We start from the raw sequence: 57,671 nt of genomic DNA on the forward strand, positions 1-57,671 counted from the left end.
ACCCGTTCCCATGCCGAACACGGAAGTTAAGCTCTCTAGCGCCGATGGTAGTTGGGACTTTGTCCCTGTGAGAGTAGGACGTTGCCGGGCAATAACGAAAACACTAGCGATATCGCTAGTGTTTTTTTGTTTAGATCATTATTTTCCTTAGCTAATTTGATTATGAAAACAAACAAGGTATAGTATACTAATAGATATTTATCGGAGGTGTTAAGGTGTCAAATAAGAAGAAAAAATGTCTGTTTGAATTACGTTCAGATGAAACCATTTCAGAATGCCTGGATCGCATGAAGGCAGAAGGATACGTGCCTGTTAGGAGAATGGAAAAGCCAGTCTTTGAAGAGCAAATCATAAACGGTAAAAAAGAGTATGTTCCTGTAAAGCAACAAATCATTTTTGAAGGTAAATTAATCTAAAAGCGAACATTAAATAAAATAATGATAATAATATTCGATTTTGAGTTGACTTTTAGCTTTGTAAGTTGTTATTATTATGGTGTCAAAAGAAATAAACGAAACCTCATATAATAGCGGGGATATGGCCTGCGAGTTTCTACCTAACAACCGTAAATTGTTGGACTATGAGGAGAGTACAATTACTGAAAAGGTCAATATGTGAGTCCTTTTAAATGAGGATGATTTTATACATAATACCTAGAGTGGTTGTAGCTTTCCTTAAGCTACCACTACTCTAGGTTTTTTATTATCTAAAAAAGGAGCTTATATCCATGAATATAGAAGTTGCTGTCATTATGGGAAGTCAATCTGATTGGGAAACGATGAAGCATGCATGTGACATATTAGAGGAGTTACACATTCCATATGAGAAGCGAGTAGTATCTGCTCACCGAACACCTGATTATATGTTTGAATATGCCCAAACAGCAAAAGAGCGTGGAATAAAGACTATCATTGCAGGTGCAGGTGGAGCGGCTCATTTGCCAGGAATGGTAGCAGCGAAAACTACTTTACCAGTCATTGGCGTACCTGTACGTAGTAGTAACTTGAATGGCCTAGATTCTTTACTATCGATTGTCCAAATGCCAGGTGGTGTTCCTGTAGCCACTGTAGCGATTGGTAAGGCCGGAGCAACCAATGCAGGCCTATTAGCAGCTCAAATGCTGGCATTATCAGATGAAGAGCTAAGCAAACGGTTAGAGGCACGCCGAAATCAAATAGAGGCAACGGTGCTAGAAAGTAGTGAGCAACTTGTTTAACTCATTGATTCCTCCAGGTAAAACAATTGGTATTGTAGGTGGTGGCCAGCTTGGGCGAATGATGGCTCTTGCAGCGAGAGAAATGGGTTATTATATTGCGGTCCTAGATCCAACTGAACATTCACCTTGTGGTCAAATCGCGGACATTGAAGTTATTGGTCAGTATGATGATTTGGATGCGATTAAGAGATTGGCTGCTGTTTCAGATGTCATTACGTATGAGTTTGAAAATATAAACGCTGAGATGGTGAGATGGCTTCAATCAAATAGCTATGTTCCTCAAGGAAGTCATGTTCTTGAGATTACGCAAAACCGTAAGCTAGAAAAATCACTCATTACAAAGCTAGGTTTACAAGTCCCTGCTTATCGAATTGTAAAAGAAGAGAACGAATTGTATACAGCCATTTCAGACATTGGTTATCCATGTGTAGTGAAAACATGCATTGGTGGTTACGATGGAAAAGGGCAAGTGGTTGTGAAAGCGGAAGCGGATATCATTGATGCTTCAAAGCTATTAACATATAGTGAATGCATTGTTGAAAAATGGATGCCACTAGATAAAGAGATTTCGGTTATCGTTCAGCGCAATGTAAACGGTGATACGACGTGCTTTCCAGTAGCTGAAAACATTCATCGTCATCATATTTTACATCAAACGATTGTGCCAGCTCGTATTGATAAACATCAACAAGATCAAGCATTGCATTACGCAAAAGTAATTGCAGATGGACTAGAGCTGGTTGGTACCTTAACAGTTGAAATGTTCATGACGAACAATCAAGACATTTATATTAATGAGTTAGCGCCTCGACCACATAATTCTGGGCACTTTTCAATTGAAGCTTGTACGATGTCACAATTTCAGCAACATATAAGAGCCATTTGTAATTGGCCGCTTAGTGAACCAGAATTATTAAAACCAGCTGTAATGGTTAACCTATTAGGGGAACATGTTGAAAGAGCAATCGGAAAAATCGAATGTTTCAGTGATATACACCTACATTTGTACGGAAAAAAAGTTGCAAAAGAAAAGAGAAAAATGGGACATATAACGGTATTAGCTGATAAGATAGAGGATGCGGTGTCAAAAGCCGAATCATTAGCTATTTGGAAGAGAACGGAGGAATATACAACATGATTGAACGTTATACTCGTCCAGAAATGGGCGCAATTTGGACTGAAGAGAATCGCTTTCAAGCTTGGTTAGAGGTAGAAATCTTAGCGTGTGAAGCGTGGGCAGAATTAGGAGATATTCCGAAAGAAGATGTAGCGTTAATCCGTAAAAATGCATCATTTAACATCGATCGCATTAAAGAAATTGAAGAGGAAACACGCCATGATGTTGTCGCATTTACTCGTGCTGTATCTGAAACATTAGGGGAAGAGCGTAAATGGGTACATTATGGTTTGACATCTACAGATGTAGTAGACACAGCTTTATCATACTTATTAAAACAAGCAAATGACATCCTTGAGAAGGATTTAGAGCGCTTTGTTCAAGTATTAAAAGAAAAAGCTCAAGAACATAAGTACACAGTAATGATGGGACGTACTCATGGTGTTCATGCAGAGCCAACAACATTTGGTTTAAAAATGGCTCTATGGTATGAAGAGATGAAACGCAATCTTGAGCGTTTCAAGCGTGCAGCGAAAGAAGTAGAGTTCGGAAAGATTTCAGGAGCAGTTGGTACATTTGCTAACATTGATCCTTTTGTTGAAGCATATGTGTGTGAAAAGCTTGGCTTACAACCAGCGCCGATTTCAACTCAAACGTTACAGCGTGATCGTCATGCTCATTACATGTCTGTTTTAGCACTTATTGCAACGTCAATTGAGAAGTTTGCCGTTGAAGTTCGTGGATTACAAAAGAGTGAAACAAGAGAAGTAGAAGAGTACTTTGCAAAAGGTCAAAAAGGTTCGTCAGCGATGCCACATAAACGTAATCCAATCGGATCTGAGAACGTAACGGGTCTAGCGCGTCTAGTTCGCGGCTATATGTCGGCAGCATACGATAACGTACCGCTTTGGCACGAGCGTGATATTTCACATTCATCAGCAGAACGTGTTCTTTTACCAGACTCGACAATCGCGCTTAACTACATGCTAAACCGTTTTGCAAACATTATTAAAAACTTAACCGTATTCCCAGAAAATATGCAACGCAACATGGATCGTACGCTAGGTCTTATTTATTCACAACGTGTTCTATTAGCTCTTATCAATACGGGTATGACGCGCGAAGAAGCATACGATCTTGTACAGCCAAAAGCAATGGAAGCGTGGGAGGTTCAAGTTCCTTTCCGTACGCTTGTAGAAGCTGAAGAAAGAATTACAGATCGACTATCAACAGAGCAATTAGATGACTGCTTCGATTATCAGTATCATCTAAAGAGTGTAGATATGATCTTCAACCGTCTAGGTCTTTAAAAATTTTAAAAGGTAAGGAGTTTTCCTTGCCTTTTTGTAAGAAAATTTATCGGAAGATTCTGAATCAAGAGGTGGAACAATGAAACAAGAACTACTGTATGAGGGAAAAGCAAAACGAATTTACAAAACAGATCAAGAAAATGTTTTATGGGTAGCTTACAAAGATTCAGCAACGGCTTTTAACGGACAGAAGAAAGCTGAAATTGTAGGTAAAGCACAATTAAATAATAAGATTAGTAGTTTTCTATTTTCAATGCTTCATAAAAAAGGAGTTGAAACACACTTCATTCAATCGCTTTCTGATTCAGAACAATTAGTGAAAAAAGTGGATATCATTCCTCTAGAAGTTGTTGTACGGAATATGACAGCTGGTAGTTTAGCTAAACGAATTGGCGTAAAAGAAGGGATACCATTTTCTAATCCAATTGTAGAGCTATATTACAAAAATGACGATTTAGGTGATCCTCTTATTATCGATGAACATGCTATTTTCTTAGAAGCAGCAACGGCGGATGAAATTCAGTTTTTAAAAGAGCAAGCATTGAGCATTAATGAAGTATTAAAGCAGTTTTTTAAAGATAAAGGCATTCAGCTCGTAGACTTTAAATTAGAGTTTGGAAAGACGGCATCGGGTGACATTATTTTAGCAGATGAAATCTCACCAGACACTTGCCGATTCTGGGATATTGAGACAAACGAGAAGTTAGACAAAGATGTCTTTCGCCGTGACTTAGGAACGTTAACAGAAGCATACGAAAAAATCTTAGAAAGAATCGGGGGATAATCATGTATAAAGTAAAGGTATTCGTAACGTTAAGAGAGAGTGTATTAGATCCACAAGGAGTAGCGGTAAAAAATTCTTTACATCGCATGTCTTATGAAGAAGTAAGTGACGTGCGTATCGGTAAATATTTAGAGTTAACAATCAGTGAAACAGATCGCTTAGATGAAAGAGTAAAAGAAATGTGTGAGAAGCTACTAGTTAACACGGTTATTGAAGATTATCGCTATGAAGTTGAGGAGGCTGTTGCACAGTGAAATTTGCAGTAATTGTGTTCCCAGGGTCAAACTGTGATATCGATATGTACCATGCAATTAAAGATGAACTTGGCGAAGAAGTAGAATATGTGTGGCATGATCGCGATAACTTAGATGAGTTCGATGGTGTGTTACTTCCAGGAGGATTTTCATACGGAGATTACTTACGCTCTGGAGCGATTGCTCGTTTTGCCAATGTGATGGAAGCTGTTAAGAAGGCAGCAGCTGCAGGTAAACCCGTACTAGGTGTGTGCAACGGATTTCAAATTTTATTAGAAGCTGGGTTATTACCAGGTGCAATGAGACGTAACCAAGATCTTAAGTTCATTTGTCGACCAGTGACACTAGAAGTCGTGAACAATGAAACGTTATTTACAAATGCGTATGCAAAACATGAGCGCATTTCAATTCCTGTTGCGCACGGTGAAGGAAATTATTACTGTGATGAAGCAACATTAAAACAACTTGTAGACAATCATCAAATTGTTTTTCAATATGCAGATGAAAATCCAAACGGTAGCTTACAAAACATTGCTGGGATTGTGAATGAAAAAGGGAATGTATTAGGAATGATGCCACATCCAGAACGAGCAGTAGATACATTGTTAGGCAGTGCAGATGGATTAAAACTATTCAAATCAATCGTAAAGCAGTGGAGGGAACAATATGTCGTTACTTCTTGAACCAAGTGTAGAACAAATTAAAGAGCAAAAGATTTATAAAGAAATGGGATTAACAGATGAAGAGTTTGCTAGTGTAGAAGCATTATTAGGACGTCTTCCAAACTATACAGAAGTTGGTCTGTTTTCAGTAATGTGGTCTGAGCATTGCAGCTATAAAAACTCCAAGCCTGTTCTTCGTAAGTTCCCAACGACTGGTGAAAACGTATTGCAAGGACCTGGAGAGGGAGCTGGAATTGTAGACATTGGGGACAATCAAGCGGTTGTGTTTAAAATCGAAAGTCACAACCATCCATCTGCCATTGAGCCTTACCAAGGGGCGGCAACAGGTGTGGGTGGAATTATCCGCGATGTGTTTTCGATGGGGGCAAGACCCATTGCGCTGTTAAACTCTTTACGTTTTGGTGAGTTAACGTCACCGAGAGTTCGTCATTTGTTTGAAGAAGTAGTAGCAGGTATTGCAGGATATGGGAACTGTGTAGGTATTCCAACGGTTGGAGGAGAAATACAGTTTGATCCTTCTTATGAAGGTAATCCATTAGTTAATGCGATGTGTGTTGGTTTAATCAATCATGAAGATATTCAAAAAGGTCAGGCTAAAGGAATTGGTAACACCGTGATGTATGTAGGCGCTAAAACAGGCCGAGATGGGATTCATGGTGCAACATTTGCTTCAGAAGAGCTGTCTGATCAGTCTGATGAGAAACGTCCAGCTGTACAGGTAGGCGATCCATTTATGGAAAAGCTTTTACTAGAAGCGTGCTTAGAGTTAGTAAAGTGTGATGCGCTTGTAGGGATTCAAGATATGGGAGCTGCAGGCTTAACAAGCTCTTCAGCAGAAATGGCAAGTAAAGCAGGATCAGGAATCGAGATGAACCTTGACTTTGTTCCACAGCGTGAAACAGGAATGACGGCTTATGAAATGATGCTATCTGAATCTCAAGAGCGTATGCTTATTGTCGTTGAAAAAGGAAGAGAAGAAGAGATTGTGCAAATCGTTGAAAAATACGGCTTAGAAGCGGTATCAGTCGGGGTTGTAACAGATGATAAAATGCTCCGCCTCACACACAAAGGGGAAGTCGTAGCAGAAGTGCCTGTTGATGCTTTAGCTGAAGATGCACCTGTTTATAACAAACCATCTGAGGAGCCTGCTTATTACAGAGCGTTCCAGGAACAAGATGCCTATGTACCATCGATTACAAACTATAAAGAAACGCTTTTAACACTGTTGCAACAGCCAACTATCGCGAGCAAGGAATGGGTTTATAACCAATATGACTACATGGTGAGAACAAATACAGTCGTTTCACCAGGTTCAGATGCTGCGGTTGTTCGTGTGCGTGGAACGAATAAAGCACTAGCGATGACAACAGATTGTAATTCTCGTTACTTATATTTAGATCCAGAAGTGGGCGGTAAAATTGCTGTAGCAGAAGCTGCCAGAAACATCATTTGTTCAGGTGGAGAGCCATTAGCTATTACAGACTGCTTAAACTTTGGAAATCCAGAGAAACCGGAAATCTTCTGGCAATTAGAAAAAGCGGTTGATGGCATGAGCGAAGCGTGCCGAGAGCTTCAAACACCTGTCATTGGTGGAAATGTCTCGCTTTATAACGAAACAAACGGAGAAGCTATCTATCCAACTCCTGTGGTTGGAATGGTAGGGCTTATTAAAGAGTTAGAGCATATTACAACGCAAGCTTTTAAGCAAGAAGGCGATCTTGTCTATGTGATTGGGGAAGCAAAGTCTGAATTTGCAGGTAGTGAGCTTCAAAAGGTACTAGAAGGGGAAATCTTCGGTAAAGCACCAGCATTGGACTTAGAGGTAGAGCAACGTAGACAAAAGCAATTACTAGCGGCTATTCGTGCAGGTCTTGTTCAATCAGCTCATGATATTGCAGAAGGTGGATTCGCTGTTGCCTTAGCAGAAGGGTTAATGAGCAGTGACGAACTAGGTGTGAAGGTGCGAACGGTAGAGGAGCCAACCTTATTATTTAGTGAAACGCAATCACGCTTTATTGTAACGGTGAAACAAGAAAACAAAGAAAAATTCGAACAGCTTGTACAAGAAGCACTTGAGCTAGGAACCGTGACAGCAGATGCGACGTTTACAATTGAAAATGATCAAGAAGCAATGATTCAATTGCCAGTGGCTGAGCTAAAAACAGCTTGGAAAGGAGCTATTCCATGCTTGCTGAAATAAAAGGTCTCAATGAAGAGTGTGGGGTCTTTGGAATTTGGGGACATGAAAATGCGAACCAAATTACATACTATGGCCTGCATAGCTTACAACATCGTGGTCAAGAAGGAGCGGGCATTGCCGTTTCAAATGGTGAAAAAGTGAGCGTTGCCAAAGGACTTGGGTTAGTAACCGAGGTCTTTGGTAACGGTGTGTTAGATAAAGTAGAAGGAAGAGCAGCGATTGGTCATGTTCGCTATGCTACTGCTGGAGGTGGAGGATTTGAAAACGTTCAGCCCCTTCATTTTCGCTCTCAAAGTGGCAGCATTGCGCTAGCTCATAACGGAAACTTGGTCAATGCAAATGCATTAAAGCATCAGCTTGAAAATCAAGGAAGTATTTTTCAGTCTACTTCAGACACAGAAGTACTGGCACATTTAATTAAGCGAAGTGGCTATCAAGATTTAAAAGATAAAGTGAAAAATGCGTTATCAATGGTGAAGGGAGCATACGCATTTGTTATTTTAACAGAAGATGAAATGATGGTAGCTCTCGATCCGAACGGATTACGACCGTTATCGTTAGGACGCTTAGGAGATGCTTACGTCGTGGCATCTGAAACGTGTGCGTTCGATGTTGTGGGGGCAGTATATGAGCGTGATGTCCAGCCTGGTGAGCTTCTTATTATTAATAATGAGGGGATGACATCAGAACGCTTTACATTGAATGTAAATCGAGCGATCTGTAGTATGGAATACATTTATTTTTCACGTCCTGATAGTAACATTGATGGAATTAACATTCATTCGGCTCGTAAAAACCTAGGCAAAGAGTTAGCCATTGAATCACCAATTGAAGCGGACGTTGTGACAGGTGTTCCGGATTCAAGCATTTCAGCTGCAATTGGATTTGCCGAACAGTCAGGTATCCCGTACGAATTAGGATTAATTAAAAATCGTTATGTAGGTCGTACATTTATTCAGCCTTCTCAGTCATTACGTGAACAAGGGGTAAAAATGAAGCTTTCACCTGTTCGTAAAATCGTAGAAGGAAAACGAGTTGTTATGGTGGATGATTCGATTGTGCGTGGGACAACGAGTAGACGTATCGTGAGAATGCTACGTGAAGCAGGCGCAACAGAGGTGCACGTTCGTATTAGTTCACCTCCCATTAAAAATCCTTGCTTCTACGGAATTGATACGTCCTCTGAAGAAGAGTTAATTGCAGCGACTCACTCAATTGAAGAGATTCGTCAATTAATTGAAGCAGATTCGTTAGAGTTTTTAAGTGAACAAGGGTTAGTAAGTGCAATTGGAAGACCATATGAAGGGTCTCATCGTGGTCAATGCATGGCTTGTTTTACAGGCAAATATCCAACAGAAATCTACCCAGACACGGTTCATCCTCATGAAAAGGTAACGTGCTAAAAAGGAGTGACAAGATGTCTCAGTCATATAAACAAGCAGGAGTAAACTTAGAAGCGGGCTATGAGTCTGTTGAGCGTATTAAAAAACATGTGAAGCGTACCGTTCGTCCAGGCGTCATGGGAACGGTTGGTGGCTTTGGTGGAATGTTTGACCTATCTTCATTAAATTTAAAAGAACCAGTCCTTGTCTCTGGGACAGATGGAGTGGGAACAAAGTTAAAGCTAGCGTTTGTAATGGATAAGCACGATACCATTGGCATGGATGTTGTCGCTATGTGTGTGAATGATGTACTTGTACAAGGCGCACAGCCTTTATACTTCTTGGATTACATTGCTTGTGGGAAAGCTGTTCCTGAGAAAATTGAACAAATTGTAAAAGGGATTGCAGATGGATGCGAGCAAGCAAACTGTGCATTAATTGGCGGAGAGACGGCTGAGATGCCTGGTTTATATGAAGAAGATGAGTACGATCTTGCAGGCTTTACAGTGGGTGCAGTTGAAAAGGCAGACATTATCACAGGTGAGAGCATTGAGCAAGGAGATATCCTTATTGGTATTTCTTCAAGTGGGATTCATAGTAACGGATATTCACTCGTACGTAAGATTGTCGACGATGCGAAGTTAGATGTACATCACACATACAAAGGTTTTAATCAAAATCTAGGTGAAGAGCTTTTAACACCAACGAAGATTTATGTGAAACCAATTGTAAAGGCGTTGCAGTCAGCTTCAATTGCAGGGATGGCTCACATCACTGGTGGCGGATTTATTGAGAATATTCCTCGTATGCTACCGGAAGGCTTAGGGGTTGAAATTGATTACGGTTCATGGCCAATTCCTTTTATCTTTGATTTTCTTCAAGAACACGGGAAATTGAGCCGCTTTGAAATGTTTGAAGTATTTAACATGGGGATTGGGTTTGTTTTAGCGGTTAAGCATGAGCAGTTACATGCAGTCATTGAAGCGATTGAAGCCGAAGGCGAAAAAGCGTTTATTATTGGACGTGTGAAGGAAGGCGCAGGGGTTACATTTGGTGGAGGTCGAATGGAATGATGAACATAGCGGTCTTTGCATCAGGAAACGGTTCAAACTTTCAAGCCATCTATGATGCGACTCAGCGTGGAGATTTACAAGCAAACATCACGATTGTAGTTTGTGATAAGCCAGGTGCATCTGTCATTGAACGTGCAGAAAAGGTAGGGATTCCAACACTTGTTTGCTCACCAAAAGAGTTTGCTAGTAAAGCAGCCTATGAGCAGGAAATAGTGAAAGAGCTTGCGACGAAAAAGGTGGAATTCATTATACTTGCTGGCTATATGAGAATTATCGGAGAGGTACTACTCAAGCAATATCCAAATCGCATTGTTAATATCCATCCGTCTCTATTGCCTGCATTCCCAGGCAAAGACGCCGTTGGTCAGGCGTTAAAAGCAGGAGTAAAAGTAACGGGCGTAACGGTTCATTATGTAGATGCAGGAATGGATACGGGTCCGATTATTGATCAAGTCATTGTTCCAATCGGTGAAGCAGATACACGTGAACAAGTGGAACACCACATTCACTTTGTTGAACATCGCTTTTATCCAGAAGTGTTACAGCGGGTGTTGACGAAACAGACTTTAAAAGCATAAAAGAGAGTTCTCTTGTCAAACTCTTTTTAATACTTTACCATAGTAATATACTAATAAAAGAAAGAATCGAAAAAGAGAAGATTGGTAGGAGGAATTTCAATCATGTCAAAAAAACGTGCTTTAATTAGCGTTTCAGATAAAGAAGGGATCGTTGCATTCGCACAAGCTTTAGAGCGTTTAGGTGTGGAGGTTGTATCAACGGGAGGTACAAAGAAAACACTTGAGGAAAATGGTGTAAACGTTATTGGGATTTCAGACGTAACAGGATTTCCAGAGATTTTAGATGGTCGCGTTAAAACATTGCATCCTAAAGTACACGGTGGATTGTTAGCAATTCGTGACAATGAAGCACATCAAGCACAGCTACAAGAGCATGATATTACGCCGATTGACTTTGTTGTCGTCAATCTATATCCATTCAAGAAAACGATTGAAAAAGAGGATGTAACTTTAGAAGATGCGATTGAAAACATTGATATTGGTGGACCAACGATGTTGCGTTCGGCTGCTAAGAACTATCGAGATGTTACGGTAATCGTAGATCCTACTGATTACGAGGTTGTTTTAACAGATTTAACAAAGGACAATAAAGTATCCTTTGAAACAAACCAACGTTTAGCGGCTAAAGTATTCCGTCATACAGCAGCTTATGATGCGCTAATTGCAGAGTACTTAACGAACGTGGCTGGTGAAACGGAACCAGAAACATTAACAGTGACGTATGAAAAAGTACAAGATTTACGCTATGGAGAAAATCCACATCAGAAAGCAGCGTTTTATAAAAAGCCATTAACACAAAAAGGCTCAATTGCGGCTGCGACTCAATTACATGGGAAAGAGCTATCTTACAATAATATCAATGATGCAAACGCTGCTCTTCAAATCGTAAAAGAATTCACTGAACCAGCAGTTGTGGCGATTAAACATATGAATCCTTGTGGTGTAGGTGTTGGCACGACGATTAACGAAGCATATGAAAAGGCATATGAAGCGGATTCTACTTCTATTTTTGGTGGAATTATTGCAGCGAATCGCCCAATTGATCGTGCAACAGCTATTCAAATGAAAGAAATCTTTTTAGAAATTATCATTGCACCTGCATTTGATGAGGATGCGTTAGAGGTATTAACGGCTAAAAAGAATTTACGCTTATTAACGGTCCAATTTGAGGAACAAGCAACGAAAGAGGCATTTCTAACATCAGTTAAAGGTGGCGTACTTGTTCAAGACGAAGATGTATTTGGCTTTGATGATGCAAACATTACGGTTCCAACAAAGCGTGAGCCAACAGAAGAAGAGTGGGCGAACTTAAAGCTTGCTTGGGGAGTTGTGAAAAACGTGAAGTCAAACGCCATTGTATTAACAAAGGATAATATGACAATCGGCGTTGGAGCAGGGCAAATGAACCGTGTAGGTGCAGCAAAGATTGCGATTGAACAAGCTGGTGAAAAAGCACAAGGCTCAGCGTTAGGGTCTGATGCATTTTTCCCTATGGATGACACAGTGGAAGCGGCAGCTAAAGCAGGTGTGACAGCAATCATTCAGCCTGGTGGTTCAATTCGTGATGAAGACTCGATTAAAAAAGCAGATGAGTACGGGATTACGATGGTATTTACAGGGATGAGACACTTTAAGCATTGATGAGGTGATAGGTGTGAACGTATTAATCATTGGAAAAGGCGGCAGAGAGCATACCATTGCTTGGAAAGCAGCACAGAGTGCACTTGCTAAGGAGGTGTTTGTTGCTCCTGGTAATGCAGGCATGACAAACATTGCGACGTGTGTAGAGATTGAGGAACACGAGCAAGAAAAGCTCATTCGCTTTGCAAAGGAAAATGAGGTTGGTTTAACGATTGTTGGTCCAGAAGTTCCGTTAATGGAAGGAATTGTTGATGCTTTTGAGCGTGAAGGACTCATGATTTTTGGTCCGAGAAAGAAAGCGGCGATGATTGAAGGAAGTAAGGCTTTTGCAAAAGAACTAATGGATAAATTTCATATTCCTACTGCTTCGTATGAAACGTTTGAATCGTATGAAGCAGCAAAAGCATATGTAGAAGCAAAAGGTGCACCTATTGTAATAAAAGCAGACGGCCTTGCAGCTGGAAAAGGTGTAACGGTTGCGCTTTCTGAAGAAGAAGCCATCGAGACTCTTCGTGACATGTTAGTTCATAAAAAATTCAACGAAGCAAGTCAGCAAGTCGTCATCGAAGAATTTTTAGAAGGTGAAGAATTCTCACTTATGGCTTTTGTACACGGAACAGATGTCTATCCAATGGTTATCGCTCAAGATCATAAGCGTGCTTACGATGGAGATAAGGGTCCGAATACAGGTGGCATGGGAGCTTATTCACCTGTTCCACAAATCAGTGAAGACATCGTGACAGCAGCGGTTGAAACGATTTTAAAGCCAATGGCAAAAGGACTTGTACAAGAAGGTTGTTCGTATACAGGTATTTTATACGCAGGATTAATCGCTACAAGTGAAGGACCAAAAGTGATTGAGTTTAACGCTCGTTTTGGTGATCCTGAGACACAGGTCGTGTTACCAAGAATGAAAAGTGACTTAGTCGAGGTGTTAGTAAATATCTTAAACAACCGTCCTGTGACAATTGAGTGGTCAGAAGAAGCCGTTGTGGGGGTTGTGTTAGCCTCAGCAGGTTATCCAAACGAATATAAAAAATACGCATCCATTAAAGGAATAGAGCAGGTAAGCTCTGACACGCTTGTCTTTCATGCAGGAACCGAGCTAAGAGACAATCAGTATGTATCCAATGGTGGCCGTGTATTATTACTTGCCCAAGCGGCAGCAACGATTGAACAAGCTCAAAAGAACGTATATGAGCAGCTCTCGTTAATTGACACAGAGCCAGACTTCTTTTATCGATATGATATCGGAGCAAAGGCGTTAGCAAATGCTATAAAATAATAAAAACTCCTCACGCTCATGAAGAGCGTGAGGAGTTTTTATGTTAGAGTAACAATGTCAACAGGCCCATGGTCATCACAATGGCCGTTGTGAACGTGATGCAACCGGCCATTTACAAGGTAATCAAAATGATCTCCATGAGGCACAAGTTCATGCCCGCATTCTTCATCGTGCTTACATCCGCAGTTCATCGGCTGACATTGGTCTGGGTTTGTTTCAGTTACTTCTAGCTTACATTCATCCCAATGCCCTTCGTGCTCATGGTGTAAATGTCCATTGTGAATATAGTCAATATGATTGCCGTGACGAATTTTCGTATGTCCACATGCAATGCTATGTTGATGCTCGTGGTGTTTGTGTATATTATGTTCCATAACTACCAGCTCCTAAGATGGATTATAAGTCATTTCATCGTGGTCAGATGTGCTATTTTGTTCGTTTTGATATTGATCAAATGCAAATGTTAAAGGACAGAATCGAGTGATTCCTTCTGCGACCTTCATGGCTGCAAGAAGCGCCACTAGTAAATAAGAGTCGCGATAAGGTCGTTTTACTAGCTTAGCTGTCACCCAAGATAAGAGTGCAAAGCCCATTGTCAGTCGAACAAGAGCATTGATTATGCCAATGTTTGGTTTCATTTTTTATCACCTTTATTAATAGAATTTTTACATAATCTTTAATGCTTTAAACAAGTTAATGTGATACGATTGTAGCAATAGGAAAAAAAAGGGGGATGTTCATGGCTGAACAACGATATCGTTGGAAAAATAAACAAATACGTGAACACATTGAAATTTTAAATGGTCATAAATCTCCAACTATAGTGCTTACTCATGCTACTTATTTAAATTCGTATATGAAAACATGGATGACGGCTAACATTTGGATTGCAGACGACAGAATTATATATGTAGGCGATGATATGCCTCAACTACTCGACGAAAAAACCGAAGTGATTGACTGTAGCAACCAATTTTTAGTACCAGGTTATATTGAGCCACATGTACATCCATTTCAGTTATATAATCCCCATACATTCGCACAATATGCATCACAGCATGGAACGACGACACTCATCAATGATAATATGGTGCTTGCTTTACAATTAGAAAAAAAGAAAGCGTTTTCTTTTTTGGAGGAAATGAAAAAGATTCCTTCTACAATGTACTGGTGGAGTCGATTTGATGCTCAAACCGAGATTATGGATGAAGAAGCTGTATTTTCTCATCGTAATGTAAAATCGTGGCTTGAGCATGACGCGGTTTTACAAGGGGGAGAGCTGACAGGCTGGCCTAAGTTAGTAGATGGCGACGACTTAATGCTTCACTGGATCCAAGAAGCAAAGCGCATGGGTAAAAAAGTGGAAGGCCATTTCCCTGGCGCATCTGATAGGACGTTAGCTAAAATGCTTTTATTTGGGGCAGATTGTGACCATGAGTCAATGAATGGAGAAGATGCACTGCGAAGGTTATCTCAAGGTTACACCGTTTCCTTACGCTATTCATCCATTCGACCAGATCTACCGGTAATCTTAAAAGAAATCCAGGAGTTAGGCATGGAACATTATGATCGCTTCCTTATGACAACAGATGGATCACCACCTTCTTTCTATAAAGAAGGAGTATCGGATATGTTAATTCATGTTGCGATGAAACAAGGAGTGCCTCCAATAGATGCCTATAACATGGCAAGTCATAATATTGCGAGGTATTACAACATGGAACATTTACATGGAAGCATCTCAACGGGACGAATTGCCAACATTAACTTTTTACAATCGGCAGATAAACCTACTCCACTATCAGTTTTAGCCAAGGGACAGTGGGTGTTAAAAGGTGGGGAAAAGCAAGAAACGGTTCCGTCATTTCCATGGAGTGAACACGGATTTTCTCCATTGAATTTAAAGTGGGATTTAACGGTGGATGACTTACAATTTTCAATGGCACTTGGCATGAAGATGGTCAATTCTGTTATTATGAAGCCATATTCAATTAGCCTTGATGTATCGGTGGATGAACTTTCTCATGATCATGATGAAAGCTTTCTTGTGCTCATTGATCGTCATGGAAAATGGCGAATCAACACTATTTTGAAAGGGTTTTCAAATGAGGTGTCAGGATTTGCGAGCTCTTATTCAAATACAGGAGACATCATTTTAATTGGTAAACGAAAAGAGGATATGATCGCAGCGTTCAAGCGAATGAAGGAGCTAGGTGGTGGAATCGTGTTAGTGGACAACAATGAAGTTGTCTACGAAGTACCCATGTTACTAAATGGTATTATGTCTGATAAGCCATTAGAGCAATTAATGGAGGAAGAGCTTACATTAACGGCTCTATTGCGCGATCGTGGCTATACACATAATGATCCTATCTATTCATTATTATTCTTTTCATCCACTCATCTTCCATATGTAAGAATTACACCAAGAGGAATTTATGACGTTATGAATAAAAAAGTACTCTTTCCGTCAATAATGCGTTAAAATATAAAAGAAAAAAGGTTGGGTCAATGTATGAAGTATCTTCTATTCATTTCATTAGCCATGCTTGTACTTTCAGGCTGTCAAAAGGACGAACGTGTACAAGGTGAGCAACCTCAAGAGGTTGTAGAGGAATTTGAAGCGGATGAGCCTTCAGAAGAGCAACCGAAAGAAGTAGCACCGTTAACAGGTTTACCTGTTCAAACAGAAAGTAATCATCGAGCTGTTGCCGTTATGATTAATAACGATCCAAAAGCACGTCCTCAATCTGGCTTAAAAGAAGCCGATCTTGTATATGAATTGTTAGCTGAAGGATCTATCACAAGGTTCATGGCGATTTATCAGAGTGAAAAACCGAAAAGAATAGGTCCAGTTCGAAGTGCAAGAGATTATTATGTTGAGCTGAGTAAAGGATATGATGCCCTTTACGTCAGTCACGGGTGGAGTCCTAAGGCCAAAGAGATGTTAGAAGCTGGTGAGGCTGATTCCCTAAATGGATTATTTTATGATGGGACACTATTTAAACGCTCAAAGGACCGAAAAGCTCCGCATAATTCTTACATTACGTATGAAAATATTGAAAAAGGTGCCGAAGAGAAAGGGTATTCAATGAAGGATCATGTAAAAAGCTTATCTTTTGTTGAGGAAGGTTCGGTGTCTGGAGAAAAAGCGTCACGTGTAACCGTCAAGCATATTGATACTGCTCTAGCAACAGTTTACTATCGATATGATCAAAAAGAAGAGAAGTATATTCGCTCTGATGGAAAAAAAGACACGATGGATGCTGAGTCCAAGGACTTAATTTTATTAGATAATGTACTTATTATTGAGGCTGAGCATGAAATCATTGATAATCAAGGTAGGAGAGAGATTAACGTAACTTCGGGTGGTAAGGGATATTTACTGCAAAAAGGTGTTGCTCAAGAAGTTGAATGGAAAAATAGAAACGGACGTCTCTTACCTTATAAAGATGGAAAAATACAGCCTTTTATAAAAGGTAAAACGTGGATTAATATTATCTCTACTTCTCCTGGCATTGACGGAGGAGTATTAATAGAAAGCTAATGAGAAGGAGTATGAATGATGCAAATTGATAAACTTCGTGGCAAGGAATTAGATCAATTATTTGAAGCGATTTTGTCTTTAAAAGATGTAGAAGAGTGCTATCGTTTTTTCGATGATTTATGTACGATAAACGAAATTCAATCGTTAGCGCAACGATTAGAAGTAGCAAGAATGCTTAGAGAAGGATTTACGTATCATAAAATCGAAACAGAAACAGGTGCAAGCACAGCAACCATTTCACGTGTAAAGCGTTGCTTGAACTATGGAAGCGATGCGTATCAAATGGTATTAGAGCGACTAGATAAAGACAATTAAAAACGACGAGGCCGATTGGCTTCGTCGTTTTTTATTAGAATTGGATTGCTTCTTCAATTAGCGCTTTTAATTCGCTAATTGGTACACGTTTTTGTTCCATTGTGTCACGGTCACGTACCGTTACTTGCTTATCTTCTAATGAGTCAAAGTCAAATGTAATACAGAATGGTGTACCGATTTCATCATGGCGACGGTAACGTTTTCCGATTGAACCAGCATCATCGTAGTCAACCATGAAATATTTCGCTAAGTCACCGAAAACTTCTTTTGCCTCATCTGCTAGCTTTTTAGACAGTGGTAATACCGCTGCTTTAAATGGTGCTAGAGCTGGATGTAAATGCATCACTGTACGAGCTGTGCCGTCTTCTAATGCTTCCTCTTCGTATGCATCAATCATATACGCAAGGGTTACGCGGTCTGCACCTAATGAAGGCTCGATGCAATAAGGGATGTAGCGCTCGTTTGTTTCTTGGTCGATGTATTGGAAGTCTTCACCAGAATGATCCATATGTTGTTTTAAGTCGTAGTCTGTACGAGAAGCCACGCCCCAAAGCTCACCCCAACCGAACGGGAATTTGTATTCAAAATCAGTCGTTGCGTTACTGTAATGAGATAGCTCATCGTCAGAGTGATCGCGAAGGCGAATGTTTTCTTCTTTCATACCTAGAGAAAGTAACCATTTGTTACAAGTTTCTTTCCAGTATTCAAACCATTCAAGCTCTTGACCTGGCTTACAGAAGAATTCAAGCTCCATTTGTTCAAACTCACGTGTACGGAATGTGAAGTTACCAGGTGTAATTTCGTTACGGAAGCTTTTACCGACTTGAGCAATACCAAATGGAAGCTTTTTACGCATTGAACGTTGAACGTTTTTAAAGTTTACGAAAATACCTTGAGCTGTTTCAGGGCGAAGGTGAATTTCGTTTGCTGATGATTCTGTTACACCTTGGTGTGTTTTAAACATTAAGTTAAATTGACGGATTTCTGTGAAGTTTGCAGAACCACAGTCAGGACATACGATGTTGTGTTCTTTAATTAAGTTTTCCATCTCAGAGAATGGAAGACCATCTACAACCATTTCCATGCCTTTTTCTTCTAGCTTCTCTTCAATTAACTTATCAGCACGGTGACGCGCTTTACAGTTTTTACAGTCAATCATTGGATCATTGAAGTTACCGATGTGACCAGAAGCTTCCCACGTTTTTGGGTTCATTAAAATTGCTGCGTCTAATCCAACGTTGTATGGAGACTCTTGGACGAACTTTTTCCACCATGCTTTTTTAATGTTATTTTTTAATTCAACACCTAGTGGACCGTAATCCCAAGTGTTTGCTAGACCACCATAGATTTCAGAGCCTTGAAAAACAAATCCACGATGTTTCGCATGTGATACGATTTGATCCATTGATTTAGTCATCTTTATTCCTCCTAATAAATAAGGGTTTTATACAATAAAAAATCTCCCGTCTCTGAACATAGCGCAAGCCATGTTCAGGGACGGGAGATAAATTCCCGCGGTTCCACCCTGATTGGTACAAAAAAGCTGTACCCACCTTGATAAATATATACTCCAGATTGCCGTTTCTCTAAATCTTTCTCTAGGCTCACACTGTCCCTAGATCGCTATGATGTGAAGAGGATTTAGATACTATTGATCTTTCACTGTATGGATATAAATTTTGTAGCTATATATTAGCATAACCATTGACAGGAAACAATAACCTTGTGCGTAATGTCATAAAATTGGGTTTCTTTTTCAGTTAAAAAGATAGGTTTTACTTTCGTGTCCATTGCTTAGTTTTGTTATAATGTACAAATGGAATAACGAATGGAGGACAACACTATGTACGATATTAAAGAGTGGAAACACGTCTTTAAATTAGATCCTAATAAAGATATAACAGACGAAGAACTTGAGCAGATTTGTGAATCTGGAACGGACGCTGTCATTGTTGGCGGTTCAGATGGCATTACGTTAGATAATGTACTCAGTTTATTAGCTCGTATTCGTCGTTACACCGTTCCGTGTGCGTTAGAAGTATCGACAATTGATTCCGTAACGCCAGGGTTCGATTTTTATTTTATCCCAACGGTTCTTAACAGTAAGAGCACCAAGTGGATTACGGGTCTTCATCATGAAGCTATGAAAGAATATGCGGACATTATGAACTGGGATGAAATCTTTGTGGAAGGTTATTGTATTTTAAATAAAGAGTGTAAAGCTGCCCATGTTACTGAAGCAAACACAGAGCTGACAACGGATGATGTTGTGGCTTATGCACAAATGGCAGAGAAGATGTTTCGGTTACCCATCTTTTATTTAGAATATAGTGGTACATACGGTGACCCTACGATTGTGCGTGATGTGAAAGAGTCTTTAGAAGAGGCGCAGCTGTTTTATGGTGGAGGAATAGAAACGCTTGAGCAGGCAAAAGAAATGGCTCAGTTTGCAGACACGATTGTGGTAGGCAATGCGCTGTACACAAATTTAAGTGAAGCGTTAAAAACAGTAGATGCAATGAAAAGATAAATAAGATAAAATGAGAATATATGTTCGAATAAGGCGGTGGTTTTTTGAATTTTTTAAGTGAAAAGTTGTTAACAGGGTTAAATCCTCAGCAACAAGAGGCGGTAAAAGCAACAGATGGACCGCTTCTTATTATGGCAGGAGCCGGAAGTGGAAAGACGCGTGTATTAACCCATCGAATTGCGTATTTAATGGCAGAAAAAGAAGTAGCTCCGTGGAACATCTTGGCGATTACGTTTACAAACAAAGCAGCGCGTGAAATGAAGGAGCGTGTAGCCAAGATTGTAGGGGGAGCAGCGGATGAGATTTGGATCTCAACGTTTCACTCGATGTGTGTCCGTATCTTAAGAAGAGACATTGATCGTATTGGCTATAATCGTAACTTTACAATTTTAGATACAACAGATCAATTATCGGTATTAAAGAGTATTTTAAAAGATAAAAACATTGATCCAAAGAAATATGATCCTCGTTCGTTATTAGGAACGATTAGTTCAGCGAAAAATGAGCTGCAAAATGCTGAAGACTTTGCAAAGACAGCAGGTGGCCATTACGAAGACGTTGTAAGTGACGTGTATAAAGAATACGAGAAGCGATTAAAAAAGAATCAAGCATTAGACTTTGATGATTTAATCATGTCAACGATTCTATTGTTCAAGCGCGTACCAGAAGTATTAGAGTACTATCAACGCAAGTTTCAATACATCCATGTTGATGAGTATCAAGATACAAACCATGCACAATACATGCTTGTTCGTTTGTTAGGCGCTCGTTTTCAAAATGTATGTGTCGTTGGGGATTCCGATCAGTCAATCTATCGTTGGCGTGGGGCTGATATTGCCAATATTTTATCGTTTGAGAAAGATTATCCGTCTGCAACGATTATTTTACTAGAGCAAAACTATCGTTCAACGAAAACCATTTTAGCAGCGGCAAATGAAGTAATCTCAAACAACATGAACCGTAAAGCGAAGAATTTATGGACGGAAAACAATGAGGGACAAAAGCTTTATCATTACGAAGCGATGAGTGAGCATGAGGAAGCTCAGTTTGTAGCGCGTAAAATTAAAGAAGCGGTTGAAACAGGGAAACGTAAGTATAGTGAATTTGCGATTTTATACCGTACAAATGCCCAGTCTCGTGTGATGGAGGAAGTCCTTTTAAAATCCAGTATTAACTATACGATTGTGGGCGGCATCAAGTTCTATGACCGTAAAGAGATTAAAGACCTTCTTGCGTATTTACGTTTAATTGCTAACCAAGATGATGATATTAGCTTAGCGCGTATTGTGAATGTGCCAAAGCGCGGTGTTGGAGCAACGTCTGTTGATAAAGTGGCAAACTATGCGAACATGCACGACATTTCAATGTTCAAAGCCCTTCGTGAAGTAGAGATGACAGGTGTAAGTGGCAAAGCAATTGGTGCATTAAAAGATTTTGAGGCAATGATTGCAAATATTGCACAAATGCAAGATTACTTATCTGTCACAGAGCTTGTAGAGCAAGTGTTGGAGCGTACAGGCTATCGTGAAGCATTAAAGGCAGAAAAAACAATTGAAGCACAAAGTCGACTTGAGAATATTGATGAGTTTTTATCGGTTACTCAAGAGTTCGAAAAAAGCAGTGAGGATAAAAGCTTAGTAGCATTTTTAACAGACTTAGCGCTTGTTGCCGACATTGATAAACTTGAAGAAGATGAAGAAGAAGCAGAGCAAGTTGTATTGATGACATTGCACTCTGCTAAAGGACTAGAATTCCCAGTCGTCTTTTTAATTGGAATGGAAGAAAGTGTATTCCCTCATAGTCGTTCTCTATTTGAAGAGGAAGAAATGGAAGAGGAAAGACGCCTTGCTTATGTAGGGATTACTCGTGCAGAAGAAGAGCTGTATTTAATCAATGCACAAATGCGAACACTATTTGGTAAAACAAATATCAATCCAAAATCACGCTTTATTGGAGAGATCCCTAGTGAGCTCGTTCAATCTCTCAATGAAAAGAAACCATCTCCAATGAGTAGCGGTAGTAATGCCTCTGCATCACCATTTGCAAAGCGTCGTCAAGCGGCTGTTTCTCGACCGAATCTTATATCAACAGGTGGCGAAGCAATTGGTTGGAGCGTAGGAGATAAAGCGGAGCATAAAAAATGGGGTATTGGAACGGTTGTGAGTGTAAAAGGTGAAGGAGATTCAAAAGAGCTTGATATTGCCTTCCCAAGTCCAGTTGGGGTGAAGCGATTGTTAGCCAAGTTTGCACCTGTTACAAAAGTATAATGGTGAAAAGGAGTTAAAAGGATGGATCTTGAAACAGTTAAATCACGTGTGCATGAATTACAAGAACAGCTTACTCGTTACAATCACGAATATCATGTTCTTGATAACCCAAGTGTTCCTGATGCAGAATACGACCGTCTTATGAAAGAGTTAATTGATTTAGAGACACAATACCCACAGTTTCGTACGGCAGACTCTCCTTCACAGCGTGTAGGAGGAACGATTTTAGATGCGTTCCAAAAAGTAGAGCATCAAACACCGATGTTAAGCTTAGGGAATGCGTTTGATGAGCAAGACTTACGTGATTTTGATCGCCGCATTCGTCAAGCGGTAGGTGAAGATTTTTCGTATGTATGCGAGTTGAAAATCGATGGCTTAGCTGTATCGCTTCGCTACGAGGACGGGTATTTTGTGCAAGGAGCAACACGTGGTGATGGAACAATTGGTGAGGATATTACGGAGAATCTTAAAACCATTCGTGCCATTCCGCTACGTATTAGCGATTCCTTTTCAATTGAAGTACGCGGTGAAGCTTATATGCCGAAGCATTCGTTTGAATCGTTAAATAAAGCAAAAGAAGAGCGTGGAGAAATGCTATTTGCTAATCCTCGTAATGCAGCGGCCGGATCATTGCGTCAGCTTGATCCGAAGATTGCCGCGACTCGTAACCTGTCCATTTATGTGTACGCAATTGCAGATGCAGGAAGCACGGGTGTAGAGTCTCATAGTGAAGGTCTTGATTTACTTGATACGCTTGGGTTCAAAACAAACAAAGAGCGTAGAAAATGTGGAACAATTGAAGATGTGTTAGCCTACATCGAAGAGTGGCAGGTAAAACGTCCAGACTTGTCTTATGATATTGATGGGATTGTGATTAAAGTAGATTCGTTTGAGCAACAAGCAGAGCTTGGCACAACAGTGAAAAGTCCAAGGTGGGCCATTGCTTATAAATTCCCAGCAGAAGAAGTGGTAACGAAGCTACTTGATATTGAGCTAAGTGTAGGGCGTACAGGTGTGGTAACACCGACTGCTATTTTAGAGCCGGTTCAAGTAGCAGGTACTACGGTACAGCGTGCTTCGCTACATAATGAAGACCTCATTCGTGAAAAAGACATCCATATTGGCGATTATGTGGTGATTAAAAAAGCAGGAGATATTATTCCTGAAGTTGTAAATGTCATTGCAGAAAAGCGAACAGGAAAAGAGCAAGAATTTCACATGCCAACACACTGTCCAGAATGTGAAAGTGAATTAGTACGTTTAGAGGGTGAAGTGGCGCTACGCTGTATTAATCCAAGCTGCCCAGCGCAAATTCGAGAAGGACTAATCCACTTTGTATCACGAAATGCAATGAACATTGATGGGTTAGGTGAGAAGGTCATCACCCAATTGTTTAAAGAAGAGCTTATTAAAGATGTAGCTGATCTCTATACGTTAACAAAGGATCAACTTGTTCAACTTGAGCGTATGGGCGAAAAATCAGCAGACAACCTAGTGGCTGCCATTGATAAATCAAAAGAGAATTCGTTAGAAAAGCTTTTATTCGGGCTGGGTATTCGTCATGTTGGGGCTAAAGCAGCAAAAACATTGGCCCAGCACTTTGAGACCATGGACAAGTTAACGAAAGCTACGTATGATGAGTTAGTAGCAATCAATGAGATTGGTGATAAAATGGCAGATGCGATTGTGACGTATTTTTCACAGGATGAAGTCATGACACTGATTGAAGAGCTAGCTGAACATGGTGTTAATATGACTTATAAAGGACCAAAGCTCGTAGCCGCGTCAGACAGCGATTCTTATTTCGCAGGTAAAACCGTTGTGTTAACGGGAAAACTTGAACAACTTTCACGAAATGATGCGAAAGCGCAAGTAGAAGCGTTAGGTGGAAAAGTGACGGGTAGTGTGAGTAAGAAAACCGACCTTGTTGTTGCGGGCGAAGATGCAGGATCAAAGCTCACAAAAGCACAAGAATTAGAAATAGAAGTATGGGACGAAGAAAGATTGCTTCAAGAATTAAATAAATAAGAGGTGTATAGGTGTTGAAAAAAGTGTTTTTGCTTTCTCTTATTGTCGTGTTTATAACCTCGGCATGCGCACCTAGCTTTTCAAAAGAGGAAGAAGTTGTACAACAAACAAATGAAGACTCGGAAAAAGCCATTATTCCAAAGTTCAACATTTCCGATAACTACTACCGTACAATTCTACCTTTTAAGCCGGGAGAGGCAAGGGGATTAGTAGTTGGAAACATGAATAACCGCCTTGATATTCAAGAATTTGAATCAGGGCTCATGCGAATGGCGCAATCTGATTTTTCGCCTGATAAATATTTGTTTCAAGAAGGACAATATTTAGATCGCACAACGATTCGCTCATGGTTAAGTCGTAAGCAAACAGATGCACAGTTTGCAGAAACCAAAAAGAAAGATTCAAAAGCGAAAAACGAAGGATTAAACCCTGTTATGTCGGATGAAGGTACGCTAACGGAGCGTAATGAGAAATCCCCACAGTATTTAGGTCATATTCTAGAGCAGAACTACTTAATCAAAGATGGGGAAGACAAAGTACGACTTGGGGGCGTCATGATTGGCTTAGCCATGAATTCTGTTCATTACTACAATCAAGAACAAGGCTATCCACGTGAAGTACCGATTAAGCAAGAAGTTCTTGAAAAAGAAGGAAAAGCCATCGCTGATGAGATTGTAAGCCGGATGCGCAAAATGGATGAGCTTAAGGAAGTGCCAATTACTGTTGCATTATTTAAGCAAATGCCTAAGTCATCCATTACTCCAGGTAACTTCTTTGCGTTAGGAACAGCTGGAAAAGGAGATACAAAGGTTGGGAAATGGGAAGATATTAAGGAAAAGTATTACCTGTTTCCATCTCAAGATGCGACAGCTGATCATCGTGATGATGCAATGAAGTTTAATGAATTTAAAGCACGTATTGAAGATTACTTCCCGAACTTTACGAGTGTGATTGGAAAAGGATTTTATAAAGATGATCAGTTACAGCAACTGTCTGTGGAAATTCCCATTCAATTTTATGGTCGAGGTGAGGTAGTTGGATTTACGCAATATGTAACGGGCTTAATGCTTGATCATTTCCCACCATATATGGAAACGAGAGTGTACATTAATTCGGTTGGCGGGCAAGAGGCTGTCATCATTCGAGAGCAAGATAGTGAAAAGCCATTTGTTCATATTTATGAATAAATAGGGTTAAGCTTACAAGTGTGCTTGCACCTTCAATAGATATTATTCTAAATCGGTTATTACGATAAACCTTATGAAAACAACGGTTTATGTAATAATCGATTTTTTTATGGGGAATGCTTGGTGTTTAGCGCATTGAACAAGAGGAACAAAAAATGGATAATTATAATAGTTAGATTATAAAAATGTTTCTTGGATAATTTTTTTTGATAATTTTTTGCGTAAAAACTAATTTTAATGTTTGAAGAAGTCAGTAAATTCGTTTAAAATAAAAATTGTGAATTGTATACGCTTTAAAAGGGAAAGGGAGGCTTACAACATGGTAATACCTTACAAACATGAACCATTTACAGACTTTTCTACAAAGGAAAATCAAGAGGCTTATCAAGAGGGATTAGCTTTAGTAGAAAGTTATCTTGGACAAGATTATGATTTAGTAATTGGTGGAGAACGCATCTCGACTGAAGATAAAATCGTATCGATTAATCCAGCAAATAAAGAAGAGGTAATCGGTCGTGTATCAAAAGCTAGTCAAGAATTAGCTGAAAAAGCGATGCAAATCGCAGATGAGACGTTCAAGACGTGGCGTAAAGTTAAGCCGGAAGTAAGAGCAGATATCTTATTCCGTGCAGCTGCGATTATTCGTCGTCGTAAGCATGAGTTCTCTGCATTATTGACAAAAGAAGCAGGTAAGCCATGGAATGAAGCGGATGCAGATACAGCAGAAACAATCGACTTCCTTGAGTACTATGCTCGTCAAATGCTAAAAATCAAAGATGGTATGCCAGTTGAAAGTCGTCCTGGTGAATATAATCGATTTAATTACATTCCACTAGGAGTTGGGATTGTTATCTCTCCATGGAATTTCCCATTTGCGATCATGGCTGGTACAACAGTAGCGGCAATCGTAACGGGTAATACAGTGTTATTAAAACCAGCTTCAACAACGCCAATCGTGGCAGCGAAGTTTGTTGAGGTTATGGAAGAAGCAGGTCTTCCAAAAGGGGTATTAAACTTCGTTCCAGGTAGTGGAGCTGAAGTGGGAGACTACTTAGTTGATCATCCACGTACACGTTTCATTTCATTTACAGGGTCTCGTGATGTAGGCGTTCGTATTTATGAGCGTGCATCAAAGGTAAATGAAGGCCAAATTTGGTTAAAGCGTGTCATTGCTGAAATGGGTGGAAAAGATACAATCGTTGTGGATAAAGAGGGCGATTTAGAATTAGCAGCACGTTCAATCGTGGCATCTGCTTTTGGATTCTCTGGTCAAAAATGTTCAGCATGCTCACGTGCAGTCGTTTTAGAAGACGTTTATGATCAAGTACTAGATCGTGTTGTAGAATTAACAAATGAATTAACAATCGGAAACCCAGTGGATCGCTCGAATTACATGGGTCCTGTTATTGATCAAAGCGCGTATAATAAAATTATGGAATACATCGAGATTGGAAAGCAAGAAGGCAAGTTAGTAGCAGGTGGCGAAGGTGATGATTCAAAAGGCTATTTCATCAAGCCAACCGTATTTGCTGACTTAACACCAGATGCGCGTCTTATGAAGGAAGAAATCTTCGGTCCAGTCGTTGCATTTACAAAAGCAAAAGATTTCGATCATGCGATTGAAATTGCAAATGACACAGACTATGGTTTAACAGGTGCTGTAATTACAAACAACCGTGACCATATCGAAAAAGCGCGTGAAGACTTCCATGTAGGAAACTTATATTTCAACCGTGGTTGTACGGGTGCCATTGTTGGCTACCAACCATTTGGTGGATTTAACATGTCAGGTACAGACTCTAAAGCAGGTGGACCAGACTACTTACTTCTTCATATGCAAGCAAAAACAACATCTGAAACACTTTAATTTAAAAAGGAGCTGAGACAAGAGGGATAAAGAACACCCCTGTTTGACTCAGCCGATAGCATCCTTTGTCTCGAAAATCCGAACATCAACGGATAGAGAGGCAAGGGATTTCTGCATGTAAATCTTCTTTTTTTCGCTTTGCCCACGGATGTCCTAGCTTCTTTTTTGCTTTTGAGAGAGTTTGATGAGTTCTCTCCTGATGGAAGGCTCGATGATGACGCACCAAGCTCTTTGAGATTTTCAAGCATTACTGAGCCATTTGGTAATGATGATATTTATATTGTAATAGCTTTTCTTTGGCGAACTGAAAAGCGTCTTTTTCAATTAGACGTTGCTCATATGGCAAATATTTATCAAGTTCAAAGCGAGCTCTAAGTTCTGGAATGTCTTCTTGCATGACGTGACGAAGCTCGTGAAAAATGGTTTCGAGTAAAGGTAGATAGTCATCAAATCGGAAAATAAAGATGATGCCGACTTCTCTCCAATAGATACCGGAAGCATAGCTTAAATACTCCGCTTCTTCTTCTCCTAGCTCACTTACAATCTTATTAGCCTCACATGAATCGCAAAATACAACAGGAATGCGAATGTCTTGATCCATGTATTGAAACACGTCTTCTTTTAACCTCGATAAGTTCCATGCAAACTCTTTATCTACTACATACCAATTGTCCGTTTGTTGATAGATGGTTCGTCTTGTTAATATGTCCTTTATATTCATACGGCTCCTCCTGTATAGGCATCCTTTTGCTTACTAGCAGTTTCGGATTTTTTTGTATTTCCCATACATAAGAACTGATTAAACATGTTTCTTTTTATCCCATTTTATGAACATCTCTATAAATTTTTCTTGAACTTTTCCTCGTTTAGTCGTATCTTATATCCATCCCAATAAAGAGTTATGTTAAGATTCTATATAGTAAGAATATTAAAAAATACATATTTTTATGCATAGTCAAGGGGGGTGATGTGTAATGGGCTTGACGATGCCAACGATGTTGCTTCTTCTCGTCCCTATGCCACTAATCATCGTATTGTGTACCGTATCGGTTATTAGTGAGAGGAGAGGGAACAGATGATGTCAACAGCAACGGTTGTTACATTTAGTATTTATTTAATTGGAATGTTAGGAATTGGTATTTGGTTTTATCGTGTAAATAGTAATCTATCAAGCTATTTACTCGGTGGGAGAAGCTTAGGTCCTGGAGTCGCTGCGCTAAGTGCGGGTGCTTCGGATATGAGTAGCTGGTTGTTGTTAGGGCTACCGGGTGCAGCTTATACAACAGGAATGAATGCGCTATGGATTTGTGTAGGCCTTTCGATTGGTGCTTATTTGAATTGGCAATTCGTTGCTAAGAGATTACGTGCATATACAGAAGTGGCCAACGATTCAATTACAGTGCCGGATTTCTTTGAAAATCGGTTTAGAGACCAATCCAAATTATTGCGTATTATTTCAGCACTTGTTATTTTAGTGTTCTTTACATTCTATTCATCTTCAAGTCTTGTAGGAGGAGCCATTCTATTTCAAGAATCGTTTGGATTTTCTTACAATCTAGCACTAGTGATTGGTGCAGCTATTATTTTATCTTATACATTTTTAGGTGGGTTTTTAGCGGTTAGCTGGACAGACTTTTTTCAAGGTATTTTAATGTTCCTAGCCGTTGTTGTGGTTCCAATTGTAGCCATTGTTGAATTAAATGGTTGGAATGAGATGACCTCTACTTTACAGACGATTAATCCTGATTTGCTTGATGCGTTTCAAGGGACCACTGTTCTTGGTGTGACTTCATTGCTGGCCTGGGGACTTGGTTACTTTGGACAACCTCATATTATTACACGATTTATGGCGATACGTTCTGTAAAAGATGTTCCGGTTGCTCGCTTGATTGGGATGTCTTGGATGATTGTTTCACTACTAGGTGCCGTATTTACAGGTATTACAGGAGCTGCCTACTTCGCAGATGCACCTGTTGATAACCCAGAAAAAGTGTTTATTTTATTTTCGAACATTTTATTCAATCCTTGGGTAGCGGGTATTTTATATGCAGCGATTTTATCAGCCATTATGAGTACCGTTAGTTCACAGTTACTTGTTTCATCTAGTGCATTAGCAGAAGACTTTTATAAAGCGATTCTGCGTAAAAATGCGAGTGAAAAAGAGTTGCTTTGGATTGGACGTTTAGGGGTTATTGTCATTTCAGCTATTGCCGTTGTGCTAGGTATTCAGGCGAATCCAGAGCTCGAAACAGGCTCATCGATTTTAGATCTTGTTTCGTATGCATGGGCAGGGTTTGGAGCGGCGTTTGGTCCAGTGGTGTTATTATCATTGTTTTGGAAACGTATGAACAAACATGGTGCGCTCGCTGGTATGGTAGTTGGAGCTGTAACGGTGGTTGTTTGGAAGCAATTATATCACCTAGGTGGCATTTTCGAGCTGTATGAAATTGTACCAGGCTTTGTGCTTGCTTTTCTTTCAATCGTTATCATTAGTTTGGTGACAAAAGCACCTGAGGAAGCGATTTTACATGAGTTTGATAAAATGGAAGCGGATGTAAAATAGGAGTGTTTTAGCCTTTGCCCTGTCTAGATTGACAGGGTATTTTAATTTTAGATAACTCCTAGTAGAAATGTTGCTTGATGCTACTGTTCTTTGGTATTATCAGTATATTGCAATGGGACGAATACTCGGAGGTGAAAGAATATGTCAAGAATTTCTGTTGATCAAGTAAAACACGTTGCGCATTTAGCAAGATTAGCTGTAACAGAAGAAGAAGCTCAAATGTTTGCAAAGCAACTAGATGCAATTATTACATATGCAGAACAATTAGATGAATTAGATACAACGAATGTAGAGCCAACTTCACACGTATTAAACATGAAAAACGTTATGCGTGAAGACAAGCCAGGTAAAGGTCTTACAATCGAAGAAGTAACAAAGAACGCACCAGACCACAAGGATGGTTATGTTCGTGTACCATCAATTTTAGAGTAAGGAAGGAGGCTTTACGATGTCATTGTTTGATCGAAAAATTTCTGAGCTGCATCAGCTTTTACATAGTAAAGAAATTCGCGTACAAGACCTAGTAGATGAGTCGTACAAGCGTATTAATGAAGTAGATGAGAAGGTAGGCGCATTTTTAGCATTAAACGAAGATAAAGCGCGTGCTTACGCAAAAGAATTAGATGAGGCGTTACAGTCAAAAGATGAGTTTGGCTTGTTATTTGGTATGCCAATTGGTGTGAAAGATAACATCGTAACAAAAGACTTAACAACAACTTGTTCAAGTAAAATTTTAGCAAACTTTGATCCGATTTACGATGCAACGGTTGTGAAGAAGCTTCAAGGTGCAGAAGCCATCACAATCGGTAAGTTAAACATGGATGAATTTGCAATGGGTTCTTCGACTGAAAACTCAGGTTTACAGTTAACACGTAACCCTTGGAATCTTGATCACGTACCAGGTGGATCTAGCGGTGGTTCAGCGGCAGCTGTGGCAGCGGGAGAAGTACCATTCTCATTAGGTTCAGATACAGGTGGTTCCATTCGTCAGCCAGCTGCTTATTGTGGGGTTGTCGGACTAAAACCTACATATGGACGTGTATCACGTTTTGGGTTAGTGGCCTTTGCATCTTCTTTAGATCAAATTGGACCAATTACACGCTCTGTTGAAGACAATGCGTATTTACTTCAAACAATTGCTGGTTTAGATGAAATGGATTCAACATCAGCAAACGTAGAGGTGCCAGATTACGTGTCAGCATTAACGGGCGATGTTAAAGGCTTGAAAATTGGTGTACCTAAAGAGTATTTAGGAGAAGGTGTAGACGAGGAAGTACGTCAATCTGTACTGGATGCGTTAAAAGTATTAGAAGGTCTAGGCGCAACGTGGGAAGAAGTATCGCTTCCGCACTCGAAGTATGCACTAGCAACTTACTACTTACTATCTTCTTCAGAGGCGTCTGCTAACCTTTCACGTTTTGATGGTGTACGTTATGGTTACCGTACGGATAATGCAGAGAACTTAATTGAGATGTATAAGCAAACACGTAGCGAAGGCTTCGGAGATGAAGTGAAACGCCGTATTATGCTTGGTACGTTCTCATTAAGCTCTGGTTACTACGATGCGTATTACAAAAAAGCACAGCAAGTACGTACATTAATCAAAAAAGACTTTGAAGATGTCTTTGAAAAGTACGATGTCATTATTGGACCAACAACACCAACACCAGCGTTCAAGATTGGTGAAAATACAAAAGATCCATTAACGATGTATGCAAATGACATTTTAACAATCCCTGTGAACCTTGCTGGTGTACCAGGTATTTCTGTACCTTGTGGGTTATCAAACGGATTACCATTAGGTCTACAAATCATCGGTAAACACTTTGATGAAAGTACAATTTATCGTGTGGCTCATGCATTTGAACAAGCAACTGAGCATCATAAAGCGAAACCAGCACTGTAAGGGGTGAGATAAAAATGAACTTTGAAACGATTATTGGTCTTGAAGTGCACGTGGAATTGAAGACAGAATCAAAAATTTTCTCGGCTAGTCCAAATGCATTCGGAGCTGATCCAAATACAAATACAAGCGTTATTGATTTAGGTTATCCAGGCGTTCTTCCTGTTTTGAACAAACAAGCGGTTGAGTTTGCGATGAAAGCGGCAATGGCACTAAACTGTGAAATTGCAACGGATACAAAATTTGACCGTAAAAACTATTTTTATCCAGACAATCCAAAGGCATATCAAATCTCTCAGTTTGATAAACCAATTGGAGAAAACGGTTGGATTGAAATCGAAGTAAACGGTAAAACAAAGCGCATCGGTATTAATCGTCTTCACTTAGAAGAAGATGCAGGTAAATTAACGCATACAGGCGATGGGTACTCACTTGTTGACTTTAACCGTCAAGGTACACCGTTAATCGAGATCGTATCAGAAGCAGATATGCGTTCTCCAGAAGAAGCATATGCGTACTTAGAGAAATTAAAGTCAATTATCCAATATACAGGCGTATCTGATTGTAAGATGGAAGAAGGTTCTTTACGTTGTGATGCGAACATCTCTTTACGTCCATATGGACAAGAGAAGTTCGGTACAAAAGCAGAGTTAAAGAACTTAAACTCTTTTAACTATGTACGTCGTGGATTAGAGCATGAAGAAAAAAGACAAGCACAGGTTCTTTTATCTGGTGGAGAAATCCTACAAGAAACACGTCGTTTTGACGAGTCAACAGGTAACACGATTTTAATGCGTGTGAAAGAAGGATCTGACGATTACCGTTACTTCCCAGAGCCTGACTTATTAGCATTACACATCGATAACGAGTGGAAAGAGCGCATTCGTGCTGAAATTCCTGAGCTTCCAGATGCTCGTAAAAAGCGCTACGTAGAAGAGTTAGGATTACCAGCATACGATGCGATGGTTCTAACACTGACGAAAGAAATGTCAGATTTCTTTGAAGCGACAATCCAAAAAGGTGCAGATGTGAAGTTAACGTCTAACTGGTTAATGGGTGAAGTATCAGCTTACTTAAATGCTGAGCAAAAAGAGCTTGAAGATGTTGCGTTAACACCAGAAGGCTTAGCGGGCATGATTAAGCTAATTGAAGCAGGTACGATTTCTTCGAAGATTGCGAAGAAGGTCTTTAAAGAGCTAATTGAAAAAGGTGGAGACGCAGAGAAAATTGTAAAAGACAAAGGTCTTGTTCAAATTTCGGATGAAACGACGTTACGTAAGCTTGTAACAGATGCGCTTGATGCTAATCCTCAATCAATTGAAGACTTTAAAAACGGGAAAGATCGTGCAATTGGCTTCTTAGTAGGTCAAATTATGAAAGCTTCAAAAGGTCAAGCAAATCCACCGATGGTAAATAAAATTTTACTTGAGGAAATAAATAAACGATAATGAAGCATCTATGATAACGGGGTGAAAAAATCCTGGTTGTCATATTCTCCAAAATCCCTTGCCTCTCAAAATCCAGTGAAATAAATGGATAGATAGGCAGGGGATTTTGTTTGAGCATGCAATGTGCTAACGATTTAGGAAATGAGACAAGTGTCATAGTCAATGATGAAGCAGTTTAATTAGGTGATTGTTCTATTTTGTGGTATAATTTTCCTTGTTTATTGATGACAATACGATGACGAATTGATTACGTTTTAAGTTTTAAGTGTAACATCATAGGACGATTATTGTATATTTCTGTTGTTTTCTTTATAATATGTTTTTGTTAGCCCTCTTTAAGTCGTGCTTACTTCGGTTTGAAGGGGGTATTACTATTCAAAAAAAGAAATTAATAAAGATGTTTGAAACAACATAGAGTATACGATACTAACAACTAGTGAAAAATTATCATTATTAGGATGATGAAAATGAAAAGAGCAAGAATTATCTATAATCCGACATCTGGTCGAGAGTTATTTAAAAAACATTTGCCGGACGTTTTACAAAAGCTAGAGCGAGCAGGTTATGAAACATCCTGCCATGCGACGACGTGTGCTGGAGATGCCACTGAAGCGGCTAAGGTGGCTGTTGAACGCCGATTCGATGTGGTCATTGCAGCAGGTGGAGATGGCACGATTAATGAAGTGATCAATGGTATTGCTGGACAAGACTATCGTCCAAAGGTTGGCATTATCCCAGTTGGTACAACAAATGATTTTGCACGTGCAATTAATGTTCCCCGAACAATTGAAGCAGCGTGTGATGTGATTGTAAATGGCATCACAAAGCCAATTGATTTAGGCTGTGTAACCAATGAAGGAAATACGCACTATTTCATCAACATTGCAGGTGGCGGTCGCTTAACTGAGCTAACGTATGAAGTGCCAAGTAAGTTGAAAACGATGCTAGGTCAACTTGCTTACTATTTAAAAGGGATGGAAATTTTACCTTCTATTAAGCCAACATCGGTTGAGATTGAATACGATGGAAAGTTTTTTGATGGTGAAATCATGTTGTTTTTAGTCTCTCTTACAAATTCAGTAGGTGGCTTTGAGAAGTTAGCGCCAGATTCATCGCTGGATGATGGAATGTTTGATTTGATTATTTTAAAGAAAGCAAACTTAGCTGAGTTTATTCGTATTGCTACACTTGCTCTTCGCGGTGAGCATATCAATGACCCACACATTATCTATACGAAAGCAAACCGAGTAAAAGTGAACACAAAGGATAAAATGCAGCTAAATCTAGATGGCGAATTTGGTGGATTATTGCCTGGGGAATTTGTCAATTTATATCGTCATGTGGAGATTTTTGTACCAAAAGAAACAGCAGAATTAATGGAGAAAAATGAGATCGCCTAATCGCGATCTTTTTTATGCATTTTTTTGAAGGAAGATGACAATGTGGTACAATCAGTTCAGTATGTTTAAAAAAAGGATGTAATGAAATGAATATAAAACAACCACCTGTACAAAAGAATGAGTTTGTTGATGTATATATTGAAGATTTAACGCATGATGGAGCTGGTGTAGCGAAAGTGGATGGATTTCCCCTTTTCATACCGAATGCACTACCAGGCGAAACAGCAAAAGTAAAAGTCATCAAAGTAAAAAAAGGATATGGATTTGCTCGTTTAATCGAACGGACGGAGGAGAGTCCATACCGTGTAGAGGCACCCTGTCCAGTTTACCAGCAATGTGGTGGCTGTCAGCTTCAGCATATGAATTATGAAGGGCAGCTTTTATTTAAACAAAAGCAAATGAAAGAAGTAATGGCCCGTATTGGTCAGTTGACAGATGTGCTCGTTCATCCTGTATTAGGGATGGAGGATCCGTGGCGTTACCGCAACAAAGCGCAAGTACCAGTAGCAGAGCGCGAGGGTGGACTTGTTGCTGGTTTTTATCAACAGCGTAGTCATGACATTATCGATATGAATGAATGTCTCATTCAGCAATCAGAAAATGACAAAGTGGTCCAAAAGGTAAAAGGAATTCTTGAGAAGCATGGAGTTCGTGCATACGATGAGGCAAAGCACCGTGGTGCAGTTCGTCACATTATGGCTCGTTATGGACTGGTAACGGGTGAAATTATGGTTGTTATTGTAACGAGAACAGCAGAGCTCCCTCACAAAAATCAGCTTATTGAAGAGATTACAGAAGCAATTCCAGCGGTGAAATCCATTGTGCATAACATTAATTCTAAGAAGACAAATGTCATTTTAGGTGATGAAACAAAGGTCATTTGGGGCGAAGAGTACATCTATGATTACATTGGAGATGTTAAATTTGCAATCTCCGCTAAATCATTTTATCAAGTAAACCCTGAACAAACGAAGGTACTCTATGATAAAGCGCTTGAATATGCCAATTTAACGGGTGAAGAAACCGTGATTGATGCATACTGTGGTATCGGAACAATCTCACTCTTTTTAGCTCAACAGGCGAAGAAGGTGTACGGTGTAGAAATTGTACCAGAAGCGATTGAAGATGCTAAACGCAATGCGGTCTTAAATCATATTGAAAATGCTGAGTTTGCAGTTGGGGAAGCAGAAGTTGTCATTCCAAACTGGTACAAAGAAGGGATTACAGCCGATGTCATGGTTGTGGATCCACCTCGCAAAGGCTGTGATGAAGCGTTGTTAAATACGATTATTGAGATGAAGCCAAAGCGTGTTGTGTATGTGTCGTGTGGCCCAGCAACATTGGCTCGTGACTTAAAAGTGTTAGAAGAAGGGGGCTATCAAACAGTTGAGATTCAACCGGTTGATATGTTCCCGCATACGACGCATTGTGAAGCCGTTGCAAAATTAGTGTTAAAAGAACAGTAATGATTGAGATCCTGACCTTTTAAAGTGGCTAGATGGGTGAGGGATCGTGAATAAGAGTCGTATTGTAAGGCGGCCTTTATGTAGGAAGGGATGAGCGTGATGTATGTAACGCTAAAAGAAGCAGCTGACTATTTATCTTTACCAGAGTCTTACCTTGAAGCGTTGATTCAACAAAAGCAAATTCGGGCTGTGCATGACGGAAACCAATATTTAGTCAATAAAGAGCAGTTTAATACACATCTAGAGCAAGTAGAAAAGTATCGCAAGCTGATTGAAGAAATATTGAATGAGCCAATTCCAGAAGATATCGATGTGAAAGATGAAGATTAACGAGGACACCAAGTGGACATCACTTGGTGTTTTTTTGTTTCATTTGTACTATGTAACTATTTTACCCATACAGTAAAAAAGATAGAAGAATTTCACAAACGTGTATCGTTAGAGGAGGGGATTATCATGAAACGACTACGCAACATGCGGGTGGCATCGAAAATTTTCATCTTAATTATAATATCCGTTTTTTCGCTAGGGACGGTTGGAATGATTGGCTATTTTTACATGAATGACATGGCAAATAATTCAGAAGAAATGTATGAAGACCGTCTTTTGCCAATCATGTGGTTAGGACAAATTCGTATTAATAACCGAGTTAGCGATGCAGAAATATTAGCATCTATCATGACAAAAGATACATCGGTAAGAGACCAGCATATAGCAGAAGCAAAGAAAAGAAAAAATCAGAACAATCAGCTATTTTTACAATATGAGGGCACGTACTTACTGCCCGAAGAAAAAGCGTACATTTTAACCTATAAAGAACAACTAGAGGAACTAACCGCTATTAGAGAGGAAATGACTGAGTTAATTTTATCAGGTAAGGAAGATATGGCATTTGAATTATATGAAACAAAAGCTTCAAAGCTACGAGGTGAAGTGAACACAACGGTTAATGCATTGCAAAAAGTAAATGATGAACGAGCGCAATCTTTATATGAGGAGAGTAAAGCAGATAAAAAAATCGCAACAATCATTTTTATTGCCGTAATTACGGGGACGATTCTATTGTCTATCGTTGCCGGGCTTTTCATTTCTCGAATCATTGTAAGGCCACTAAATGAAATGAAGGACTTGTTGTTAAAAGCGGAGACCGGGGATTTTACAGTAGAGGGCTCTTATCAGTCAAAAGACGAGATAGGGATGGTTGTTGCTTCATTTAATCAAACCATTAAAGGTGTACGAACAATTATGACATCTATTAATGGAATTTCAGAGCTAGTGGCGGCCTCCTCAGAGCAGTTGAGTGCAAGCGTTGAACAAAATAGTACAGCAAGTGAACATATTTCAAAGCTGACACAAGACCTAGCAAACGGTTCAATCCAGCAAGTTCAAAGTGTAGAAGATAGTAAAGACATCTTGAAAGAAATGACTCATCAAACGAAGCAGATTGCTGAGAATGTGAAAAAAGCTTCAGAAAGCTCAACTTTGATGACGGCTACGTCAATTGGTGGAAATGAATCAATTGAAAAGGTAACGATGAAGATGAACGCTATTTACGATAATGTGAAGGGTCTTGAAGGTTCAATCACAGGGTTAAGTAGTAATTTAGATGAGATAGAAGAAGTAAATGAAATGATTACAACGATTGCAGATCAAACCAATTTATTAGCATTAAATGCGACAATTGAAGCGGCTAGAGCAGGTACTCATGGTAAAGGATTTGCAGTAGTGGCAGCAGAAGTACGTAAGCTTGCTGAACAGTCGGCAAAGTCGGCGGAACAGATAAAAAAACTCATTATGACCATTCAGAAAGAAACGACTCAGACAAAAGAATCGATGAGGCTAACGACAAAAGAAGTAAAAGATGGACTTATCGTGGTGGAAGAAGCGGGTACGTCTTTTAGAAGTATTAAAGGTTCAATTGATGACGTGGTTTCGCAATTAAGACACGTGGTGGAGACGGTAGGGGAATTGTCTTCTGGAGCAGGTCAAGTGGATTTGTCTATTCAAGAGGTGAATAAGGTTGCTCTACAAACTGCTTCTAACACACAAAGTGTTTCTGCTACGACCGAAGAACAATTGGCTTCTATGGAAGAAGTTGCGTCGGCGGCGAATGATTTAGCTAAAATGGCTGAAGAGCTACAAAGCTTAATTCTTCATTTTAAAGTGTAATCATAGATAATCGCCTTGCTACCTACAAGGTAGCAAGGCGATTAGTTGTGTTATTATGCCACTTCAGATTCTTTCGAGTGAACCTTTTTCATAAATTCGTTTACATCAGCCGGCACTCGACGGTCAAGCTTCGATACGATGTAAACAGATAAGAAGCCAATTGGAACAGTGATTAAGCCAGGTACCTTGAACTGTAAAAAGTCAGGTAATGTGTTAGGTAAGAAAATCATGTACATGGAGCTAAGTAGACCAATCACTAATCCGGCAATTGCTCCTTTTTCTGTCATTCCTCTCCACCAAATACCTAAGATGAAGATAGGGGTAAAGGTACTTGCAGCTACGGTAAAGGCAAGTGCCACTAAGTGACCGATAGAAGCTTCTTTTACCATAAGTCCAAGTATTCCATATAAAACCCCTAGAATGATAATGGAGACTTTACCAGCGACAACACGCTCTTTTTCTGTAATGTTTTTACGTAAGAAAGTTGCGTATAAATCATGTGCTAATGCACCTGAGCTTGCGATGAATAACCCTGAAAGGTTTGAAAATACTGCTGCGAAAGCACCTGCGATAACAAGGCCCAGTAACCATTCGCCACCTAAAGCTTGTGCAGTAGAAGGAACCACCATGTTATTACCGCCTGCTACTAAATCTTTCATAACCGCACCTTCTGCTGATCCGCTTAAGAAGATAGAACGGCCAACGACTCCAAGGTAAACCGCGAATAAAAAGAAAACGCTTGCAATTCCAATCGCCATAAGAGCGGATTTACGAGCTGCCTTTGCACTCGGATTTGTGTAGAAACGAAGAAGAATGTGTGGAAGACCAATGGTTCCTAATGAAAGACCGATTGTCATTGAAATTGTCTGCCAGAATGAAGGGAAGTAGTTTCCAGTTCCTGTCCATGTTTCACCATCAAATGCAACATCTTTTCCATCAGCTGCATATTGACCAGTACCAGTAATAACACCCTTAAATTCGTTAATGGAAGCTAAAATTTCTTGGTAGTGTAAGCCTCCGTAGATTGCTGCTCCTACCATTAGTAAGAATGCGCCAAGGCGAATCCATAATTCAAGTGCTTGGTTAAGGGTTGTCCCTTTCATCCCACCAACACCTACATAAAAAATCATGACTGAACACGTAAAGATAATACCAAACTCATAGCTTGTGCCAAAGAACATACTTAAAATTTGCGCAGCCCCTAAAAGCTGTGGTGCTGCATAGAAGCCTGAAATGGCTAATACAACCGCAACGGCTGCTAGACGAGCACGTTTACTATGGAAGCGATAAGCGAGGAAGTCTGCTACCGTATAGGCACCAAATCGACGAAGTGGTCCTGCTACGAAGATGGCAAGTAACGTTAACCCAATTGAGAAGCAGAACGCATAATAAGCGCCATCATATCCAAGTTGATACGTTAAACCCGCAATACCTAAGAAAGTAGCAGCACTTAAATAATCGCCACCAATTGCAGAACCATTTGTGAACCAACCGAAGCTACGACCACCAACGAAGTAGTCAGAAGCTGTTGTGTTTCGCTTTGTTAAATACGTAATGTAAACGATCGTTCCCATCAATAAAATCGTTAGTAGCATTTTGGGTTCGAGTAAGGATGCCATCATTAGTTAACGCTCCTTTCTTGTGGAGGTGAAGAAAGCTTTGTTTCACTTTGGTATTTTTGTAAGCGCTTTTCATAAAGTGAAGTGTGAATAAAGGCAATCACAAAAGACATTGCCATAGCAATGATACTAGTGAAGAACCAAGTGTATGTCATGCCACCCCACATATCTGAAAACATAAAATCACTAGCAAACCAGTTTAAGATAGGAATAGTCAAAATAAAGACATAATAGAAGACGGTTAATTTAAAACCTGTACGAAATTCACTTTTCATGATTTCACTTGTTTCTAAATCGAGTGGTTCAAGGTCACGAACGTCGATTGTACCCGCCTCGACGTAGTCATACTCTTTGTATTCAGCAGCCATTCATTTTCCCCCTTTATATCCCTTTAAGCGTAGCCGTGTCTCATAAATCCTCCTTTCTTACGGCTTAGCTATACTATAGAATTGATTGTACGTTATAATAGGAATAGATACCTTACAGAAAATTATCAGAAACTTATAAATATTTAACCTATTCTTAAAATATCTCTTAAGTAGAGATGATATGGAGATGGAAATCTCTCGTTTGAGAGGATTAAAGAGAGTTTGAAGGTCAAGTAAGGGGGGATCGACTATGTATGGTGTGAATGTAAAAGTAGAGCATCAAGGGGAATACAATCAGTTAGTCGATTGGATGCTAACAGAGTATCGCGAGTTATGTGTGTTACGAGAGAGAGAAAGTGGGAAGCAAGTACATATTATTATTGTAGAAGTGTGCAAGTTATTTGATTGGGTGAAAGTGTATCGACTACGTAAGAAGTATAAAGAGTGTAAGATTATTACATTGCTAGATTCATCTTTGTTAGCAACAGCGCCTTTAGCTGTTGAGTGCAAGCTAGACTATTTAGGGGTAAAGCCTATTAAAAAGAGCTTGTTTCTTCGTCATGTAAAAAGAGCAATTGGAGAATTGGCTGATCAACAAACGGCTCTGTTAAACTATGATGAAATTTATGAGCAATTCCGTCCGAATCAAGATTCAAATCACCATACGCTACCATTTCAAGAAGCTTTTCTTCGACGTTTATTAAGAGGAGATGTTACCATCGAGGAAGAGTTAATTCAAGCCCGGTCATTTTTACCAGGTGAAGCTGTTCCAAACTTAGTGTGCTTCGTTCAAGGCTTTGTTCGCTTTCCAGAGCGGAAAGAAGTAGAAGGGTGGCAGGCTCCTGTAGTGATTCAAGATCTTTTTAGAAAGCGCTTCAATGATTATCGGATACATGTTTCCTTTTTGTCTTATCGCAAGCACATTCTTTTGCTTTTACAAGTGCCTGACGGATGCATATCGTTAAAGCATTGGAACGAGGGAGAACAAGCCATTTTAGGTGTAGTAGATGAATTAGCGGAAGTGTACGGTATTTATTTATATATTGGAATAGGGTCCGTTTATCGAGAGCCACTTTCCTTACATCATTCGTATCGAGAAGCTCGTAAAGCAAGACGTACACCGCCATATAAGCGAGTTAATTTTCGGTATTATGAAGAAATCCCAAAAGATACGCAAATTCAAACGTGTATTGATTATATTTCTGAGCACTGCACAGAAGATTTAGCGATTAAGCAAGTGGCCGATCACATCAGTTTAAGCGTTCCGTATTTTAGTCGCTTGTTTAAACGAGAGATAGGTCTGAATTTTGTGGAGTATGTGACGTTTGTTCGTCTTCAACGAGCTGTCTGGCTGTTGCGTCATACTGATTATACGATTGAGAGGATTGCAGAAGAACTAGGGTTTAATACCCCTAATTACTTTAGTGGTACGTTTAAGAAATACGTAGGGCTCTCACCGAGAGAATATCGTGCCACAGAAGAGATTCTATTTGTCTAAAAAGCTACCTCAAATGAAGGATGATGGCTTCATTTGAGGTAGCTCTTATCGTTTTTTAGTGTAATAAGGGAAAAGATAAGGAGATGGTTGTTCCGTTTCCAGGACTAGATTGAACCTAAATGCTTCCATGGTGCAGTTGAATGATGGATTTAGCAATGTTCATTCCAAGGCTCGAACGAAGAAATCAACGATGGTAAATAAATCAAATCCAACCATATCTTCTTAATGACACCCGCTCTACATCATTTGTAAACGAATGATGTAGAGCGGTTTTTTGTTATAACAGGAGGTTATTGGCAGTGAATTGAAACGCAAATGAAATTTTTTGGCGGCCTATTTCTGTTAAAATAATAGTAGAAAATGAAGGATTTGGACCCACTTATCCTGGGAATGGATTAAGAGGATGGACTCATTCGTTTTGCACATCACCTGTTATATGATGTAGCTTGACTTAGCAATCAGGTAAAATTGGCGGTTACCTTTTAACTACCGAGAATTTTTACATAGATAACGGAGGGCACTTATGATAGAAAAACAACCTTTAATTAGAAAGTCATATTATGAAGAATTTGTAGGAGATACAGATGCACGTCACCCTATTCGTGTGCTAGGGGATGTGTATGCACAAGAGCGAGAGAAGGAAATGTATGATTTATCACCTATTCGCTTTGCACAAGGGGAAGTCTATTTTCATCATCGAGATTATGAGGCAGCTATCTTTAAATGGGAGAACATTGAAGGCGAGTTATATGAATGGGCAAGAAAAAACATAGCGGATGCTTATTATGAGATGGGGATTTTGTCTGTTGCAGAAGAGATTTATACGTCTATTGATGCAGAATGCGAAACGTTGACGTCTGAAGTAGCGCTGCAATTATTCTCACTTTACCTAGAAGAGCATCAATTTGATTTCGCTCACAAGGTCATTAAAGAAGCTGTTTCATTTAATCCTGATTATCCAAATGTAACAGAGTTAGCTCGCACCTTCTATGAAGAGCAACAAGACTGGGAGCACGCGCTTGATTTAGCGGTAAATGAATCGATTCGTACGCAATCCAGAGAGTGGTTTGTAGTGCTCAATCGTTATGTAGATGAAGGCTATACACAGCATGCAGCACCGGATTACTTTGAACAAGTCTTACTGGCAATCTATGAAGCAAGTCAAGAAGACTTCGAAAGGCTAGTGGTTTCTCTATGGAATAAATACCGCAATCATGAATTATACATGGAGTGGATTGGAACGGTTAATGCTGTGTTCTTAAACCTTAACCTAGACCAAGGAGATAGCTGGAAAGAGGTTCCTTATTTATTTGAGGAAACGTACTGTGGGCTTATTGAAGGTAAGTATTTTATTAAAGAATTACATGATTTAGTCCCACATTTACTAACAAATTGGTTACGAACAACAAAGAAATCAGAGTCTCTATTTGCGTCTGCAGCAGTATTAGCATGGACAGAGTTGTATCCTTCTTCCATAGCTGACCCGGTTGTAAGTGATGCAGGGAGCTATATTTTTTACTCGCAAAATAACATCGATGGGTTGGATTACTGTCTAGATTTATTTGAGTCGATTATTAACTGGACAAAGCGTAATGGCTTAGAGGTTGATTATAAGTCAATGTGGTGGGTAGATAAGCTGATGGATGTGAAGACTAGCCACATTTTAGTAGCGGGCTCAACGGGCACTGGCAAGTCATCATTTATCAATTCCATTTTAGATGAAGACCGATTAGGAGATGTTGTGTGTCCAGTTGTTGTATCGGATGCGGATGCTTTAGATATTCGTAAAGTAAGCAAGCTTGAAGCGAAATCTTTAGTGGATTTAGCTGAATTAGAAGATACGGGGGCAATGAGTCGTCAAATTGATCGAAATGAGCCGTTTGTTGAACTAAATCTCCCTTGCGATTTCTTAGCAAAAACAAATTGTTCGTTTATTGATACACCAGGGTTTAATGGAAAAGGAGAAGTATCGAATTACTTGCCAATCGGGGATGGTTTATTATTTGTACTTGATGCAAACGAACCGTTCACTGATAAAGAGCGAGATATTCTACTTGAGATGAAAGAACGATACAAAGATATGCCTCTTCATTTTATCCTCAATAAAATGGATGTGTATCGCCATGAAGTAGAGGCTGTGCGTATGTTAGAGGATACACAAGAGCGTGTAAATGAATATTTCCCAAGTGCAAAAGTCTTCCCTTATTCATCCATCTATTCATTGAAGGAACAGCTTCAAGAGTTAACAGAGTTCGTTCAATCAGGTTTCAATACGAGTACGCCGCATTCCAAACAAGAATGTGCGATGAAAATTCTGTTCTTTATTCGTAAAACTCTTACAGCGCTGCTAGAAAAGCGTGTAGAGATGGAGAATTATTTAGTAGATTCAATTAAATGGAACGACGAGATGTTAATTAGGCTAAACGGCTTTATTAACAGCTTTACTGATTTAGAAAAAGAAAAAGTAGCATCGATTGTACAGTCATATCGCAAGGTGAAGGAGAGTCTGAAGGTAGAGCTAACAAAAGATATTCCAGATCTTTTACGTGAATGTTCAAGCTTGATTACAGAGGATAGTGACTATAGTCAGCTTCATGTCGTGTTAAATGATAAGATGAACGAGAAAATTCATGAGTACCTGCAAGAGCAAGTTTTACCTGTCTTTTCGAATCAAATGACTGAGTGGATTCATTATTCAAATGAAGAGTTAGAACAAGGTCAAACTTATTTAGAAGAAATGGCAGAAACGTTTAACGATTTATATGAAGAAACAAGAATGAGATTACACTGTGACTTTAAAGTATTAGATGACTGGCGCCGTGATGTGAATCGTATGACAACGAGAATTCAAATGGATCAAGAAAACATCATGCTTCGCTTTAAGCCAACACAATTTATTTTAAAAAGTGCAGGTAAATTGTTTGGGGCTATTCCACAAAATAAATCGCTCCTACACAATAACTACAAGAAGTATATTGAAAATGAAACATATGAAGATGTGACGGCATCCATTATCCATAAGTTCTTCCTGCAATTTGATTTGTTTGAGAAGTCATTGGAGATTGATATTGATGTTTTCTTTAAGGAACCGTTTAGTAAGCTAAGAGAGTTAGTCGTAGAGACGGAAAATGAGATTGCTCAAAATCAACAGCAACTGGATGAAATGAGATCGAACCCAGAGGCTTATTATGATCCGTTAACATTATTTGAATTACGAGCACGTCAGTACGAGTTAATGGCAAAAGCGCACGAAGATACTCATACGGCAAGAATGTAATAAAAAGAAGCACACCCAATAGAAAATTACCTTTTCTACTGGGTGTGCTTCTACTTGTTTTGATCTATATTTATCGGATTTGATGTAGAAAAATGTCTTTTTCTGTCCAAAAAATACCTTCAAGTAGTGACATCTATCTTTTATTGTTGGTATGATGTCAGATAGAGTATCCGAATATGATTGGTAATTAAGGAAATAATGGACAATATTCGTTTTGTGAAACGTTAAAAGAATAAGAAAGAGCTTTAATGGAGAGATGATGAATGCCTACAAATTCAAATCAAACATATGAAATTATTGAAGTGTGCTTGCTAGCGGGTAAGATTATGCTAGAAAGTGGAGCTGAAACAGGTCGAGTAGAAGACACGATGACAAGAATTGCTGCTTCTTTCGGAATTGAAGATGCCCATAGCTATGTTACGCCTACAGGTATCATCTTTTCGGCTGATGGTATGGCTCCAGCAAAGCTTATTCGAATTTCAGAGCGTACAACGGATTTGAGAAAAGTGACGCTAGTGAATAGCATTTCACGAAATATTAGCGGTGGACAAGTATCATTGGACGAGGCCTATACGGCACTAAAGAATATTGAAAAACGTAATTTGATGTATCCTATTTGGGTACAAATTGCAGCGGCTTCCATATCAAGTGGATGCTTTCTAATTATGTTCCAAGGGGTATGGCAGGACTTTGTTCCAGCCATGATCGCAGGAGGCCTCGGTTTTTCATGTCTTTTATACTTTCATTACCTTGTACAGATTAAATTCTTCGCTGAGTTTTCAGCTTCATTTATTATTGGATTTATCTCATTTTTGTTTATACAGATGGGCATTGGGCATGAATTGGATAAAATTATTATTGGTTCTGTTATGCCACTAGTCCCTGGTCTTCTCATTACAAATGCTGTGAGAGACCTAATGTCCGGCCATTTAGTATCGGGTATATCAAAAGGAGCAGACGCCTTCTTAACGGCCTCTGCCATCGGATCAGGCATTGCAGTTGTACTTTCATTCTTAAATTGAAAGGAGTATCTATGATAGTTGAACAACTAGTGACGAGTTTTATTGCATCCGCTGCGTTTGGGGTCATTTTTAATGCGCCTAAACAATCATTACTAAAGTGTGGATTAGTTGGGATGGGTGGATGGCTTATCTATACACTGTTTGTCTATTTCAACTTTGATAGCGTGATTGCTACATTAATTGCTTCCATTTTTGTGGCGATTGTGAGTCAAATGTTTGCGAAAATTTATAGAACACCTATCATTATCTTTAATGTTGCGGGTATCATTCCTTTAGTACCAGGTGGTCTTGCTTATGATGCCATGAGGAATTTTGTGGAGAATGATTACAACCAAGCTGTTCAACTCGCTGCGAAAGCGTTAATGATATCAGGATCCATCGCGATGGGATTAGTATTTTCAGAAGTAATTAATCAAATTATTCGAAGGTCAAAATTATAGTCTGCATGAATAAAGGAGCCTGGAGAGGTAGACGATAGGACAGGTTAAGGTGAATAAGTATGAAATGGTTTAAATCAAGCATCTTTTGGCGAATTTATCTCATTAATGTCGTCATTATTGTAATTCTTCTTGCATTGATGTTCGTAGTGTCTCGTGTCATACTACCGGACATTTCACAAGATCAATTTCATGAAATAACCGATGAAACGGTACTACGATTGAAAAAGCAAATCTCTTTTGTCGTAGAAGATATACAGGGTCTCTCTACATATGTTCAATCAAGTGACGCGTTTATCATAGATGATCCGACGTTGTGGAAAAAAGAGTTGGAGAAAATCGCTACCATATCTCCCTATATTGATAGTGGAACGATTGTGGATAATCAAGGTTATATTAGAGGCTTTTATCCAAGTGATTTACGAGATATGAAAGATTACAATCTGAGTGATCGAGGGTATGTTCAAAAAGCCCTGGCAACTAAAAAGCCGTATTTAAGTGATGTGATTTCTGCAGATACAGGTCGCTATATTCTTGTTTTATCTGTTCCTATTATAGATGATGAAGGCGTGGTTCAAAAGCTTGTTAACCTTTCACTTCGAATTGAACAAAACTCTAACTTTCAATCAATCTTTCAATCTTTTAACATTGGTAGCGATGGTTATACATTTATTGTTGATCGTCAAGGAAGAGTCATTTCTCATCCTGTTCAGAGGCGTATTGGTGATGACGTAACGGCGAGTGAGGTCGTTCGAAAGCTCGTAAATAAAGAATCGGGCTATTTAAAAACAAAAAACATTGAAAATATCCCAATGCTTGCATCCTATGAACATATTCCAGTGCTCGATTGGGGTGTAGTTGCTCAAGTTCCTGTTAAGGCAGTTTATGAGCCATATGAGACGTTTCAGAAGTCGTTATGGACTTTGTCCTTTATTACCTTCATTTTGCTTTCCTTTTTAACCGCTGTATATGCAAGGCAAACTTTACGACCAATTCGGCAGCTGTACGTCGCTGTGGACCGAGTGGCGAAAGGTGATTTGTATCAAACGGTTGAGCAGGTGGATAAAACAGAAATTGGCATTCTCTCAAGCCGCTTTAACGAGATGGTTCATTATGTTCGAGAATCTAAAATCGGCTTGCAATTAAAAGAAGAACAATTGAATGAGCAAAAAGAATTTTTGCGAAAAGTCATGGATATTAATCCTAGCTACATTTATGCTGTTGATCCAGATCACCGTTTTACACTTGTGAATGAATCATTTGCTAGATTACTAGGTGTAAGGGTAGAAGAGCTAATTGGGAAGCAAGTAGAGGAAGTAGCATTTTCCATTGACCATGATGAATGTACGGCCCAAGAAGGGTATTGTGAACACGAAGCACAGTTTAAAGATAAAGATGGAAACATTCGTTGGATTGAGACAACCGAAGTTCCTTTTTACTCTGTTCAATATGGAGCAAATCAAACATTGTTTGTTTCAACAGATATTACAGACCGAAAGCAAGCAGAAGAGCTATTGCGTAAATCTGAGAAGCTAGCGGTAGTCGGAGAGTTAGCTGCAGGTGTCGCTCATGAAATACGCAACCCTTTAACATCGATTAAAGGCTTCATTCATTTACTAAAAGAAGAAAGTGATGAGCGTAAACATTACTTTGATATTATGGAATCTGAGCTAGAACGGATTAACCTCATTGTGGACGAATTTTTAGTGTTAGGAAAGCCGCAGGTGATGAATTTTCGCCAAAAGGATGTATCCACGCTGTTAAAAGATGTGATGACGTTGTTAGATACGCAAGCGATCTTGAATAACGTGTCGCTGGTGTCTACATTTGAACCTGATTTGCCGCTTATTCGCTGTGATGAAAATCAATTAAAGCAAGTGTTTATTAATATTTTAAAGAACGCAATTGAAGCAATGGGAACCGGTGGAGATATTCACATTCATGCAAAGAAAACAGAAAATGGTGTTGTCATTCAATTTGTTGACCAAGGGACAGGTATTTCACCAGAGCGCTTAACAAGGCTAGGGGAACCTTTCTATAGTACAAAAGAAAAAGGAACAGGATTAGGCCTGATGGTCAGCTTTAAAATTATTGAATCTCATCATGGAGAGATAAACATTAAAAGTGAATTGAATAAAGGAACAACGGTCGAGTTGTTTTTTCCAAAAGCTTAAATGAAGAGGAGTGCGATTACCGAACGGTAATCGCACTTTTTTGCGATAAAATTCAAATTATTTAAAAAATAATCTAAAAAGCGCTATGATAGAAATAAGTGTAAATTCTATAAGTGGAGGTTCATTGAATCGTCCACACCATTCATATACAAAGTTGGAGGAAGGGGTTAAATGAGTATCTTTTCGTTTTTGAAGCCTTATCGTCTTCCGATGGCGGTCGCGCTTTTATTTATGTTAACAGAGCTTATCGTAGAGCTTGTTCACCCCCTCTTAATGGCGAAGGTCATTGATGAAGGGATTATGCAAAATGATTTGGTGATGGTTATAAAATGGGGGAGCATCATGATTGGAATGTCGCTCCTGGCGTTTGTATCGGGTATTTTAAATTCTTTTTATGCCTCTCACGTAAGTCAAAGCTACGGCTACGATGTTCGAAGAGGGTTGTTTTCAAAAATTCAATCGTTCTCCTTTTCAAATTTGAGTCAGTTTCCGACGTCTTCTTTAATCACAAGAATGACAAATGATGTCACGCAAACTCAAAATACAATTTTTATGAGTTTGCGGATTATGCTACGTGCGCCTTTGTTAGTCATTGGTGGTGTGCTAATGGCTTTTCTCGTAAATGCAAAATTAGCACTTGTGTTAATGACGGTGATACCGATACTGTTGATTTTTTTAATGTGGATGATGAAAAAAGGAAGGGTGCTCTTTCAAGCTGTTCAGCAAAAGTTAGATGGTGTAAACAGTGTGATGAAAGAAAACCTATCAGGAATGCGTATCGTAAAAGCCTTCTTACGGCACGATTATGAAATGAATCGTTTTACAAAAGCTAATGAACAATTAAGGGGGCAAACGGTTAGAGTATTAAAGGTAATGGAAGTCACCTTACCGATTTTATTGTTTGTTATGAACATGAGTATGTTAGTTGTGCTGTGGATAGGAAGCTTTGAAGTGAGAAGTGGCAATGCTCAAGTGGGTGAGATTGTTGCCATTATCAACTATGCATTTCGAATTACTTCTGCCTTCTCTATCTTCTCCTTTATTATTATGGCTTTTTCCCGAGCGAGAGCCTCTGCTAGTCGCATACAGGAAGTACTTGAAACAGAGGTTGATCTAACTGACAATATGAACGATGAATCATTCGTTGTTCAAGGTGGTCAAATTGTGTTTGAGGATGTCTCGTTTCACTATCCAGGTACAGATCAATCAGTTTTACAAAACATCTCGTTTACTGCTGAACAAGGAGAAACTGTGGCCATCTTAGGTGCAACAGGATCTGGTAAATCTTCATTATTTCAACTCATTCCACGATTATATGATGCGACGAGTGGAGCCGTGTTTATTGATGGAAGGAATGTAGCGGATGTAAGAGCGCAAGACCTGCGAAAAAGCATTGGCTTTGTTCCTCAAGAAGCGCTTTTATTTACAGGAACTATTAAGGAGAATTTAGCATGGGGAAAAGAGGATGCTACAGATGATGACATGGTGCAGGCTGCGAAGGATGCACAAATTCATGAAACAATTCAAAAGTTGCCTCGGAAATATGAAACAAAAATTGGACAGCGGGGGGTAAACCTTTCAGGTGGTCAAAAACAACGTCTGTCCATTGCGCGAGCATTAATCCGCAAGCCATCCATTCTTTTATTAGATGATAGCACGAGCGCGTTAGATTTAAAAACAGAGGCGAAGCTTTTAAAGGCGTTAAAAACATATACGTGTACGACGCTTATTATTACGCAAAAAGTAAGTACGGCAAGGGAAGCCAATCGGATTTTACTTTTAGAAGATGGAAAGCTTGTTAACCAAGGTACACATGAAGAGTTAGTAGAGACATCAACGCTTTACCAAAAAATCGTTCAATCTCAATTTGGTAAGGAGGGGCTAAAGCATGCGCAAAGAGCTAAGTAGACCTTTTCGATATAGAAAAGAAGTGGTGAGTGACTTATTACGTTCGAGTGAGGCTTCTTCAGCCAATAAAAAGGTAAAAGCGAAAAATGGGCTACATACGCTAAAGAGGATCTGGGCTTATCTATCGTTAAATCAAAACAAGCTACTACTGGTGCTGATTGCGGTTGTTGTTAGTTCAGGTCTAGGACTTTTAGGACCATTCTTAATTGGGCGAGCTATCGATCAGTACATTGTGACACAAAGCAGTGAAGGATTAGGGAGGCTGCTGCTTGTGTTAGTCGGCATTTACTTCGTTTATTCTCTTTCTTTATTTGCACAAAATAGCTGGATGATTCAAATCGCCCAGCAAACCGTGTATAAAATGCGAACGCAATTGTTTCACCATCTTCATGAATTGCCGATTTCATTTTTTGATAAGCGTCAGCATGGTGAAATCATGAGTCGTGTGACAAATGATATTGAAAATGTAAGTTCGACGTTAAATAGCTCGGTCATTCAAATCTTCTCGAGTGTGTTGACGCTCGTCGGTACGGTATCCGTGATGGTATGGTTAAGTCCACTTCTAACAATGGTCACACTCATCATTGTGCCAGTGATGGTGTTTGGAATGAAATGGATTACGAGACGAACAGGGAAGTTGTTTAAGGAACAACAGCGGAACTTAGGAGAGTTAAATGGGTTTATTGAAGAAACCCTATCAGGTCAGCAAATCGTCAAAACCTTTTCACAAGAACAGAAAGTCATGGCGGAGTTAATGGTGAAAAATGAGCGATTAAAAGAAGCGGGATTTTGGGCACAAACGTATTCAGGCTTTATCCCTAAGCTCATGAACGTGTTAAATAACTTAAGCTTTGCGATTATCGCAGGCGTTGGTGGGATTCTAGCGTTACGCAACATGGTTTCCATCGGAGTCATTGTTATTTTTGCTGAGTATGCAAGGCAGTTTACGCGGCCGCTCAATGATCTCGCCAATCAATTTAATACGTTGCTTTCAGCGATTGCAGGGGCCGAGCGTGTATTCGATGTACTGGATGAAAAAGAGGAAGTGACAGATGAAAAAGAAGCGGTAGAGATAGATTCTGTCAAAGGAGAGGTTGTATTCTCACATGTATCTTTCTCATATGATGACGATGAAGCCACCATTCGTGATGTTAGCTTCCGGGCTTCGACAGGTCAAACGGTCGCGCTCGTTGGGCCCACTGGTGCTGGTAAAACAACCATCATTAACTTGCTGTCACGCTTTTATGACCCAAGTGATGGAGAAATACAAATAGATGGGTATGAGACAAAAAGCGTGAAGCGATCAAGCCTTCGCCGGCATATGGGATTTGTGTTGCAAGAGCCGTTTTTGTTTCAAGGTACCATTCGAGAAAACATTCGATATGGAAGACTAGACGCAACAGATGAGGAAGTAGAGACGGCCGCTCGAATGGCCAATGCGCATTCGTTTATTACAAAGCTGCCAAAAGGATATGACATGGTATTAAAGCAAGATGGCAGCGGCATTAGTCAAGGGCAAAAGCAGTTGCTTTCCATTGCGCGAGCGATTCTTGCTGACCCGTCCATTCTCATTTTAGATGAAGCAACAAGCAGCATTGATACCGTAACAGAAGTACATATTCAAGAGGCGTTACAACGGTTGATGAATGGAAGAACAAGCTTTGTGATTGCACATCGTTTGAATACGGTTCAACAAGCGGATCAAATTGTGGTGCTAGTCGATGGAGAAGTGAATGAAAAGGGTTCACATGACGAGCTATTAAAAAAGAATGGCTTTTATGCAGAGCTTTATCATAGCCAGCTAACTGGCTGACATAAGCTAATGAATAAGGATTCACAAAAGGTAGACAAACGATACGTTCTAAATCAAGGATAGCGATAAGGGGAGAGGGCAAGGTGGAACATAATGTACAAGTACGAAATGAATTGTTAGAAAGTGTGAGTGAACTTTCAAATGAGCAGTTAAATCAAAAGGTAGAGGAAGGCTCTTGGACCATTATGCAGGTACTAGAGCATTTATATTTAATGGAAAAGGTGCTTGTTCAAATGATGAGAAAGGCGTTAGTAAAAGGGCCAGAACAGCCCACGGATGAAAAGCCCATTCACTTAACTCCTGACCGCTCTCGCAAAGTAGTAGCACCGGATTATGTTACACCATCAGATGCATATATGACGCTTGAAGAGATAAAACAGAAGCTTCATGAATCACGTGAAGGATTACATGCGTTTGTCGCTCAGCATAAGGAGGAGGAGCTAAAGAAAAAATCGTTCCCTCATCCTGTGTTTGGCTTACTTCACTTAAAGCAATGGTCAGAATTTATTGGCTACCATGAAAAGCGTCATTTAAAACAAATTGAAGAGTTAAAGGTGAAGCTATAAAAAAAGCGAGGCAGATTAGTCTGCCTCGCTTTTGTCATATAAGTAACTTGCCTGTGTGATCGCAAGCGTAAATGTAAAATTTATAATATATGAAAAATAAATTGCCGCGGTTCTTTTTTCCACCTGGTCGTTTTTACTAACCTAAACGACGTAAGCCCTACCTCTCTTACATCCTTACGACTCCGAAGCCGATCCAGTGTGAATAAGTTTTTCATGATAAAAACATTAGTAGAATGCCAGTCATTCTTACTCTTGCATTTTACGTTCTGTCAAGTTACTTCTTTGGCGAAGTGAGATATATAAATATATCATGATAAAAAATGAAAGTCAAATACTTTTCAAAGAAAAAAGAGAAGCGATGTTGCGAGCTGTCAAAGATATATATGTTTTAGCGTTTGCGAGCGCTTCTGGCAATGGCATTGCACCTGGTACCACACTAAACACGGCATCGATGCCATGTTGACGAACAACATCACTATCCGTTGAAATAGACCCTGCAATTCCAATAACCGGAATATGGTGAGCTTTCGCTGCTTTGGCGACCCCAATCGGTGTTTTGCCAAAAATCGTTTGGCTATCGATGCGACCTTCACCTGTAATAACGAGTGATGCTCCTTGCACGTGTTCATGAAAAGAAGTAGCTTCTAAGACAATATCGATGCCTCGCTTTAAGTGAGCAGAAAGAAACGTCACTAACCCAAAGCCGAGACCACCGGCAGCTCCAGCTCCTGGTAAATCTCGCGTGGATTTTTGTATTGTATGTTCAGCAAGGTTGGCAAAGTGAGTTAAGCTTGCGTCAAGTATTGTGATCATCTCTTGGGTTGCCCCTTTTTGAGGGCCGAAGATGGCAGAAGCTCCTCGTGCCCCTGTTAATGGGTTCTCGACGTCACAGGCGACGTCAATACGAACCGTTTGAAGACGCGCATCCATTGAAGCTACATCCACTTGATGTAGCTTTTCTAACTCACCACCGCCAAAACCGATTGGGTTGCCATTCTTATCAAGTAGCTTGCCGCCCAGTGCTTGAATCATGCCTGCTCCACCGTCGTTTGTCGCACTACCGCCAATACCGACGATGATGTGTGTAACACCGTAATCAAGAGCCGCTTTTATGAGTTCACCCGTGCCCCATGTTGTGGTTAGAAGGGGGTTGCGTTCTTGAGGTGAAACAAGATGAAGGCCTGACGCGGCCGCCATCTCAATAACGGCCGTCTTGCCATCGCCTAGTACACCAAAGAAGGCAGTAACCTTATTGCCAAGTGGTCCGGTGACGTTTTGTTCAATGATGCGCCCATTTGTCGCATCTACGAGAGATTGAACGGTTCCTTCGCCGCCGTCTGCCATTGGAATTTTGACATACTGAGCTTGAGGCAATACTTCTTTAAATCCTGCTTCAATTGCGTTTGCCACTTCTAATGCAGTGAGGCTTTCTTTATATGAGTCTGGTGCAATCACAATTTTCATCTGTTATCCCTCCTGTTACACAAATCATTTAAATACACCAAATAGTAACGTTGACACAATGGCAATTGTAAGACCAACTAACGATTCAAATGGCATAATTTTTAAACGTTCTTTAATGCCCATATTGACACTTCCCGCCGTTGCGTGAAAGAAGCTTCCGTGTGGCAAGTGATCGAGTACGGTTGCACCCGAATGAATCATGGCCGCTCCAGCTAATGCAGGAATTCCAAGCTCTAGGATAACCGATGAGAATACGCTGCTTGCAACAACTGTTCCTGCCGTCGTCGATGCGGTTGCCGCCGACATTAATATTCCTGAAATGGGTGCCAATAAGTAAGGGGGAAGTCCAGATTGAGTTAATCCATTAATAATCACGTCTTTTAAAGTAGAGTTTGCTACAATTCCGGCTAACGTTCCTGTACCTAAAAGCATGATGGCCACACCAGACATTTTATTTAATCCAAACGTTGCATATTCGTTGATTTGCTTTCCTCGCTTCATCACAAGAGCTCCCACAATTCCTCCGACTGGAAGAGCAACCATCGGATCAATGGCAATTCCAAGTGTTGGGCGTAACGCTAATAATATAATCGTTACAAGGGGTGCAATAATGGCGGGTAAAAAGAGTGGATGCGTCTCGGTTGATTCATTTTTTACATCGGATGCTTCCACGTGTGAACCTTTGTTGATTAATTTTTTGGCGATGATATAGGTGACGACTAAGCCACATAACCCAGGAATGATTCCGGCGGCCATTAAAGATGTAAGCGGAACATTAAAAGCATCAGCGGCTGCGATGGTATTTGGGTTAGGAGACATGACGTTTCCTGCTTTCCCTCCACCAATCATCGCAATTAAAATCGCTGTTTTTGATAGTTTTGCACGCTGCGCAATCGCTAATGCAATCGGCGCGACAGTAATAACGGCCACGTCTATGAACACACCGACAGCGGTTAAAATCATCGTTGCCACCGCAAGGGCGAGTAAGGCTCTTGTTTCACCCATCTTTCGCACAATTGTTTCGGCAATCGTTGAGGCAGCTCCTGATTGAATGAGCACACCCGCTAATACCCCAGCGGCCAAAATACGAAGAACGGCCGGGATAATTCCTTTTGTGCCTTCGATCATCAGTGTAACCGTTTCGGTTAAATTCACGCCTCCAATTAAGCCGCCTGCTAACGCACCGACAATCATTCCGTATGCAGGTGGAACACGTTTTAAAATAAGGACAATCGCAATAATAAGAGCACTAATAGCGCCTAACGCACTTACTTGAATATCCATTTTGTCTACCTCCTCTATTCATTTGTTACACCTATTGTAAGCGCTTTAATTTAAGTGTTCATTAGCTAAATAAACATAAAAAAGCCTTGATTGATTGTGCATATGCACAATCAATCAAGGCTGAATGCGATAAAGAAGCATGGAGATATACAATTCAAATAGCTCTTTTGTATGTTTAGGGTCTTTGCCTGTTAGCTTCTTTATTTTATCTAAGCGATAGCGAAGAGTGTTGCGATGAATAAAGAGGGAATCAGCCACTCTGTTCAGCTCCCCGTTTTGTTCAATAAAGGAAGTTAACGTTTCTTGCAATTCTCCATTTTCGTCTTGAGCAACAAGAAGAGAAAAGAAAGACTGCAGCTCGCTTTTACTAGGCAACTGTGATAAAAGGACAGGAAGTGACATATCAAAATAGTCATAGAGTGATTTCTCAGGGAATAAAGCGCATCCTGTCTGAAGCGTTTGTTTTGCTCGTTGAAAAGACTCCGAGACAACGGCGCTATCGTGACCCATTGCTATTTTATAAGTGATGTCCTTGTGTTGATTTAACATCGTCTGCAGGTGTGTGAGCTCAGTAAGAGTGAAGGAGCGATTCCAGCTCTGTTCTTTTAGATGAATGCGCTTTAAAAGAACCAGTGTCGGAAATGAAAAATCTGATAACAAATCTGCTTCTGTTAAAACCGACTGAAGGCTTGCGACAATCGATTTTCTTAGCTTGTGATGGTCTTGATTTGTCTCTTTTATCGTTAACTGAATGATGACGGCTACACGTCTGATGGATAAGTCAATGCCAATCATGTTCGCACGATCTACGATAGCAGAGTGAGGAACGCTAGCGTTATTAAGCAGTTCATTCATGACCTCTTCTTTTACGCGCTCCTTCCATTGCATGGATTCTAATAAAAAGGCTTGCTGCAACAGCATTTCGGCTGTCATTTTAACGAGTTTGCCGTAGTTTTTCACCTCGGCAGGAATGCCTGTAATTCCAACTACTCCGACCATTTTATCTTGAAACAGAATGGGAAGGTTAATGCCTGGCTTGACTCCCTTTAATTTCTTCGCTTGTTTGTGATGAATAATAAGCGTTTCTTGCTTTTGGATAACGAGCATCGCGCCATCGTGAATATGATCTACGCGGTCGTGTTCACCTGATCCAATGATGACACCGTGCTCATTCATGACATTAATGTTATAAGGGATAATGTCCATCGTCCTTGTCACAATCTCTTGCGCCAGCTCTTTTGTGATCCATTCCACCTGCATTTCACCTCTTTTCTTCTCATTCTAACAGACAAGGTGAGTGTGTGGCGCAACATAGAATGCAGGGAGAGATGTTATACTATACGTGGAGGTGTTCGTATGCGATTAAAAGATAAAAAAGTCATTGCGCTTGTGAGTGCAGACTTTGAAGATTTAGAGCTTTGGTATCCAGTTTTACGTTTAAGAGAAGAAGGAGCAACGGTTCATTTAGTGGGTGAACATGCAAATGAAACGTACCTTGGTAAATACGGTGTGCCAGCAGAATCGGATTTGTCATTTAAAGATGTGAACCCAGCTGATTACGACGGTATTCTTGTACCAGGTGGCTGGGCACCAGATAAGCTAAGAAGGTATCCAGAAGTGTTAGACATGGTGCGCTACATGGACGAGCATCAAAAGCCAATCGGCCAAATTTGCCACGCTGGATGGGTGTTAATTTCAGCACGTATTTTAGAAGGGCGAAAAGTGACAAGTACGCCAGGTATCAAAGACGATATGGAGAACGCAGGGGCAACATGGTACGACGAGCCAGTCGTTGTAGACGGCCATATTATCTCAAGCCGCCGCCCGCCAGACTTACCTCCGTATGGAAAAGCATTTGCGGATGCGTTGGCAGAACAAGAATGAGAGAAAGGGTAGCACATCATGGTGTGCTACCCTTTTTTTGTGTCCATCATCATTTAAGAGACGAACTCATAGAAAAAGAGAGTTTCAGAGATAGATACTGATGGTAGAATAAGGTTAGAAAAAGTTCATGTTTCAAGGAGCTAT

At 39.9% G+C, this 57,671-nt stretch carries 47 protein-coding genes, 1 rRNA gene and 1 riboswitch; of the genes, 39 read left to right on the forward strand and 9 right to left on the reverse strand.

The genetic code is table 11. The features are described 5' to 3' along the window. The 14 genes from rrf to purD form a co-directional block, all read left to right on the forward strand. Nucleotides 1-90, forward strand: a 5S ribosomal RNA gene (gene rrf / locus JOC83_RS15220); the annotation flags it as partial. A 125-nt stretch (nt 91-215) separates the two neighbouring features. Further along, complete coding sequence (locus JOC83_RS15225; protein ID WP_205188244.1) at nt 216-416, forward strand: NETI motif-containing protein; 201 nt, start codon at nt 216-218, stop codon at nt 414-416. Between the two features lie 83 nt (nt 417-499). Further along, nucleotides 500-601, forward strand: a riboswitch (purine riboswitch). 126 nt (nt 602-727) lie between these two features. Then, nucleotides 728-1,216: a 5-(carboxyamino)imidazole ribonucleotide mutase gene (purE, locus tag JOC83_RS15230; RefSeq protein WP_205188245.1), complete on the forward strand. Its 489-nt coding sequence runs from the start codon at nt 728-730 to the stop codon at nt 1,214-1,216. Then, nucleotides 1,209-2,354 carry a 5-(carboxyamino)imidazole ribonucleotide synthase gene (purK, locus tag JOC83_RS15235; RefSeq protein ID WP_205188444.1) on the forward strand — a complete coding sequence of 382 codons (1,146 nt, stop codon included), beginning with the start codon at nt 1,209-1,211 and terminating at the stop codon, nt 2,352-2,354. Before purE ends, purK begins: the two co-directional genes overlap by 8 nt. Beyond that, nucleotides 2,351-3,643 carry an adenylosuccinate lyase gene (gene purB, locus JOC83_RS15240; RefSeq protein WP_205188246.1) on the forward strand — a complete coding sequence of 431 codons (1,293 nt, stop codon included), beginning with the start codon at nt 2,351-2,353 and terminating at the stop codon, nt 3,641-3,643. The genes purK and purB overlap by 4 nt, the downstream gene beginning before the upstream one ends. Nucleotides 3,644-3,722: 79 nt before the next feature. Continuing rightward, nucleotides 3,723-4,427, forward strand: coding sequence for a phosphoribosylaminoimidazolesuccinocarboxamide synthase (gene purC, locus JOC83_RS15245; protein ID WP_205188247.1), 705 nt, complete (start codon nt 3,723-3,725; stop codon nt 4,425-4,427). Between the two features lie 2 nt (nt 4,428-4,429). After that, nucleotides 4,430-4,681: a phosphoribosylformylglycinamidine synthase subunit PurS gene (gene purS / locus JOC83_RS15250; protein ID WP_205188248.1), complete on the forward strand. Its 252-nt coding sequence runs from the start codon at nt 4,430-4,432 to the stop codon at nt 4,679-4,681. Further along, on the forward strand, nt 4,678-5,364 hold the full coding sequence (purQ, locus tag JOC83_RS15255; protein ID WP_205188249.1) for a phosphoribosylformylglycinamidine synthase subunit PurQ: 687 nt from the start codon (nt 4,678-4,680) through the stop codon (nt 5,362-5,364). Before purS ends, purQ begins: the two co-directional genes overlap by 4 nt. Next, nucleotides 5,348-7,564, forward strand: a complete 2,217-nt coding sequence (gene purL / locus JOC83_RS15260) for a phosphoribosylformylglycinamidine synthase subunit PurL (RefSeq protein ID WP_205188250.1) — start codon at nt 5,348-5,350, stop codon at nt 7,562-7,564. Before purQ ends, purL begins: the two co-directional genes overlap by 17 nt. Then, nucleotides 7,549-8,967, forward strand: coding sequence for an amidophosphoribosyltransferase (gene purF / locus JOC83_RS15265; protein WP_205188251.1), 1,419 nt, complete (start codon nt 7,549-7,551; stop codon nt 8,965-8,967). The genes purL and purF overlap by 16 nt, the downstream gene beginning before the upstream one ends. Before the next feature lie 14 nt (nt 8,968-8,981). Beyond that, the gene (purM, locus tag JOC83_RS15270; protein ID WP_205188252.1) at nt 8,982-10,019 is read left to right on the forward strand and encodes a phosphoribosylformylglycinamidine cyclo-ligase; all 1,038 of its coding nucleotides are present in this window, start codon (nt 8,982-8,984) and stop codon (nt 10,017-10,019) included. Continuing rightward, nucleotides 10,016-10,597: a phosphoribosylglycinamide formyltransferase gene (gene purN / locus JOC83_RS15275; protein ID WP_205188253.1), complete on the forward strand. Its 582-nt coding sequence runs from the start codon at nt 10,016-10,018 to the stop codon at nt 10,595-10,597. The genes purM and purN overlap by 4 nt, the downstream gene beginning before the upstream one ends. Nucleotides 10,598-10,699: 102 nt before the next feature. After that, entirely contained in the window at nt 10,700-12,238 is a 1,539-nt protein-coding gene (gene purH, locus JOC83_RS15280) for a bifunctional phosphoribosylaminoimidazolecarboxamide formyltransferase/IMP cyclohydrolase (RefSeq protein WP_205188254.1), read from the forward strand. A gap of 13 nt (nt 12,239-12,251) precedes the next feature. Continuing rightward, nucleotides 12,252-13,523 carry a phosphoribosylamine--glycine ligase gene (purD, locus tag JOC83_RS15285; protein ID WP_205188255.1) on the forward strand — a complete coding sequence of 424 codons (1,272 nt, stop codon included), beginning with the start codon at nt 12,252-12,254 and terminating at the stop codon, nt 13,521-13,523. A 38-nt stretch (nt 13,524-13,561) separates the two neighbouring features. On the opposite strand, the gene JOC83_RS15290 is transcribed toward purD, so the two are convergent. Beyond that, the gene (locus JOC83_RS15290) at nt 13,562-13,897 is read right to left on the reverse strand and encodes a hypothetical protein (protein WP_205188256.1); all 336 of its coding nucleotides are present in this window, start codon (nt 13,895-13,897) and stop codon (nt 13,562-13,564) included. A gap of 12 nt (nt 13,898-13,909) precedes the next feature. Further along, nucleotides 13,910-14,161 (reverse strand): YgaP family membrane protein, encoded by a 252-nt coding sequence (locus tag JOC83_RS15295; protein ID WP_205188257.1) that lies wholly within the window; start codon nt 14,159-14,161, stop codon nt 13,910-13,912. A 101-nt stretch (nt 14,162-14,262) separates the two neighbouring features. Here JOC83_RS15295 and JOC83_RS15300 point away from each other — a divergent pair, with 101 nt between their 5' ends. The 3 genes from JOC83_RS15300 to JOC83_RS15310 are packed head-to-tail and all read left to right on the forward strand — an operon-like array spanning nt 14,263 to nt 17,385. After that, nucleotides 14,263-16,008 carry an adenine deaminase C-terminal domain-containing protein gene (locus JOC83_RS15300; RefSeq protein ID WP_205188258.1) on the forward strand — a complete coding sequence of 582 codons (1,746 nt, stop codon included), beginning with the start codon at nt 14,263-14,265 and terminating at the stop codon, nt 16,006-16,008. 30 nt (nt 16,009-16,038) lie between these two features. Then, nucleotides 16,039-17,070, forward strand: a complete 1,032-nt coding sequence (locus JOC83_RS15305; RefSeq protein WP_239583574.1) for a DUF3048 domain-containing protein — start codon at nt 16,039-16,041, stop codon at nt 17,068-17,070. Between the two features lie 18 nt (nt 17,071-17,088). After that, nucleotides 17,089-17,385 carry a YerC/YecD family TrpR-related protein gene (locus JOC83_RS15310; protein WP_205188259.1) on the forward strand — a complete coding sequence of 99 codons (297 nt, stop codon included), beginning with the start codon at nt 17,089-17,091 and terminating at the stop codon, nt 17,383-17,385. Between the two features lie 34 nt (nt 17,386-17,419). Here JOC83_RS15310 and JOC83_RS15315 read toward each other — a convergent pair whose 3' ends face one another. Continuing rightward, a complete protein-coding gene (locus JOC83_RS15315; RefSeq protein ID WP_205188260.1) occupies nt 17,420-18,802 on the reverse strand; it encodes a glycine--tRNA ligase in 1,383 nt (460 codons plus the stop codon). A gap of 426 nt (nt 18,803-19,228) precedes the next feature. Here JOC83_RS15315 and pcrB point away from each other — a divergent pair, with 426 nt between their 5' ends. From pcrB to pruA, 5 genes are all read left to right on the forward strand, one after another. Continuing rightward, nucleotides 19,229-19,915 (forward strand): heptaprenylglyceryl phosphate synthase, encoded by a 687-nt coding sequence (pcrB, locus tag JOC83_RS15320; protein ID WP_205188261.1) that lies wholly within the window; start codon nt 19,229-19,231, stop codon nt 19,913-19,915. A 44-nt stretch (nt 19,916-19,959) separates the two neighbouring features. Beyond that, on the forward strand, nt 19,960-22,182 hold the full coding sequence (gene pcrA / locus JOC83_RS15325; RefSeq protein ID WP_205188262.1) for a DNA helicase PcrA: 2,223 nt from the start codon (nt 19,960-19,962) through the stop codon (nt 22,180-22,182). A 21-nt stretch (nt 22,183-22,203) separates the two neighbouring features. Continuing rightward, nucleotides 22,204-24,210, forward strand: coding sequence for an NAD-dependent DNA ligase LigA (ligA, locus tag JOC83_RS15330; RefSeq protein WP_205188263.1), 2,007 nt, complete (start codon nt 22,204-22,206; stop codon nt 24,208-24,210). 14 nt (nt 24,211-24,224) lie between these two features. Continuing rightward, nucleotides 24,225-25,397: a CamS family sex pheromone protein gene (locus tag JOC83_RS15335; RefSeq protein ID WP_205188264.1), complete on the forward strand. Its 1,173-nt coding sequence runs from the start codon at nt 24,225-24,227 to the stop codon at nt 25,395-25,397. A 319-nt stretch (nt 25,398-25,716) separates the two neighbouring features. Next, nucleotides 25,717-27,264, forward strand: coding sequence for an L-glutamate gamma-semialdehyde dehydrogenase (pruA, locus tag JOC83_RS15340; protein WP_205188265.1), 1,548 nt, complete (start codon nt 25,717-25,719; stop codon nt 27,262-27,264). Nucleotides 27,265-27,511: 247 nt separating this feature from the next. Here the strand turns inward: pruA and JOC83_RS15345 are convergent, their stop codons facing one another. Continuing rightward, nucleotides 27,512-27,985, reverse strand: coding sequence for a DUF3920 family protein (locus JOC83_RS15345; protein WP_205188266.1), 474 nt, complete (start codon nt 27,983-27,985; stop codon nt 27,512-27,514). Between the two features lie 357 nt (nt 27,986-28,342). Between JOC83_RS15345 and putP the strand changes: the two genes are divergently transcribed. The 8 genes from putP to JOC83_RS15385 all read left to right on the forward strand — a co-directional run bounded on the left by putP (nt 28,343) and on the right by JOC83_RS15385 (nt 38,213). Continuing rightward, nucleotides 28,343-29,827, forward strand: a complete 1,485-nt coding sequence (gene putP / locus JOC83_RS15350; protein ID WP_205188446.1) for a sodium/proline symporter PutP — start codon at nt 28,343-28,345, stop codon at nt 29,825-29,827. Between the two features lie 141 nt (nt 29,828-29,968). Continuing rightward, nucleotides 29,969-30,259, forward strand: coding sequence for an Asp-tRNA(Asn)/Glu-tRNA(Gln) amidotransferase subunit GatC (gene gatC, locus JOC83_RS15355; RefSeq protein ID WP_205188267.1), 291 nt, complete (start codon nt 29,969-29,971; stop codon nt 30,257-30,259). 16 nt (nt 30,260-30,275) lie between these two features. Then, complete coding sequence (gene gatA, locus JOC83_RS15360; protein ID WP_205188268.1) at nt 30,276-31,733, forward strand: Asp-tRNA(Asn)/Glu-tRNA(Gln) amidotransferase subunit GatA; 1,458 nt, start codon at nt 30,276-30,278, stop codon at nt 31,731-31,733. A gap of 14 nt (nt 31,734-31,747) precedes the next feature. Beyond that, complete coding sequence (gene gatB, locus JOC83_RS15365) at nt 31,748-33,178, forward strand: Asp-tRNA(Asn)/Glu-tRNA(Gln) amidotransferase subunit GatB (RefSeq protein ID WP_205188269.1); 1,431 nt, start codon at nt 31,748-31,750, stop codon at nt 33,176-33,178. Between the two features lie 467 nt (nt 33,179-33,645). Continuing rightward, a complete protein-coding gene (locus JOC83_RS15370; protein ID WP_205188270.1) occupies nt 33,646-34,578 on the forward strand; it encodes a diacylglycerol kinase in 933 nt (310 codons plus the stop codon). A gap of 86 nt (nt 34,579-34,664) precedes the next feature. Next, a complete protein-coding gene (gene rlmD, locus JOC83_RS15375; RefSeq protein ID WP_205188271.1) occupies nt 34,665-36,044 on the forward strand; it encodes a 23S rRNA (uracil(1939)-C(5))-methyltransferase RlmD in 1,380 nt (459 codons plus the stop codon). Nucleotides 36,045-36,143: 99 nt separating this feature from the next. Further along, a complete protein-coding gene (locus JOC83_RS15380) occupies nt 36,144-36,374 on the forward strand; it encodes an excisionase family DNA-binding protein (RefSeq protein ID WP_205188447.1) in 231 nt (76 codons plus the stop codon). A 126-nt stretch (nt 36,375-36,500) separates the two neighbouring features. Beyond that, nucleotides 36,501-38,213: a methyl-accepting chemotaxis protein gene (locus tag JOC83_RS15385; RefSeq protein WP_205188272.1), complete on the forward strand. Its 1,713-nt coding sequence runs from the start codon at nt 36,501-36,503 to the stop codon at nt 38,211-38,213. A gap of 53 nt (nt 38,214-38,266) precedes the next feature. Here the strand turns inward: JOC83_RS15385 and JOC83_RS15390 are convergent, their stop codons facing one another. Next, nucleotides 38,267-39,835: a sodium/solute symporter gene (locus JOC83_RS15390; protein WP_205188273.1), complete on the reverse strand. Its 1,569-nt coding sequence runs from the start codon at nt 39,833-39,835 to the stop codon at nt 38,267-38,269. Further along, a complete protein-coding gene (locus JOC83_RS15395; RefSeq protein ID WP_205188274.1) occupies nt 39,835-40,200 on the reverse strand; it encodes a hypothetical protein in 366 nt (121 codons plus the stop codon). The genes JOC83_RS15390 and JOC83_RS15395 overlap by 1 nt, the downstream gene beginning before the upstream one ends. 250 nt (nt 40,201-40,450) lie before the next feature. Here JOC83_RS15395 and JOC83_RS15400 point away from each other — a divergent pair, with 250 nt between their 5' ends. From JOC83_RS15400 to JOC83_RS15435, 8 genes are all read left to right on the forward strand, one after another. Beyond that, entirely contained in the window at nt 40,451-41,698 is a 1,248-nt protein-coding gene (locus tag JOC83_RS15400; protein ID WP_205188275.1) for a helix-turn-helix transcriptional regulator, read from the forward strand. A gap of 523 nt (nt 41,699-42,221) precedes the next feature. Further along, nucleotides 42,222-44,975 carry a GTPase domain-containing protein gene (locus tag JOC83_RS15405; RefSeq protein ID WP_205188276.1) on the forward strand — a complete coding sequence of 918 codons (2,754 nt, stop codon included), beginning with the start codon at nt 42,222-42,224 and terminating at the stop codon, nt 44,973-44,975. 263 nt (nt 44,976-45,238) lie between these two features. Beyond that, nucleotides 45,239-45,997, forward strand: coding sequence for a threonine/serine exporter family protein (locus JOC83_RS15410; protein ID WP_205188277.1), 759 nt, complete (start codon nt 45,239-45,241; stop codon nt 45,995-45,997). A gap of 11 nt (nt 45,998-46,008) precedes the next feature. Then, nucleotides 46,009-46,437, forward strand: a complete 429-nt coding sequence (locus tag JOC83_RS15415) for a threonine/serine exporter family protein (protein ID WP_205188278.1) — start codon at nt 46,009-46,011, stop codon at nt 46,435-46,437. Nucleotides 46,438-46,496: 59 nt separating this feature from the next. Then, entirely contained in the window at nt 46,497-48,608 is a 2,112-nt protein-coding gene (locus tag JOC83_RS15420) for a PAS domain-containing sensor histidine kinase (protein WP_205188279.1), read from the forward strand. Nucleotides 48,609-48,779: 171 nt separating this feature from the next. Then, on the forward strand, nt 48,780-50,516 hold the full coding sequence (locus tag JOC83_RS15425; RefSeq protein WP_205188280.1) for an ABC transporter ATP-binding protein: 1,737 nt from the start codon (nt 48,780-48,782) through the stop codon (nt 50,514-50,516). Further along, nucleotides 50,497-52,329 carry an ABC transporter ATP-binding protein gene (locus JOC83_RS15430; RefSeq protein ID WP_205188281.1) on the forward strand — a complete coding sequence of 611 codons (1,833 nt, stop codon included), beginning with the start codon at nt 50,497-50,499 and terminating at the stop codon, nt 52,327-52,329. Before JOC83_RS15425 ends, JOC83_RS15430 begins: the two co-directional genes overlap by 20 nt. 83 nt (nt 52,330-52,412) lie before the next feature. Then, nucleotides 52,413-52,895, forward strand: a complete 483-nt coding sequence (locus tag JOC83_RS15435) for a DinB family protein (protein WP_205188282.1) — start codon at nt 52,413-52,415, stop codon at nt 52,893-52,895. A gap of 327 nt (nt 52,896-53,222) precedes the next feature. On the opposite strand, the gene JOC83_RS15440 is transcribed toward JOC83_RS15435, so the two are convergent. The 3 genes from JOC83_RS15440 to JOC83_RS15450 all read right to left on the reverse strand — a co-directional run bounded on the left by JOC83_RS15440 (nt 53,223) and on the right by JOC83_RS15450 (nt 56,897). Then, nucleotides 53,223-54,359, reverse strand: a complete 1,137-nt coding sequence (locus tag JOC83_RS15440; RefSeq protein WP_205188283.1) for a glycerate kinase — start codon at nt 54,357-54,359, stop codon at nt 53,223-53,225. A gap of 24 nt (nt 54,360-54,383) precedes the next feature. Continuing rightward, nucleotides 54,384-55,643: a GntP family permease gene (locus JOC83_RS15445; RefSeq protein WP_205188284.1), complete on the reverse strand. Its 1,260-nt coding sequence runs from the start codon at nt 55,641-55,643 to the stop codon at nt 54,384-54,386. A 114-nt stretch (nt 55,644-55,757) separates the two neighbouring features. Beyond that, nucleotides 55,758-56,897 (reverse strand): sugar diacid recognition domain-containing protein, encoded by a 1,140-nt coding sequence (locus tag JOC83_RS15450; protein WP_205188285.1) that lies wholly within the window; start codon nt 56,895-56,897, stop codon nt 55,758-55,760. 102 nt (nt 56,898-56,999) lie between these two features. Here JOC83_RS15450 and JOC83_RS15455 point away from each other — a divergent pair, with 102 nt between their 5' ends. After that, entirely contained in the window at nt 57,000-57,527 is a 528-nt protein-coding gene (locus JOC83_RS15455; RefSeq protein ID WP_205188286.1) for a type 1 glutamine amidotransferase domain-containing protein, read from the forward strand. The last annotated feature ends 144 nt before the right edge of the window (nt 57,528-57,671 follow it).

The organism is Priestia iocasae (assembly GCF_016909075.1).
Lineage (GTDB): Bacteria > Bacillota > Bacilli > Bacillales > Bacillaceae_H > Priestia > Priestia iocasae.

What these genes read in the sequence shown, in the direction of transcription:
- gatC (WP_205188267.1), top strand. Translation starts at nt 29,969, where the DNA reads ATGTCAAGAATTTCTGTTGATCAAGTAAAACACGTTGCGCATTTAGCA.
- purB (WP_205188246.1), top strand. Translation starts at nt 2,351, where the DNA reads ATGATTGAACGTTATACTCGTCCAGAAATGGGCGCAATTTGGACTGAA.
- JOC83_RS15405 (WP_205188276.1), top strand. Translation starts at nt 42,222, where the DNA reads ATGATAGAAAAACAACCTTTAATTAGAAAGTCATATTATGAAGAATTT.
- JOC83_RS15415 (WP_205188278.1), top strand. Translation starts at nt 46,009, where the DNA reads ATGATAGTTGAACAACTAGTGACGAGTTTTATTGCATCCGCTGCGTTT.
- JOC83_RS15430 (WP_205188281.1), top strand. Translation starts at nt 50,497, where the DNA reads ATGCGCAAAGAGCTAAGTAGACCTTTTCGATATAGAAAAGAAGTGGTG.
- JOC83_RS15400 (WP_205188275.1), top strand. Translation starts at nt 40,451, where the DNA reads ATGTATGGTGTGAATGTAAAAGTAGAGCATCAAGGGGAATACAATCAG.
- gatA (WP_205188268.1), top strand. Translation starts at nt 30,276, where the DNA reads ATGTCATTGTTTGATCGAAAAATTTCTGAGCTGCATCAGCTTTTACAT.
- pcrB (WP_205188261.1), top strand. Translation starts at nt 19,229, where the DNA reads ATGTACGATATTAAAGAGTGGAAACACGTCTTTAAATTAGATCCTAAT.
- purC (WP_205188247.1), top strand. Translation starts at nt 3,723, where the DNA reads ATGAAACAAGAACTACTGTATGAGGGAAAAGCAAAACGAATTTACAAA.
- JOC83_RS15410 (WP_205188277.1), top strand. Translation starts at nt 45,239, where the DNA reads ATGCCTACAAATTCAAATCAAACATATGAAATTATTGAAGTGTGCTTG.
- rlmD (WP_205188271.1), top strand. Translation starts at nt 34,665, where the DNA reads ATGAATATAAAACAACCACCTGTACAAAAGAATGAGTTTGTTGATGTA.
- JOC83_RS15310 (WP_205188259.1), top strand. Translation starts at nt 17,089, where the DNA reads ATGCAAATTGATAAACTTCGTGGCAAGGAATTAGATCAATTATTTGAA.
- purF (WP_205188251.1), top strand. Translation starts at nt 7,549, where the DNA reads ATGCTTGCTGAAATAAAAGGTCTCAATGAAGAGTGTGGGGTCTTTGGA.
- gatB (WP_205188269.1), top strand. Translation starts at nt 31,748, where the DNA reads ATGAACTTTGAAACGATTATTGGTCTTGAAGTGCACGTGGAATTGAAG.
- JOC83_RS15295 (WP_205188257.1), bottom strand. Translation starts at nt 14,161, where the DNA reads ATGAAACCAAACATTGGCATAATCAATGCTCTTGTTCGACTGACAATG.
- JOC83_RS15385 (WP_205188272.1), top strand. Translation starts at nt 36,501, where the DNA reads ATGAAACGACTACGCAACATGCGGGTGGCATCGAAAATTTTCATCTTA.
- JOC83_RS15315 (WP_205188260.1), bottom strand. Translation starts at nt 18,802, where the DNA reads ATGACTAAATCAATGGATCAAATCGTATCACATGCGAAACATCGTGGA.
- purH (WP_205188254.1), top strand. Translation starts at nt 10,700, where the DNA reads ATGTCAAAAAAACGTGCTTTAATTAGCGTTTCAGATAAAGAAGGGATC.
- JOC83_RS15395 (WP_205188274.1), bottom strand. Translation starts at nt 40,200, where the DNA reads ATGGCTGCTGAATACAAAGAGTATGACTACGTCGAGGCGGGTACAATC.
- purM (WP_205188252.1), top strand. Translation starts at nt 8,982, where the DNA reads ATGTCTCAGTCATATAAACAAGCAGGAGTAAACTTAGAAGCGGGCTAT.
- JOC83_RS15370 (WP_205188270.1), top strand. Translation starts at nt 33,646, where the DNA reads ATGAAAAGAGCAAGAATTATCTATAATCCGACATCTGGTCGAGAGTTA.
- JOC83_RS15425 (WP_205188280.1), top strand. Translation starts at nt 48,780, where the DNA reads ATGAGTATCTTTTCGTTTTTGAAGCCTTATCGTCTTCCGATGGCGGTC.
- JOC83_RS15420 (WP_205188279.1), top strand. Translation starts at nt 46,497, where the DNA reads ATGAAATGGTTTAAATCAAGCATCTTTTGGCGAATTTATCTCATTAAT.
- JOC83_RS15455 (WP_205188286.1), top strand. Translation starts at nt 57,000, where the DNA reads ATGCGATTAAAAGATAAAAAAGTCATTGCGCTTGTGAGTGCAGACTTT.
- purN (WP_205188253.1), top strand. Translation starts at nt 10,016, where the DNA reads ATGATGAACATAGCGGTCTTTGCATCAGGAAACGGTTCAAACTTTCAA.
- purL (WP_205188250.1), top strand. Translation starts at nt 5,348, where the DNA reads ATGTCGTTACTTCTTGAACCAAGTGTAGAACAAATTAAAGAGCAAAAG.
- JOC83_RS15440 (WP_205188283.1), bottom strand. Translation starts at nt 54,359, where the DNA reads ATGAAAATTGTGATTGCACCAGACTCATATAAAGAAAGCCTCACTGCA.
- JOC83_RS15345 (WP_205188266.1), bottom strand. Translation starts at nt 27,985, where the DNA reads ATGAATATAAAGGACATATTAACAAGACGAACCATCTATCAACAAACG.
- JOC83_RS15445 (WP_205188284.1), bottom strand. Translation starts at nt 55,643, where the DNA reads ATGGATATTCAAGTAAGTGCGTTAGGCGCTATTAGTGCTCTTATTATT.
- JOC83_RS15305 (WP_239583574.1), top strand. Translation starts at nt 16,039, where the DNA reads ATGAAGTATCTTCTATTCATTTCATTAGCCATGCTTGTACTTTCAGGC.
- JOC83_RS15290 (WP_205188256.1), bottom strand. Translation starts at nt 13,897, where the DNA reads ATGGAACATAATATACACAAACACCACGAGCATCAACATAGCATTGCA.
- purE (WP_205188245.1), top strand. Translation starts at nt 728, where the DNA reads ATGAATATAGAAGTTGCTGTCATTATGGGAAGTCAATCTGATTGGGAA.
- JOC83_RS15390 (WP_205188273.1), bottom strand. Translation starts at nt 39,835, where the DNA reads ATGATGGCATCCTTACTCGAACCCAAAATGCTACTAACGATTTTATTG.
- JOC83_RS15300 (WP_205188258.1), top strand. Translation starts at nt 14,263, where the DNA reads ATGGCTGAACAACGATATCGTTGGAAAAATAAACAAATACGTGAACAC.
- putP (WP_205188446.1), top strand. Translation starts at nt 28,343, where the DNA reads ATGTCAACAGCAACGGTTGTTACATTTAGTATTTATTTAATTGGAATG.
- ligA (WP_205188263.1), top strand. Translation starts at nt 22,204, where the DNA reads ATGGATCTTGAAACAGTTAAATCACGTGTGCATGAATTACAAGAACAG.
- pruA (WP_205188265.1), top strand. Translation starts at nt 25,717, where the DNA reads ATGGTAATACCTTACAAACATGAACCATTTACAGACTTTTCTACAAAG.
- JOC83_RS15380 (WP_205188447.1), top strand. Translation starts at nt 36,144, where the DNA reads ATGTATGTAACGCTAAAAGAAGCAGCTGACTATTTATCTTTACCAGAG.
- purS (WP_205188248.1), top strand. Translation starts at nt 4,430, where the DNA reads ATGTATAAAGTAAAGGTATTCGTAACGTTAAGAGAGAGTGTATTAGAT.